The sequence below is a fragment of the Pseudomonas sp. R3-18-08 genome (genome assembly GCF_003852065.1).
Taxonomy (GTDB): Bacteria; Pseudomonadota; Gammaproteobacteria; order Pseudomonadales; family Pseudomonadaceae; genus Aquipseudomonas.
The window spans coordinates 1-56580 of record NZ_CP027729.1; the positions used below are offsets into that span (position 1 = coordinate 1).

Below are 56580 nucleotides of genomic sequence, written 5' to 3' on the forward strand. Positions count from 1 at the left end.
GTGTCAGTGGAACTTTGGCAGCAATGCGTGGAGCTTTTGCGCGATGAGCTGCCTGCCCAGCAATTCAACACCTGGATCCGTCCGCTACAGGTCGAAGCCGAAGGCGACGAGTTGCGTGTCTACGCGCCCAATCGTTTTGTTCTCGACTGGGTCAACGAGAAGTACCTGAGCCGCGTTCTCGAATTGCTCGACGAACATGGCAACGGCATCGCGCCCGTGCTCTCCTTATTAATAGGCAGCAAACGCAGCTCCGCACCTCGCGCAGCTCCGAATGCGCCATTGGCCGCGGCTGCCTCCCAGTCCCAGGCTGCACCGGTTGCCGCTGCCCCTGCGCCGACACCTTCCAAGTCTTCCGCGCATAAAAATGCATTGGAGAACGAAGAGCCGTCCCGTGACAGCTTCGACCCCATGGCAGGTGCCAGCTCCCAGCAAGCTCCCGTGCGTGCAGAGCAGCGCACTGTGCAGGTTGAAGGCGCGCTAAAGCACACCAGCTATCTGAACCGCACCTTTACCTTCGAGAATTTTGTCGAGGGTAAATCCAACCAGCTGGCCCGTGCGGCCGCCTGGCAAGTGGCCGACAACCCCAAGCACGGTTACAACCCGCTCTTCCTTTATGGCGGGGTTGGCTTGGGTAAAACGCACTTGATGCACGCTGTGGGTAACCATCTGTTAAAGAAGAATCCGAATGCCAAGGTGGTCTACCTGCACTCGGAGCGCTTCGTGGCTGACATGGTCAAGGCCCTGCAGCTCAACGCGATCAACGAGTTCAAGCGTTTCTATCGCTCCGTTGATGCGTTGCTGATCGATGACATTCAATTCTTCGCGCGCAAGGAACGTTCCCAGGAAGAGTTTTTCCATACGTTCAACGCGCTGCTCGAAGGCGGACAGCAGGTCATCCTCACCAGTGACCGTTATCCCAAAGAGATCGAAGGCCTGGAAGAGCGCTTGAAATCGCGATTCGGCTGGGGGTTGACCGTTGCTGTAGAGCCACCCGAGCTGGAAACCCGCGTCGCGATCCTGATGAAAAAGGCCGACCAAGCCAAAGTCGATCTGCCCCACGATGCCGCGTTCTTTATCGCCCAGCGTATTCGTTCCAACGTGCGAGAGCTGGAAGGCGCGCTCAAGCGGGTCATCGCGCACTCGCACTTCATGGGCCGTGACATCACCATCGAGCTGATTCGCGAATCCCTGAAAGACTTGCTGGCACTGCAGGACAAACTGGTGAGTGTGGATAACATCCAGCGTACCGTTGCCGAGTACTACAAGATCAAGATTTCCGACCTGCTATCCAAGCGCCGTTCGCGTTCGGTAGCGCGTCCGCGCCAGGTGGCCATGGCCCTCTCCAAGGAGTTGACCAACCACAGCCTGCCGGAAATCGGCGATGTGTTTGGCGGTCGCGACCACACCACGGTTTTGCACGCGTGCCGCAAGATCAACGAACTTAAGGAATCCGACGCGGATATTCGCGAGGACTACAAGAACCTGCTGCGTACACTGACTACGTGATGACACCAGTGCAGCTTATTAAGGCAAGGGACTAGACCATGCATTTCACCATTCAACGCGAAGCCCTGTTGAAACCCCTGCAACTGGTCGCAGGCGTCGTCGAGCGCCGACAGACCTTGCCGGTGCTGTCCAACGTACTGCTGGTGGTCGAAGGCCAGCAGCTGTCCTTGACCGGTACCGACCTGGAAGTCGAACTGGTTGGCCGCGTGCAGCTCGAAGAGCCCGCCGAACCCGGCGAGATCACCGTGCCGGCGCGCAAGCTGATGGATATCTGCAAGAGCCTGCCGAACGACGCGCTGATCGACATCAAGCTCGACGAGCAGAAGTTGGTGGTCAAGGCAGGTCGCAGTCGTTTCACCCTGTCGACATTGCCGGCCAATGACTTCCCTACGGTTGAAGAAGGCCCGGGTTCGCTGACCTGCAGCCTGGAGCAAAGCAAGCTGCGTCGCTTGATCGAGCGCACCAGCTTCGCCATGGCCCAGCAGGACGTGCGTTACTACCTTAACGGCATGCTGCTGGAAGTGTCCGAAGGCATCATCCGTGCTGTGGCAACTGACGGCCACCGCTTGGCGATGTGTTCGATGCGCGCCGATATCGGCCAACCGGATCGTCACCAGGTCATCGTGCCGCGTAAAGGCATCCTCGAGTTGGCCCGCTTGCTCACCGAGCCGGACGGCAACGTCAGCATCGTCCTGGGGCAACACCACATCCGCGCGACCACCGGCGAATTCACCTTCACCTCCAAGCTGGTTGACGGCAAATTCCCGGATTACGAGCGCGTACTGCCTAAAGGCGGTGACAAGCTGGTGCTCGGCGATCGCCAGGCCCTGCGTGAGGCATTCAGCCGTACGGCCATTCTCTCGAACGAGAAGTACCGGGGTATTCGTCTGCAATTGGCCAACGGTCAGTTGAAGATCCAGGCCAACAACCCGGAGCAGGAAGAAGCCGAAGAAGAAGTGGGCGTTGACTACAACGGCGGTTCGCTGGAAATCGGCTTCAACGTGAGCTACCTGCTGGACGTTCTGGGTGTGATGACCACCGAACAGGTTCGCCTTATTCTGTCGGACTCCAACAGCAGCGCGCTGGTACAAGAATCCGATAACGACGACTCGGCTTACGTTGTTATGCCGATGCGCCTGTAATCATGCTCAGCAGAAGCTAGATGTCCCTCAGTCGCGTCTCGGTCACCGCGGTGCGCAATCTGCACCCGGTGACCTTCTCCCCTTCCCCTCGCATCAATATTCTCCATGGCGCCAATGGCAGTGGCAAAACCAGCGTGCTGGAAGCCATCCACCTGCTGGGCCTCGCCCGCTCCTTCCGCAGCGCCCGCCTGTTACCAGTGATTCAATACGAGCAGCTGGCGTGCACGGTATTTGGCCAAGTTGAGTTGGCCGAGGGTGGGCACAGCGTTCTGGGGATATCCCGCGATCGCGGCGGAGAGTTTCAGATTCGCATCGATGGGCAGAATGCACGCAGTGCTGCGCAATTGGCAGAAATCCTGCCGTTGCAGTTGATCAACCCCGACAGCTTCCGCCTGTTGGAAGGCGCACCGAAGATCCGCAGACAATTTCTCGATTGGGGAGTGTTCCACGTGGAACCGCGTTTCATGGCCACTTGGCAGCGCCTGCAGAAGGCCCTGCGGCAGCGGAACTCGTGGCTGCGGCATGGTACACTTGACGCCGCTTCACAAGCGGCCTGGGACCGGGAACTGTGCCTGGCCAGCGACGAAATAGATGAATACCGCCGTGCCTATATCAAAGCCTTGAAACCAGTCTTTGAGCAGACCTTGAGCGAGTTGTTGGATCTTGAGGGGCTGACGCTGAGTTATTACCGAGGTTGGGACAAAGAACGTGAGCTGAGTGCAGTGCTTGCGACGTCCCTGCAGCGTGATCAGCAAATTGGCCACACCCAGGCCGGACCCCAACGCGCTGATTTGCGCCTTAGATTAGGCGCTCACAATGCTGCGGATATCCTGTCCCGCGGCCAGCAGAAGTTGGTGGTGTGTGCATTGCGTATTGCGCAAGGGCATCTGGTTAGCCAGTCCCGACGCGGCCAATGTATTTATCTGGTGGATGACTTGCCGTCCGAACTCGACGAGCAACACCGCCGCGCGCTATGCCGCTTATTGGAAGACTTACGCTGCCAAGTGTTTATCACCTGTGTAGACCACGAATTATTGAGGGAAGGCTGGCAGACGGAAACGCCAGTCGCTTTGTTCCACGTGGAACAAGGCCGTATCACCCAGACCCACGACCATCGGGAGTGAAGGCATGAGCGAAGAACACACGTACGACTCGACCAGCATTAAAGTGCTGAAAGGTTTGGATGCCGTACGCAAACGTCCCGGTATGTACATTGGCGACACCGATGATGGTAGCGGTCTGCACCACATGGTGTTCGAGGTGGTCGATAACTCCATCGACGAAGCTCTGGCCGGTCACTGCGACGACATCAGCATCATCATCCACCCGGATGAATCCATTACCGTACGCGACAACGGTCGCGGTATTCCGGTAGACGTGCACAAAGAAGAAGGCGTCTCGGCGGCAGAGGTCATCATGACCGTGCTCCACGCCGGCGGTAAGTTCGACGACAACTCCTATAAAGTGTCTGGCGGCTTGCACGGCGTAGGTGTCTCGGTAGTGAACGCTCTGTCCGAAGAGCTGGTTCTCACCGTACGCCGCAGCGGCAAAATCTGGGAACAGACTTACGTCCACGGTGTGCCACAGGAACCGATGAAAATCGTCGGTGACAGTGAAACCACGGGCACCCAGATTCACTTCAAGCCCTCGGCTGAAACCTTCAAGAACATCCACTTCAGCTGGGACATCCTGGCCAAGCGGATTCGCGAACTGTCATTCCTCAACTCCGGTGTTGGCATCGTCCTCAAGGATGAGCGCAGCGCCAAGGAAGAGCTGTTCAAGTACGAAGGCGGCCTGCGCGCGTTCGTTGAATACCTGAACACCAACAAGACTGCGGTCAACCAGGTGTTCCACTTCAACATTCAGCGTGAAGACGGCATCGGCGTGGAAATCGCCCTGCAGTGGAACGACAGCTTCAACGAGAACCTGTTGTGCTTCACCAACAACATTCCCCAGCGCGATGGCGGTACTCACCTGGTGGGTTTCCGTTCCGCGCTGACGCGCAACCTGAACACCTACATCGAAGCGGAAGGGTTGGCGAAGAAGCACAAAGTCGCCACTACCGGTGATGATGCCCGTGAAGGTCTGACCGCGATTATTTCGGTCAAGGTTCCGGACCCCAAGTTCAGTTCCCAAACCAAAGACAAGCTGGTGTCTTCCGAAGTGAAGACCGCTGTGGAACAGGAGATGGGCAAGTACTTCTCCGACTTCCTGCTGGAGAACCCGAACGAAGCCAAGCTGGTCGTCGGTAAGATGATCGATGCCGCGCGTGCGCGTGAAGCGGCGCGTAAAGCCCGTGAGATGACGCGTCGTAAAGGCGCACTGGACATCGCCGGCCTGCCAGGCAAATTGGCCGACTGCCAGGAGAAGGACCCTGCCCTCTCCGAGCTGTACCTGGTGGAAGGTGACTCTGCTGGCGGTTCCGCCAAGCAGGGTCGCAACCGCCGTACCCAGGCTATCCTGCCGCTGAAAGGTAAGATCCTCAACGTCGAGAAAGCGCGCTTCGACAAGATGATTTCTTCCCAGGAAGTCGGCACCTTGATCACGGCATTGGGCTGCGGTATTGGCCGTGATGAGTACAACATCGACAAGCTGCGCTATCACAACATCATCATCATGACCGATGCTGACGTCGATGGTTCGCACATCCGTACCCTGCTGCTGACCTTCTTCTTCCGTCAGTTGCCTGAACTGATCGAGCGCGGCTACATCTACATCGCCCAGCCGCCGTTGTACAAAGTGAAAAAGGGCAAGCAAGAGCAATACATCAAAGACGACGACGCCATGGAAGAGTACATGACGCAGTCGGCCCTGGAAGATGCCAGCCTGCACTTGAACGACGAAGCCCCAGGCATCTCCGGAGAGGCGCTGGAGCGTTTGGTTAACGACTTCCGCATGGTGATGAAGACGCTCAAGCGCCTGTCGCGCCTGTACCCGCAGGAGCTGACCGAGCACTTCATCTACTTGCCGGCCGTGAGCCTGGAGCAGCTGGGCGACCATGCTGCCATGCAGGATTGGCTGGCCCAGTACGAAGTGCGTCTGCGCACGGTAGAGAAGTCTGGCCTGGTGTACAAAGCCAGCCTGCGCGAAGACCGTGAACGCAACGTATGGCTGCCGGAGGTTGAACTGATCTCGCACGGCTTGTCGAACTACGTCACCTTCAACCGCGACTTCTTCGGTAGCAACGACTATAAGACGGTGGTCACCCTCGGCGCGCAATTGAGCACGCTGCTGGATGACGGCGCTTACATTCAGCGTGGCGAACGCAAGAAGCAGGTCAAGGAGTTCAAGGAAGCCCTGGACTGGTTGATGACGGAAAGTACCAAGCGTCACACCATCCAGCGATACAAAGGTCTGGGCGAAATGAACCCGGATCAACTGTGGGAAACCACCATGGACCCGGCTCAGCGTCGCATGCTGCGAGTGACCATCGAAGACGCCATTGGCGCAGACCAGATCTTCAACACCCTGATGGGTGATGCGGTCGAGCCTCGTCGTGACTTCATCGAGAGCAATGCCTTGGCGGTGTCTAACCTGGATTTTTGATCAGGTACCGGCAAACACAAAAAGGCCAACGCTAGCGTTGGCCTTTTTTATGGGTGCTTGTTGATCATTATCTAAATGCTCCACGTGGAACATCATCCTTCAGCGGGTAACGCCACACTCTCTAACCGGTATCCGTACCCATAGATCGTCAGCAACTGCCATCCTCGGTCCGCCGTCAGACCGAGCTTATTACGCAAGCGGTAGATATGCGTATCCAGGGGGCGAGACGAGACCATTTCCTCATGGGTCCAGAACCGTTCATACAGGTATTCGCGAGACAGTGGCCGCGCCAGGTTGGCAAACAGGCAGCTGGCCAAGCGGTATTCGCGTTCGGTGAGATTGATCGGTGTGCCGGCGCGCGTGACCGTCAACTCGGCATCATCGAACGTCAGGTCATTGAAGCTCTGGAGTTCATTGCTGGCGGACTTTTGCAGCCCGTGTCGGCGCAGGACGGCGCTGACGCGAGCCTTGAGTTCATTAGGACGAAAGGGTTTGCTGACGTAGTCGTCCGCTCCACTGTTAAGCGCCGTGACGATATCGCTCTCCGCATCGCGGCTGGTGAGCATGATCACGGCCGGTGGTGACTCCATGTGCTCGCGGGTCCAGCGCAACAACGCAATGCCGCTGATATCCGGAAGTTGCCAGTCGAGTATCAACAGGTCGAAGGTTTCACGGCGCAGCTGGCGCAGCAGGTCTTCACCGCGCTCAAAACAATGCACGGACCAGGGCTGTTCCGAAGTGCTGGGAATCTGTCGCAGTGTCTGTTCTACCCGTCTCAACTCGGCGGGCTCGTCATCCAGTATTGCGACACGCATGAGTGGATCCTTCCTGCAAAAATACGGCAGCTTAATCAGGGGCGCCTTGTGCACATACACAGACCGGCCACTGAATCTGAATAATTATGGGCGGATACAACGAACCCCTAATCTCTCGGTACGCTGATATCAAAGGACCGTAACCCCGCGAAAAATCCTCGGCCCTCAAGGGGAAGATACCGGCTCCTGGCTATGAGGAAAAGGATCGATATACGCTATGGTGACTACCGGGTCCTCCGGTAAGACCGAAATAAGCTTCACTGGTTTCAGCACCTCTAATGCGTCCCATCGTAACCACCTGGAGGGAGACCGGGCTTATGACACGTTCATGCGATGATCATCGATGTCTCGGCGGGCCTGTGGCGGTGGCCCTGTGAAACTGTGGGGTAAAGCTGAAAAACGCCAACCCACCCGGGCGCAGCTGCTGTTCCACGGACTGGTGCGGGAATGGTTGCTGATTGGCTTGGTACTGTTGCCCTTCACCGCGTACTTATCCTTGAGTCCGGGCTTGGTCTTCAATAACCCGCTCTCCGCGACCGGCTCGACAGCGGGCGTGGAGATCCAGGCCAATGTGCTTAACGGTTTACTGCAGGGGCGCAGCATTGTCGATCTGCCGGGTTGGCTGGCCGCCTTGATGGCTACGTCCGTGGTGGCATTGTTGCTGGGCCTGCTGCTGTATCGCCCGCGTTATGCGCTATGGATGACCCTGGGCTGCATGGCCACGTCGATACTGGTGTCATGGGCGCTACTGAGCCTGGGCCATTGGTGGTCGCCTGCGGCCTGCCTGATTGGGTTGTTGCTCAGCTATCTGATCTGGAACTGGCGGCGCCTTAGCGTAATCCTCGCCTACTTCGGCTGGGAACTGGCGCGCCTGGATAACGAACCGAAAGTATTGCCTGAGCGGCGTCGTGCACCGGCCAGCAAGGGCGATGTGCTTCAGGGGCGCATCTTCGCCCTCGAGCAGGCGGTCAGTCGCACCCGGGATACCCGGCGTTTTATGGCGGATGGACTGGAATGCCTGCCGGTCGCAACACTGATCACCGATCCCCAGGGCAGCATCCTGTTGGCCAATCGCGTTGCCCGTGACGTATTCGGCAACGACCTGGTACGCGAAAACCTCCTCGAACAGCTCGCCGACCTGGGTTACCCACCGCTGCATAACGGCGTGCGCCCTGCCCTGTCTGCACTGGAGCTGGTCGAGTTTCGTGATATCCACCAACGCAGTTTGCGCATGGAGCTTGCGCCCTTGCTTCCGGCCGAGGGTGATTTCGCCCTTGGCTGGCTACTGAGCCTCACGGATTTAAGCAAGGAACGCGAAGCGCAACAGCATCGCGAGACCATGCTGCGCTTTCTGTCCCATGACTTGCGCGCACCGCATTCGGCAATTCTTGCGCTGTTGGATGTACACGACAGTAAATCGCCCATCTTTGGTCAGATCGAACAACAGGTCCGACGCGCGCTGAGCCTCACCGAGTCCTTCGTGCAATTGGCGAAAGCCGAGGCTGACGGCTATCAATTCCAACCTACGTTGTTCGCCATGCTGGTGATGGATGCTTTCGATCAGGTGGCGGTCCTCGCCCAACTCAAGGGCATTCATCTGGTTCACGACCTGGATGAAGCGGACGAAGGCATGGTGCGCGCCGATCAATCGCTGCTCACCCGTGCGCTATTCAATGTGCTGGAAAACGCGATCAAGTATTCGCCATCCGGCACCACCGTTCGGTTGGGTCATGGCTGTGTGGAGGGTTGGTTGGAATGCCGTATCAGCGATCAGGGGCCCGGAATTGCGCCAGAAGATTTGCCAGAGCTGTTCAACCAATACCGGCGCTTCAATTCGGCCCAAAGCAGTGACGGCCTAGGGTTGGGCCTGACCATGGTGAAGGCTGTCGTAGAACGCCACGGTGGGCATGTCAGCTGTGAAAGCGAGCTGGGTGCGGGTTCGACGTTCATCCTGCAATTGCCACCGTTAGAGGATTGAAAACGATCTTTTCTGCTGTGCATAAAAAACCGGTCACAAGGACCGGTTTTTTATGAAGAAAAAACTTATGCACGTTTTTCCAGATTTTATTCGCTTCAGAAATATGCCTGTAAATCAGCAAGTTACTGATCAAAAATGCACATTTGCCAACAATCCGTGCACAGCTTATCCACAGATGCTCAAATCTCCGGCGTCTCTACCACTACAGGCACCGGCGGCAATGAACCCATGGCCCGTTGCTGTGCTTCATTCCAGGCAGCGGCGCGGTCGTTCAATGCAGCGATGGCACGCGGGCCTTCGCCTTCTGCATACATGGGCTCGCCGATTACCACGGTAATGGTGCCTGGGCGTTTGGCCCAGCCGGTCTTGGGCCAGAACTTGCCGGCGTTATGGGCAATCGGCAACACCGGCAGGTTGGCGTTGACCGCCAGTGCAGTGCCCCCTCGCGAGAACTTGCCGACGGTGCCAAAAGGCACACGCGTACCTTCCGGGAAGATCAGCACCCAAACGCCATCCTTGAGCAGCTCGTCGCCCTTCTTGGCGACATGCTTGAGCGCCGCCTTGGGATTGTCACGGTCGATCGCAATCGGGCGCAGCATTGCCATGGCCCAACCGAAGAACGGCACGTACAGCAGCTCACGCTTGAGCACTTGGCTCAAGGGCGAGAAGTACGCCGAGAGAAAGAACGTTTCCCAGGTGCTCTGATGGTTAGACAGGATCACACAGGGCTGGTCCGGGACGTTCTCGGCGCCCTTGACCTCGAAACGGATGTTCAGAAATACCTTGGACAGCCACAACGCGCAGCGGCACCAATACACATTGATGAAGCGATAGCGCGCCTTGAACGGCAGGAACGGTGCAATAAAAAAGCTCAGGGTGCACCAGAGAAACGAACTGGTGCCCAGCAGCAGGTAAAAGAAAAAGGTTCTGATGGCCTGCAAGATCGACATGGCGGCATTTACCGTTGCGGGACACGGCCCGCCTGTTAAAAGCGCACTCCCGAACAATCCTTGGTCAGGAAGTCGAGGGCGGCTAGTTGTTGATAAGTTCTGCGGCAACCGCCGCCAGATCGTCAAAAATCAAAGTGCCTACCGGCAGGTTTTTCGCCTGGGTCTTTTCGCCTTTCCCGGTCTTTACCAAAACTGGCTGAGAGTCGACGGCTTTGGCCGCCTCCAGGTCACCGAGACTGTCCCCGACGAACCATATCCCAGCCAAGGGCACCTTGTAATGTTCTGCAATGGTTTTCAACATGCCAGGCTTGGGCTTGCGGCAAGCGCAGCCCTCATCCGGCCCGTGGGGGCAGTACACCACCAGCCCCACCTCACCGCCCTGCTCCGCCACCAATGTGCGCAAGCGCGCATGCATGGCGTCCAGGGTGGCGGCGTCGTAATAACCGCGGGCGATGCCGGACTGGTTAGTGGCAATGGCCACCGTCCAGCCGGCTTTGCTCAACTGCGCGATGGCCTCGATCGAACCGGGCAGTGGAATCCATTCCGCCACCGACTTGATGTAAGCGTCGGAGTCGTAATTGATCACCCCGTCCCGATCGAGAATCAGCAGTTTCAACATGATCAGCCCAGTACGGAAATGTCAGCGATGTTGATGAACAACCCACGCAGACGCGCCAGCATGGCGTAGCGATTTTTTCGCACGCCGGCATCTTCGGCGTTGATCATCACCGCTTCGAAGAACGCATCCACCGGCTCACGCAGCGACGCCAGGCGCGCCAACGCTTCGGCGTAGTTACGCTCGGCGATCAGCGGCTTCACGGCGTTTTCCGCCTTGGCGATCGCCGAGTTCAGCGAGAACTCCTTGGCGTCGGCAAACAGACCTGGGTCGACTTCGGCAGTGCCGAGGTTGTCGGCTTTGCTCAGCAGGTTCGATACACGTTTGTTCACGGCGGCCAGGGCATCGGCTTCCGGCAGCTTGCGAAACGCCTGTACGGCTTGTACGCGCTGGTCGAAGTCCAGCGCCGAACCCGGTTGCAGGGCACGTACCGACAGGTAGACGGAAACGTCCACGCCCTCGTCCTCGTAACGCGCACGCAGGCGGTCGAACACGAACTCCAGCACTTGCTCGGCGAGGCCCGCCTGCTTGACCTTGGTACCGAACTGGCCGACCGCAAACACCACGGCCTGGGTCAGGTCGAGGTCCAGCTTCTTGTCGATCAGGATACGCAGCACGCCCAGGGCCGCACGGCGCAGGGCATAAGGGTCTTTGCTGCCGGTAGGCAACATGCCGATACCGAAGATACCGACGAGGGTGTCCAGCTTGTCGGCGATGGCGACGGCCGCACCTGTCAGGGTGCTTGGCAGCTCGGCACCGGCACCGCGCGGCATGTACTGCTCGTTCAGCGCCAGGGCCACGTCGTTCGGCTCGCCGTCGTTGAGGGCGTAGTAGTAACCGGCGACGCCTTGCATCTCAGGGAATTCGCCGACCATCTCGGTAGCCAGGTCACACTTGGACAGCAGGCCGGCACGCGCGGCCCAGGCAGCGTCGCCGCCAATGCGCGGCGCAATGTAGGCAGCCAGCTTGGAAACGCGCACGGCCTTGTCGTAGACGCTGCCGAGTTTTTCCTGGAACACCACGTTTTGCAGGCGCAGGTTGAAGTCTTCGAGCTTCTGCTTCTTGTCTTGCTTGAAGAAGAACTCAGCGTCAGTCAGGCGCGGACGCACGACTTTCTCGTTACCGGCGATGATCTGCTGTGGGTCCTTGCTCTCGATGTTGGCCACGGTGATAAAGCGCGGCAGCAACTTGCCATCCACATCCAGCAGGCAGAAGTACTTCTGGTTGTCCTGCATGGTGGTGATCAGTGCTTCCTGCGGCACATCGAGGAAGCGTTCTTCGAACGAGCACACCAGCGGCACGGGCCACTCAACCAGCGCGGTCACTTCGTCGAGCAGGCTTGGCGGCACGATGGCGGTGCCTTCCTGCAGGCGGGCCAGCTCTTCGGTGCGCTTGCTGATCAGCTCGCGACGCTCATTGGCATCGGCCAGCACATAGGCGGCGCGCAGGTCATCGAGGTAGCTGGCCGGCGAGGTGATGCGCACGCTCTGCGGATGGTGGAAGCGGTGGCCACGGGAATCGCGGCCGGCCTTCTGGGCGAGGATGGTGCACTCGATGACCTGGTCACCGAGCAGCATCACCAGCCATTGGGTTGGGCGTACGAACTCTTCCTTGCGAGCACCCCAGCGCATGCGCTTGGGGATTGGCAGGTCGTTCAGGGAATCTTCGACGATGGTCGGCAACAGGCTGGCCGTTGGCTTGCCGGCGATGACCTGGCTGAAACGCAGTTTCGGGCCGCTCTGGTCAATTTCGCTCAGCTCGACGCCGCACTTCTTGGCAAAGCCCAGTGCTGCCTGAGTCGGGTTGCCTTCGGCATCGAACGCGGCCTGACGCGGCGGGCCATCGAGGTTGATATTGCGGTCCGGCTGCTGGGTTTCCAGCGCGGTGAGCAATACCGCCAGGCGGCGTGGCGCGGCGTAGACCTTCTTTGCGGCGAACTTCAGGCCGGCGCTGTGCAGGCCTTTTTCGATACCGGCCAGGAACGCATCGGCCAGGGTGTTCAGTGCCTTGGGTGGCAACTCTTCGGTGCCCAGTTCAACCAGGAAATCTTGAGCACTCATTGTGCAGCCTCCAGCTTAGCCAACACTTCATCACGCAAATCCGGGGTTGCCATCGGGAAGCCCAGCTTGGCGCGGGCCAGCAGGTAGGCTTGGGCGACGGAACGCGCCAGGGTGCGTACACGCAGGATGTATTGCTGGCGCGCGGTTACCGAGATGGCACGGCGCGCGTCCAGCAGGTTGAAGGTATGGGACGCCTTCAACACCATTTCATAGCTTGGCAACGGCAGCGGCTGGTCGAGTTCGATCAGGCGCTTGGCTTCGCTTTCATAGAAGTCGAACAGTTCGAACAGCTTGTCGACGTTGGCGTGTTCGAAGTTGTAGGTGGACTGCTCCACTTCGTTCTGGTGGAACACGTCGCCGTAGGTGACCTTGCCGAACGGCCCGTCAGCCCACACCAGGTCGTAGACCGAGTCCACGCCTTGCAGGTACATGGCCAGGCGCTCGAGGCCGTAGGTGATTTCGCCGGTCACCGGGTAGCACTCGATGCCGCCCGCTTGCTGGAAGTACGTGAATTGCGTCACTTCCATGCCGTTGAGCCACACTTCCCAGCCCAGGCCCCAGGCGCCAAGGGTCGGTGATTCCCAGTTGTCTTCGACGAAACGGATGTCGTGGACCAGTGGGTCCAGGCCGACATGTTTCAGCGAGCCCAGGTACAGTTCCTGGAAGTTGTCCGGGTTGGGCTTCAATACCACCTGGAACTGGTAGTAATGCTGCAGACGGTTCGGGTTCTCGCCGTAGCGGCCGTCAGTCGGGCGACGACTGGGCTGCACATAAGCGGCGTTCCAGGTTTCCGGGCCGATGGCCCGCAGGAATGTAGCGGTGTGGAAAGTGCCGGCGCCTACTTCCATATCGTAGGGCTGAAGTACCACACAACCTTGCTCGGCCCAGTATTGCTGGAGGGCGAGGATCAAGTCTTGGAAGGTACGCACGGCTGGCGTAGGCTGGCTCACGAAATTCACCTGTTACTTGGGCTGCGATTTAAAGAGCGGGAGTATACCCGATTCGGCCCTGCCACCACTCCCTGGAGCCTTATGCCACGCTGCTTTTGGTGTTCTGAAGATCCGCTGTACATGGCTTATCACGATCAGGAGTGGGGAACGCCGCTGCGCGATGCGCAGGGTTTGTTCGAGTTGCTTTTGCTCGAAGGGTTCCAGGCGGGCCTGTCCTGGATCACGGTTTTACGCAAACGCGAGCATTACCGGAAGGTTTTGTTCGGCTTTGATGCGCAGCGCCTGGCCAAGCTGACCGACGCTGAAATCGAAGCGCTGATGCAAGACCCGGGCATTGTGCGCAACCGTCTGAAGCTCAACGCCACACGCCGCAATGCCGCAGCCTGGCTGGCGCTGGAAGACCCGGTGGGTTTGCTCTGGTCGTTCGTCGGCGGCGTGCCCAAGGTCAATCACTTCAAGGATCGCAGCGAAGTCCCGGCGATTACACCCGAGGCGCAAGCGATGAGCAAAGCCTTGAAAAAGGCTGGCTTCACCTTTGTCGGGCCGACCATCTGCTACGCGTTCATGCAGGCCTCGGGCATGGTCATGGACCACACTCAGGACTGCGACCGTTACGCGGACCTGGCCAACGCCGGTTAGAATGCGCGCTTTGCGTACCACACACGATCAGGAGTGACCTGTGGAAAAGTTTAAAGGCGCCTTGCTGGTAGGCGCTCTTCGGTTGTTTGCCCTGCTGCCCTGGCGCGCCGTACAGGCCGTTGGCACGGGCATCGGCTGGATCATGTGGAAAACCCCCAACCGCTCCCGCGACACGGTGCGGATCAACCTGTCCAAATGCTTCCCGGACATGGACCCGGCCGAGCGCGAGCGCCTGGTGGGCCGCAGCCTGATGGACATCGGCAAGTCATTGACCGAAAGCGCCTGCGCCTGGATCTGGCCGGCCCAGCGTTCCATCGACCTGGTGCGCGAAGTTGAAGGCCTGGAGGTGCTGCATGAAGCCTTGGCATCGGGTAAAGGCGTGGTCGGCATCACCAGCCACCTGGGCAACTGGGAGGTGCTCAACCATTTCTATTGCAGCCAGTGCAAACCGATCATTTTCTATCGCCCGCCCAAGCTCAAGGCGGTCGACGAGCTGTTGCGCAAGCAACGCGTGCAACTGGGCAACCGCGTGGCGGCGTCCACCAAGGAAGGCATTCTCAGCGTGATCAAGGAAGTGCGCAAAGGCGGCCAGGTGGGGATCCCTGCCGACCCGGAGCCGGCTGAATCCGCCGGGATCTTCGTGCCGTTCTTCGCGACCCAGGCGCTGACCAGCAAGTTCGTACCGAACATGCTCGCGGGCCACAAGGCGGTCGGCGTGTTCCTGCACGCCCTGCGCCTGCCGGACGGCTCAGGCTACAAAGTGATCCTGGAAGCGGCCCCGGAAGACATGTACAGCACCGACACCGCCACGTCCTGCGCGGCGATGAGCAAGGTGGTGGAACGGTACGTCGGCGCCTACCCGAGCCAGTACATGTGGAGCATGAAGCGCTTCAAGAAACGCCCGCCGGGCGAGGCGCGGTGGTACTGATTCACCGCCGACTCAAACACAACACAAAACCAATGTGGGAGGGGGCTTGCTCCCGATAGCGGTGGTTCAGTCAACCATGCATAGACTGACACACCGCTATCGGGAGCAAGCCCCCTCCCACATTTTGATCTGCGTTCAGGCTTGGCGGTCGAGTTTTTTCAGGAACACCGTCATCTCTTTTTCGGCCTGCTTATCGCCATGGGCCTGGGCCGCTTCGATGCCCTTCTCCCAAGCCAGTCGTGTTGCGGCGTTATCACCTAACCCCTGCTGCGCCTTGCCCAACAACTTCCACGCCGCCGAATACTTCGGATCGAACTCGACGCACTTGGTTAGATGCTCGGCTGCCTTGGCGTGGTCCTTCAGATCCAGATAGCCCTTGCCCAAGCCAAAGCGCAGCAGCGAGTTGTCCACACCTTTGGCCAACATCTTTTCCAGGGACTCCAGCATCGCTTCACTCCTTGATCAGAAAAAGCTCAACCCCACGTGGAACAGCTTCTCCACATCGCGGATATGTTTCTTGTCCACCAGGAACAGGATCACATGGTCACCGGTGGCGATCACCGTATCGTCGTGGGCGATGATGACTTCTTCATCGCGAATGATCGCGCCGATCGTGGTGCCCGGTGGCAAGCCGATATCACGGATCGCCCTGCCGATCACTTTGCTCGACTTCGAGTCCCCATGGGCAATCGCCTCGATCGCCTCTGCCGCGCCACGGCGCAGGGAGTGCACGCTGACGATGTCGCCACGGCGCACATGCGCGAGCAACGTGCCGATGGTCGCCAATTGCGGGCTGATGGCGATGTCGATATCGCCGCCCTGGATCAGGTCGACATAGGCCGGGTTGTTGATGATGGTCATCACCTTCTTCGCTCCCAGCCGCTTGGCCAGCAGCGAGGACATGATGTTGGCCTCGTCATCGTTGGTCAGCGCCAGGAAGATATCGGCGTCGGCGATGTTTTCTTCCATCAGCAGGTCGCGATCCGAGGCGCTGCCTTGCAGTACGACGGTGCTGTCGAGGGTGTCGGACAAATGCCGACAGCGCGCCGGGCTCATCTCGATGATCTTCACCTGGTAACGGCTTTCGATGGCCTCGGCCAGGCGCTCGCCGATCTGCCCGCCGCCTGCGATGACGATGCGTTTATAGGTTTCGTCGAGCCGGCGCATTTCGCTCATCACTGCACGAATATTCGCCTTGGCCGCGATGAAAAACACTTCGTCATCGGCTTCGATCACGGTGTCGCCCTGGGGCAGGATCGGCCGGTCACGCCGGAAAATCGCCGCTACGCGCGTCTCCACATTCGGCATGTGTTCGCGCAGTTGGCGCAGTTGCTGGCCCACCAGCGGGCCGCCGTAGTAGGCCTTTACCGCGACCAGCTGCGCCTTGCCGCCGGCGAAGTCGATCACCTGCAAGGCACCCGGAATTTCGATCAGGCGCTTGATGTAGTGAGTGACCACCTGTTCCGGGCTGATCAGCACGTCCACCGGAATGGCATCGTTGTCGAACAGGCCGGCGCGGGTCAGGTAGGCCGCTTCGCGGACACGGGCGATCTTGGTCGGGGTGTGGAACAGCGTGTGGGCGACCTGGCAGGCGACCATATTGGTCTCGTCGCTGTTGGTGACCGCCACGAGCATGTCGGCATCGTCGGCGCCGGCTTGGCGCAGCACGGTCGGGAACGACGCACGGCCTTGTACCGTGCGGATGTCCAGGCGGTCGCCCAGATTGCGCAGGCGCTCGGCATCGGTGTCGACCACGGTGATGTCGTTGGCTTCACTGGCCAAATGTTCAGCCAGCGTGCCACCGACCTGCCCTGCCCCAAGGATGATGATTTTCATCCGGTCACTCCCTTAAACCCATTCAGCCGCGCGCGGCGGCGATCTTGATCAGTTTGGCGTAGTAGAAGCCATCATGCCCGCCTTCCTGCGCGAGCAGTTGCCGGCCGTGCAGTTGCTTGACGCCGGCCGTGGTCGCAAGGTCCAGCTCCCGCGCGCCGCTGGTGCGGGCAAGGAAGGCTTGGATAACCTCGGTATTCTCGGTGGGTAAGGTGGAGCAGGTGGCGTACAGCAGGATGCCGCCGACTTCCAGGGTCGGCCATAGCGCGTCGAGCAGTTCGCCTTGCAGCACGGCCAGGGCGGCGATGTCGTCGGGCTGGCGGGTCAGCTTGATGTCCGGATGACGACGGATCACGCCGGTGGCCGAACACGGCGCGTCCAGCAGGATGCGCTGGAACGGTTTGCCATCCCACCAGGTGGCGGTGTCGCGGCCGTCGGCGGCGATCAGCTCGGCGCTGAGGCCCAGGCGTGCGAGGTTCTCGCGCACGCGCACCAGGCGTTTGGCTTCCAGGTCGACGGCAACTACACCGCCAAGGTCTTTTTCGACTTCCAGGATGTGACAAGTCTTACCGCCAGGCGCGCAGCAGGCGTCTAGTACGCGCTGGCCGGGCGCCAGGTCGAGCAGGTCGGCGGCCAATTGCGCGGCCTCGTCCTGCACGCTGATCCAGCCTTCGGCAAAGCCCGGCAGGCTGCGCACGTCGGCGGCGGCCTCAAGCACGATGCCATCGATGCTGTACACACATGGCGCGGCGTTGATGCCGGCCTCGATGAGCAATTGCAGATAGGCGTCGCGGCGGTGATGGCGCCGGTTGACCCGCAGGATCATCGGCGGGTGCGCGTTATTGGCTGCGCAGATGGCCTCCCACTGCTCTGGCCAGAAGGCCTTCAGGGATTTCTGCAGCCATCGTGGATGCGCGGTACGCACCACCGGATCATGTTCCAGCTCGGCCAGCAGCGCTTCGCTTTCGCGCTGGGCACGGCGCAGCACGGCATTCAGCAGGGCCTTGGCCCAGGGCTTTTTCAGCTTGTCGGCGCAACCAACCGTCTCACCAATGGCGGCGTGGGCCGGCACGCGGGTGTAGAGCAATTGGTAAAGACCCACCAGCAACAGCGCCTCGACGTCAGCGTCCGCCGCCTTGAACGGCTTTTGCAGCAGTTTGGCTGCCAGCGCCGACAAGCGTGGTTGCCAACGGGCGGTGCCGAACGCCAGGTCCTGGGTGAAACCGCGATCGCGGTCTTCAACCTTATCCAGTTGCGTGGGTAACGAACTGTTCAGCGACGCCTTGCCGTTGAGGACGGCGGCGAGAGCCTTGGCGGCAGCCAGACGTGGGTTCATTGGGCGGCCGCCCCGAGTACGCTGCCCAAGGCAAATTTCTCACGGCGGCTGTTGAACAAATCGCTGAAGTTCAGCGCCTTGCCGCCGGGCAATTGCAGGCGCGTCAGACACAGCGCCTGTTCACCGCAAGCCACCAACAGGCCGTCCTTGCTGGCGCCGATAATCTCGCCGGGTGCGCCTTTGCCGTCGGCCAGGGTCGCGGCCAACACCTTCAACGCTTCGCCGTTAAGGGTGCTGTGGCAGATCGGCCATGGGTTGAAGGCCCGTACACAGCGCTCCACCTCCACGGCCGGACGGCTCCAGTCGATGCGGGCTTCGTCCTTGTTCAGTTTGTGGGCGTACGTCGCCAGGCTGTCGTCCTGCACTTCGCCCTCCAGGGTGCCGGCAGCGAGACCGGCGATGGCCTGGATGACGGCGGGCGGGCCCATTTCAGCCAGGCGGTCGTGCAGGCTGCCGCCGGTGTCTTCAGCGGTAATCGGCATGGTGGCTTTGAGCAGCATCGGGCCGGTGTCCAGCCCGGCTTCCATGCGCATGACGGTCACGCCGCTTTCGCTGTCGCCGGCTTGCACCGCGCGCTGGATCGGCGCCGCGCCGCGCCAGCGTGGCAACAACGAAGCGTGGCTGTTGATGCAGCCCAGGCGCGGGATATCGAGTACGGCCTGGGGCAGGATCAAACCGTAGGCGACGACCACCAGCAGGTCCGGCTTCAGTGCGGCCAGTTCAGCTTGGGCGTCGGCGTTGCGCAGGGTCGGTGGCTGCAGCACGGTAATACTGTGCTCCAGCGCCAGTTGCTTGACCGGGCTGGGCATCAGTTTTTGCCCGCGTCCGGCCGGGCGATCCGGCTGGGTGTACACCGCGACGATGTCATAAGGGCTGGCAAGCAGCGCCTTGAGGTGCTCGGCGGCAAATTCGGGTGTACCGGCAAAAACAATGCGCAGTGGCTCGGTCATGGGAAGTCTCGGTTAAAAGCAGTCACAAAAGAAAAAGGCTTGCCGCAGCAAGCCTTTGGAAGGAGGGCATCAAGCTTGCTGGCGATGCTTTTTTTCCAGCTTCTTCTTGATCCGGTCACGTTTGAGGGTGGACAGGTAATCGACAAACAGCTTGCCGTTGAGGTGGTCGCACTCGTGCTGGATGCACACCGCCAACAGGCCTTCGGCAATCAGCTCGAACGGCTTGCCGTCGCGGTCCAGGGCCTTGATCTTCACGCGAAGGGGGCGTTCGACGTTCTCGTAGAACTCCGGCACCGAGAGGCAGCCCTCCTGGTATTCGCCCATCTCGTCGGTCAGCGGTTCGAACTCGGGGTTGATGTACACCCGCGGTTCGCTGCGATCTTCGGAGAGGTCCATGACCACCACGCGCAGGTGCACGTTGACCTGGGTCGCGGCGAGGCCGATACCCGGGGCTTCATACATTGTTTCAAACATGTCATCGACCAACTGACGAACCTTGTCGTCCACTACGGCCACCGGCTTGGCGATCGTGCGCAGGCGCGAGTCGGGAAATTCGAGGATGTTCAAAATAGCCATAAGCGTAATTGCTGCACATGTGAGGTAGAGGCAAATCGGCGGTGGGATGGACCCAGGCAGCCGGTGTGAAACGTTCGAAAGCCGCGAAGGCTATGGCGTTTCACGCGAACGCACATAATAAAGGAGATTGACCCCATGAGGAAATCGCTACTCGTCTTGCTGCTATGGACCCCGTTCGCCATGGCGCTGATCCCCCAGCCCGGCCAGCGCCTGGATCCCTCCACTCAAAAGGCTATCCAGGGCTTCTTGCTGCACAACCGCATACTTGACTCGCCCCAGGACCTGGACAACGCGCCCTATATCGTTGCCGCCGATGCCGGGCGCGTGCTGGGCGCCACGGGTGAACGCATCTATGCCAGAGGCAGGCTGGACCCGACCCAGCCGAGCTATGGGATCTTCCGCCGAGGCAGGGTCTACACCGACCCCAACACTCGGGAATTGCTTGGGGTGAACGCCGACGACATCGGCACCGCGCGCTTTTTGCTGGCTGACGACCTGACCACCCTGGCCGTGCAAAGGGTGACCCAGGAGGTGCGCCCAGGCGACCGTTTGCTGCGCGCCGAACCCGACGTCGGCCTGGCGGACCTGAAAATCCCTGCAGCTGCACCCTTCGTCGAAGGGCACATCATCGACATCCCCAAGGGGGTCACGCAGATCGGCGTGCTGGATACGGTGACCCTGAACAAGGGGCGCCGCGATGGCTTGGTCGAAGGCCAATTGCTTACGGTGATCCGGGCTGGCGCCTCGGTGCGCGATGCGCTTACCGGCAGCCCGACGAGACTCCCGGAGGTTCGCGCCGGCACGCTGCTGGTGTTTCGCACCTATGAAAAGCTCAGCTATGCCCTCGTGCTTAGCGCGTCCCGCTCCCTGGCGGTAATGGATCGTTTCGAGAGCGCCGATCAAACGCAATAAATAGCCTGCTAAATAAGTTACCAACAGAGTTATCCACAGCTTGTTCTGGTCAAGGACGATCAAATGTTTCCGATAAATAGTCATGAAATTTCCCCGGCAGAGCTGGAAGCCCGGCTACGCTTGCACAGGCTGCCGGAATTGGGCCCCCAGCGTTTTCGCGTGTTGATCGAGGCGTTCGGCTCTGCTTCCAAAGCCATCAGTGCACCGGCCAGTGCCTGGCGCGCGCTCGGGTTGCGGACGGTGAGTGCCGATGCCCGGCGCAGTGCGCAGGTTCGCGATGGGGCCAGTGCGGCGCTGGCATGGCTGGCCCGCCCGGCCCAGCATTTACTGATGTGGGACCAGCCTGACTACCCTGCACTGCTCGGCCAGATCGACGATGCACCGCCGCTGTTATTCGTTGCAGGCGACCCGACGCTGCTGGAAAAACCGCAGTTGGCCGTGGTCGGTAGCCGCCGTGCTTCCCGCCCCGGCATGGACACCGCTGCCGCCTTTTCCCGCAGCCTGGCCAGCGCTGGTTTTGTCATTACCAGCGGCCTCGCGCTGGGCATCGATGGTGCGGCTCACCAAGCCGCATTGGACGTGGGTGGTCATACCATCGGCGTGCTCGGCACCGGTCTGGAAAATTTTTATCCACAGCGCCATAAGACGCTCGCCGCCGCCATGATTGCCCAGGGCAGCGCCGTGGTTTCCGAGTTTCCCCTGGACGCCCCACCCCAGGCCGGCAACTTTCCACGGCGCAATCGCATTATCAGTGGGTTGTCCTTGGGTGTCCTGGTGGTGGAAGCCGGCATGGCCAGTGGTTCGCTTATCACCGCACGGCTGGCGGCGGAGCAAGGGCGTGAGGTCTATGCCATTCCTGGTTCCATCCATCACCCCGGCGCCAAGGGTTGTCATCAGTTAATTCGCGATGGCGCGGTGCTGGTGGAAACCATCGAGCACATTCTGGAAGGCTTGCGCGGTTGGCAGGCGCTGTCACGCCCGGCGCCGGTGCCGGTCCTGCATCCGCTGGTGGCCCTGCTGCACGCGGCTCCGCATACCAGCGAAGCCCTGGCGATTGCCAGTGGCCGGCCGCTGTCCCAGGTGCTGGCGACCCTGACCGAGCTGGAACTCGAGGGCCAGGTGATCTGCGAAAGCGGGCGCTGGCTGGCGCGCTGCGAGCGTTTGTAGCGGCTTTTGTAGCTGGGTTTTGTAACGAAGATCGGTAAACTGCCCACAGCTTTAGTTCGGAGGGTAAACAATGGTCAACAGGTGGCGTGTGCTGGAAGCCGCGCGAGAAATTCGCGCAGGTGCGGTGATTGCTTATCCGACCGAAGCGGTCTGGGGCCTGGGCTGCGACCCGTGGAATGAAGAAGCGGTGGACCGTCTGCTGGCGATCAAGAATCGCTCAGTGGATAAGGGCCTGATCCTGGTGGCGGACAACATTCGCCAGTTCGACTTTTTGTTCGAAGACTTCCCCGACACCTGGATCGAGCGCATGGCCAGCACCTGGCCTGGGCCGAATACCTGGCTGGTGCCCCATCAGGACCTGCTGCCGGAATGGGTCACCGGTGTGCATGACACCGTGGCGCTGCGGGTCAGTGACCATCCGTTGGTACGGGATTTATGCGCCCAGGTCGGGCCGTTGATTTCCACCTCGGCCAACCCCCAGGGCCGCCCGGCCGCGCGTACGCGGATTCGGGTAGAGCAGTATTTCCGAGGGCAAGTGGACCTTGTGCTGGGTGGCGCCCTGGGTGGGCGCAAGAACCCGAGCCTGATCCGCGACCTGGTGACAGGGGATGTGGTGCGACCGTCCTGAGACCGAGTCGCGCCCATCGGGGGCAAGCCCCCTCCCACCCTTGACCGAGTTGTCGTGACGAACACCAATCAAGTGTGGGAGGGGGCTTGCCCCCGATGACTTGCTTAAGGCAGCAGAATGGTTGAGCCGGTCGTGCGCCGCGCCGACAACTCGGTCTGCGCTTTGGCCGCATCCGCCAGCGCATAACGCTGGTTGATGTCGATGCGCACCTTGCCACTCTTGATCATCGAGAACAGATCATCGGCCATTGCCTGCAAGTCCTTTGGATTACTCGCATAGGTCGCCAGCGTTGGGCGGGTGACATACAGCGAACCCTTCGCCGCCAGAATTCCCAGGTTCACCCCGTCCACCGCACCCGACGCATTCCCAAAACTCACCACCAAGCCACGCGGTGCCACGCTGTCCAGCGAGGTCAGCCAGGTGTCTTTGCCGACGCCGTCATACACCACCGGCACCTTTTTGCCGTCAGTCAATTCCAGCACGCGCTGTGCGACATTTTCCTTGCTGTAATCGATGGTTTCCCAGGCGCCCAGGGATTTGGCCAGGGCGGCCTTCTCCGGTGAGCTCACGGTACCGATCAACTTGACGCCCAGCGCCTTGGCCCATTGGCAGGCCAGGGAGCCCACGCCGCCGGCAGCGGCGTGGAACAGAATGGTTTCGCCGCCCTTCAACTCATACGTCTGGCGCAACAGGTACTGCACAGTCAGGCCCTTGAGCATGGCGCCGGCGGCCTGTTCGAAGCCGATCTCGTCTGGCAGGTGCACCAGGTTGGCGGCGGGCAAGACATGCAACTGGCTGTAGGCGCCCAGCGGCCCGCTGCCGTAGGCCACGCGGTCGCCGACCTTGAACTGGCTGACGTCACTGCCCACGGCATCGACCACGCCCGCGCCCTCTGCGCCCAGCCCCGATGGCAAGGCCGGTGGTGCGTAAAGGCCGCTGCGAAAGTAAGTGTCGATGAAGTTCAGGCCAATGGCTTCGTTACGTACCCGAACCTGCTGTGGGCCAGGCTCCGCTGGTGTGTAGTCCACATACTCGAGCACGTCGGGGCCGCCATGGGCGCTGAACTGGATACGTTTGGCCATTTGCCTTCTCCTTGGGTCGAATAATACAAAGGCCCCTATCGGACTCCTAAGCTTGATCTTCGTCAACTGCGACGGCATGGGGTGCGGTGGTATCCTGTGCGCCCATTTGCCGCCGACGCCCAATGGCCTCGCGTAGCTTTGCCCGATTCAAGGTGATGCCATGACTACCCGCACCGAGGCTGTTAAAGCCTACCTGCTTGACCTGCAAGACCGCATTTGCAGTGCCCTGGAAACCTTCGAGACGGACACACGCTTTATCGAAGACGCCTGGACCCGGCCTGCCGGTGGCGGCGGTCGCACCCGTGTGATTGAAAACGGTTCGGTGATCGAAAAAGGCGGCGTTAACTTTTCCCACGTGTTCGGCAGCGGCTTGCCACCGTCCGCCAGTGCGCACCGCCCGGAACTGGCCGGTCGCGGCTTCGAGGCGCTGGGGGTGTCGCTGGTGATCCATCCCCATAATCCCCATGTGCCGACGTCCCACGCCAATGTGCGCTTTTTCACCGCAGAAAAAGAAGGCGAAGATCCGGTGTGGTGGTTTGGCGGAGGCTTTGACCTCACGCCGTACTACGGCAATGAAGAGGATTGCGTGCACTGGCATCGCGTGGCCGAGCAGGCCTGTGCGCCGTTCGGCGCGGACGTCTACCCGCGTTATAAAGCCTGGTGCGACACCTATTTCCATATCAAGCACCGCAACGAGCCGCGTGGCATCGGCGGCCTGTTTTTCGATGATTTGAACGAATGGGGCTTCGACACCTGCTTCGCCTTCATCCGCGCCATCGGTGATGCCTATATCGACGCCTACCTGCCGATCGTGCAACGCCGCCAGGCGATGGCCTATACCGAACAGCAGCGCCAGTTCCAGGAGTTTCGCCGGGGGCGTTACGTCGAGTTCAACCTCGTCTATGACCGTGGCACCCTGTTCGGCCTGCAATCGGGCGGGCGTACCGAGTCAATCCTGATGTCGCTGCCGCCCCAGGTGCGCTGGAGTTACGACTGGAAAGCCGAAGCCGGCAGCGATGAAGCGCGCCTCACCGATTACTTCCTGCAGGACCGCGACTGGCTCGGCCTGGCTGCGCCCAAGGCGGTGGAGTGATGGATCGCTATGTCGTCTTCGGCAATCCCATCGGCCACAGCAAATCGCCGTTGATTCACCGCATGTTCGCCGAACAGACCGGCGAGCAACTGGACTACAGCACACTGCTCGCGCCGCTGGAGGATTTCACCGGCTGCGCCCGTGAGTTCTTTCAACACGGGCGTGGCGCGAACGTCACCGTGCCGTTCAAGGAAGACGCTTTCCGGCTGGCCGACACCCTCACCGAGCGCGCCCGACGCGCCGGCGCGGTGAATACCCTGAGCAAGCTGGCCGATGGCACGCTGCTGGGGGATAACACCGATGGCACCGGCCTGGTGCGCGACCTGACGGTGAACGCCGGGCTGAATCTGCAGGGCAAGCGCATCCTGCTGCTGGGCGCTGGTGGCGCGGTACGCGGCGTGTTGGAGCCGTTGCTGGCTGAGAAGCCTGCCTCGCTGATTATCGCCAACCGCACCGTGGAAAAAGCGGAAGTGCTGGCCGAGCTGTTCGACGACCTGGGGCCGGTGTCGGCCAGCGGTTTCGATTGGCTGCGTGAGCCGGTGGACGTGATTATCAACGCCACTTCCGCCAGCCTGTCGGGCGATGTACCGCCGATTGCGGGCAGTTTGATCGAACCGGGCAAGACGTTCTGCTACGACATGATGTACGCCAAGCAACCCACCGCGTTCTGCCGCTGGGCTGAAGAACAGGGTGCTGCGGTAGCGATGGATGGCCTGGGCATGCTGGTGGAACAAGCGGCGCAAGCCTTCTTCCTGTGGCGCGGCGTACGCCCGGAGTCGGCGCCGGTGTTGGCCGAGCTACGCCGTCAGTTGGTCTGACACAAATCAAATGTGGGAGGGGGCAAGCCCATCACTGTAGGAGCGAGCTTGCTCGCGAAAAACGCCCAGGCAACGCGTTCATTCTGAATAAACGCGGGGGCCCTGAGTTCTTCGCGAGCAAGCTCGCTCCTACAAAAAGCCTTAATTGACTGGCATTAGGGCAAGCCCCCTCCCACAGTTTGATCGCGTTCAGTCTTCGAAATGGATGGGGCACTTGTCTGGCCCTTCCAGTTTCTTCAACTCTTCAACCACGTGTGGCCTGGCGCCACGCAACGTCAGGCTACGTCCGTGCCCCTTCAACCGCCGCGCTTCCTGATGCAGCATCTCCACCCCGGAATAGTCGATAAAGTTGATCTGCTGTGACTCGATCACCACCCGCTCGCCCTGCAGACTTTGCAGGCGCACTTGCAGGTAGTGGCTGGCGCCAAAAAAGATCGAGCCACCCACTCGCAATACATCCTCGTCACCGTCGCGCCACTGCTGAATGCGCGGTTGCGAAGTGCGCTTGAGGTAGAAAAACAGCGACGCGAGCACTCCCGCATAAATCGCCGTTTGCAGTTCCAGCAGCAAGGTGGCAATACACGTCAGGCCCATCACCACAAATTCGGCGCGGCTCACACGGAACAACGCACGGATGCCTCGGCGGTCCACCAGCCCCCAGCAGATCAGCAGGATGCTCGCCGCCATGCTCGGGATCGGAATGTGTGCGATCAGCCCCGCGCCAAACAGCGCGAACAGCGCCACCCAGAGCGCGGAAAACACGCCGGCCAATGGCGAGCAGGCACCCGCCTCATAGCTGAGGCCGGACCGGGTGAAGGAGCCCGCCGACACGTACCCGGAGAAAAATCCGCCGATGATATTGGATAAGCCCTGGGCTCGGACTTCCTGATTGGCGTCGAGCAATTGCTGGGAACGGGCCGATAGAGAACGGGCAATCGACAGGCTGGTCACCAGCCCCAGCATGCCCACTGCCACCGCACTTGGTAGCAGGCGCAGGATCGTATCCAGGTCCATTGGCAATGGGCGCAAGGGCGGCAGCTGGCCGATAAACGCACTGACCAACGCCACATGCCCGAACAGCGCCGGCCACAGCCAGGCGGCCAGGCTGCCCAGGACCAGGGCGATCAACAGGGTCGGCCAGCGTGGCATCAGGTATTTGAGCAGCGCGCCCACCAGCAAGGTGCCCAAGCCCAAGGCGAGCGAGGCGCGGTCCCACTCGCCGGCATGCTCGAGCAGCGCCAGCAGACTGTTGATGGCGGTGGCCTGGCTCGCAAGCTCCAGCCCCAGCAGGTTGGGCAACTGGCCTAGGGCAATCACGACGGCGGCGCCGAGGGTGAAACCGAGTACCACGGAATGGGAGACGAAATTCACCAGCGCGCCGAAGCGCAGCATGCCCAAGAGCCACTGGAAAACGCCGGCGAGGAAGGTCAGCAGCAGGATCAAGGTGACGTAATCCTGGGAACCCGGCACCGCCAGCGGGCTGATACTGGCGTAGAGCACGATGGAGATCGCCGCGGTAGGACCGCAGATCAGGTGCCAGGACGAGCCCCACAGGCAAGCGATCAATACCGGAACGATGGCCGCGTAGAGCCCGTATTCTGGTGGGAGCCCGGCGATCAGTGCGTAGGCAATCGACTGCGGCAGCGCAAGTACCGCGCCGCTGAGGCCGACGACGGCATCCCGGCCCACAGTGGCGCGGGTTTGGCGCGGCAGCCAACTGAGGAAGGGGAATAGTGTGTGGCGGTTGGGCCGGGGCATCGCAGGCTCGGATTCAAGGGTTGGGCTCAGGTTATCAGTACACACAGGTCCTTGTGGGAGGGGGCTTGCTCCCGATAGCGGTGTGTCAGTCACCAGATGTATTGACTGAAACACTGCTATCGGGAGCAAGCCCCCTCCCACATTTGGATCGTGTGTGTCTTAGAGGTTGGCTTTTACCGCTGCCAATGCATCCTTGCCATCAATGGTTTTCACACCTTCCAGCCACTTGTCCAACACCGCCGGATTGGCCTTGATCCACGCCTTCGCGGCGTCCGCATTGCTGACCTTGTTGTTCACCACGTCAGCCATGATGCTGTTCTCCATGGCCTGAGTGAAACTCAGGTTGGTCAGCAGTTTCCCCACATTCGGGCAGGCTTGCGCATAACCCTTGCGGGTCAAGGTGTAGACGCTGCCGGTGTCACCAAAATACTTCTCGCCGCCCTTGAGGTAATGCATTTTCAACTGCACGTTCATCGGGTGCGGCGTCCAGCCGAGGAAGGTGACGAATTTCTGCTTTTTCACCGCCCGTGACACTTCCGCCAGCATCGCCTGCTCACTCGACTCGATCAGCTTCCACTGGCCAAGCGCGAAGTCATTTTTCTTGATGATCTCCTGCAGCGAGATATTCGCCGGTGCGCCGGAGCCGATGCCGTAGATCTTCTTGTCGAACTTGTCGGCAAATTTATTCAGATCGGCAAAATCATGCACGCCGGCTTCCCACACGTAGTCCGGTACGGCGAGGGTGAACTCGGTGCCGTCGAGGTTCTTCGCCAGTTGCACCACCTCGCCGTTCGCCACGAACTTGTCATAGAAGCCTTGCTGCGCCGGCATCCAGTTGCCCATGAACACGTCGACCTGGCCGTCCCTGAGCCCGCCGAAGGTAATCGGCACTGCCAGGGTGTCGACCTTGGCCTTGTAGCCCATGCCGCTCAGCAGAAAACCGGTGATGGCGTTGGTCGCCGCGATATCGCTCCAGCCGGGGTCGGCCATTTTCACCGTTTCACAACTGGCGTCCGCGTAGGCATTGGCGCTGCTCAACGCCAGAATGCCCAGCACAACCGTTAATTTTTGCATGGCCTTCCCTCTGTATTTATTGGTTTTGGCAGGGTTGTGGATAACGTGCCTTGCGCTCCAGGTCGTCGAGGTCGATATGGTTGCGCATGTACTGCTGACTGGCGTCTACCAGGGGCTGGTGATCCCAGCTCTTCAGCTTGCCGTGGGTCAGTGCCTCGAATACCAGGCGACGGCGGCGTTGGCTGGCGAGCACCTGCTGGTGGATCGCCGGGATGTCCCATTTGGCCCGCGCTTCGTTCAAAAACGCCTCAAACAGTGGCCGGTGTTCCGGTGACTGGCTGAGGTTCTCCCGCTCGTGCGGGTCGTTGTGCACATCGAACAGCAGACACGGGTCGTCTTCGCTGTAGATGAATTTGTAGGCGCCTCGGCGAATCATCATCAGCGGGCTGATGGTGCCTTCGGCCATGTATTCGCCAAACACTTCGTCATGCCCGCCCTCGCCTTTGAGGTGCGACAGCAGCGAGCGGCCATCCAGTGGCAGGCGTGGGTCCAGCTCGCCGCCGGCCAATTCCACCAGGGTCGGCAACAGGTCGGCGGTCGACACGGCCTGGGTCACGCGGCGCGCCGCGAATTGCCCTGGCGCACTGACCAGCAGCGGCACGCGGGCGGCCATCTCGAACCAGTGCATTTTGTACCAGAGGCCGCGTTCGCCCAGCATGTCGCCGTGGTCGCCGGAGAAGATGATGATGGTGTTATCCGCCAGCCCCGTGTCTTCCAGGGTTTGTAGCAGCTTGCCGACGTTGCTGTCGATGTAGCTGCACGCGCCGAAATAGGCACGGCGCGCATCGCGGATTTTATCCACTGGCAGCGGCTTGTCCCACAGGTCGTAGACCTTGAGCAAACGCTGGGAGTGCGGGTCGAGATCGCCCTGTGCCGGCGTTGCAGGCAAGGGGATGTCGGCGTCGTCGTACAGGTCCCAGAACGGCTTGGGAATGGTGTAGGGGTCGTGGGGATGGGTCATCGACACGGTCAGGCAGAACGGTTGCTCGCCGTCTTCGCGGATATGATCGAACAGGTATTGCTGGGCCTTGAACACCACCTCTTCGTCGAAATCCAGCTGGTTGGTACGCACGCACGGCCCGGCTTGCAGCACGGAGGCCATGTTGTGGTACCAGGTGGGGCGTACATCCGGTTCATCCCAGTTCACCGCCCATCCGTAGTCCGCCGGATAGATGTCGCTGGTCAGGCGCTCTTCATAACCGTGCAACTGGTCGGGACCGCAGAAATGCATCTTGCCCGACAGCGCGGTGCGGTAACCGAGGCGCCGCAGGTAATGGGCGTAAGTGGGTACATCGGCCGGGAAGTCTGCCGCGTTGTCATAGGCGCCGATCTTGCTTGGCAGCTGGCCGCTGACCAAGGTAAAGCGCGAAGGCGCACACAGCGGGCTGTTGCAGTAGGCAGCGTCGAAGACCACGCCGTGTTCGGCGAGGCGGCTCAGGTTCGGCAACTTGATCGGGGAAGATCCGTAGAAGGGCAGCATCGGTGCGGCCATTTGATCGGCCATGATGAAAAGAATGTTCTTGCGCTTCATGGGTTCTCGGCATTCCATAGGCAGTGTTTATGCGAATGAGCATGCAGCCCGCGCAAAGCGTGGTAAAGCCCATGAAGAGCAATGTCTAGGATAAGCACAGCTTATGTATGAAGCGCTTGGCGACCTCTCCCTCGACCTGCTGCGCGCGTTCGAAGTGGCGGCGCGTCAGCGCAGTTTCACTGCCGCCGCGATGGAGCTGGGCACCACCCAGCCGGCCATCAGCCAGCAGATCAAACGCCTCGAAGAGCAGCTGGCGATCCGCTTGTTCGACCGCATCTACCGTGGCATCGAGTTGACCGAAGCGGGCGCCCTGCTGTTCGAACACGTCCAAGCCGGCCTGCACGCCATTAACCTGGGCCTGAGCACCGTCACCGAGCAAGACCAGCACGAAGTGCTGCAAGTGGCCACCGACTTCGCCTTCGCCGCCTACTGGCTGATGCCGCGCCTGCATCGTTTCCACCAGGCCAACCCGCAGGTGGATGTGAGCCTGGTGACCAGCGAGCGCAACCACGCCAGCCTGCGCAGTGACATCGACGTGGCGGTGCTGTTCGGTGACGGACGCTTCAAGCAAGGCGACAGCCTGTGGCTGTTCAACGAGGAAGTGTTCCCTGTGTGCAGCCCGCAGTGGCTCAAGCACCAGGCCACCGCGCTGACGGTGCAGACCCTGCCGGACTACCCGTTGCTGCACTTGCGCCAGGAAAACAACCGCCACTGGTTCGACTGGGCCGGCGTGTTTCGCGAGCTGGGAATCAGCGCCGCGCCCACCCCTGGCCAATTGCGCTTCGACAATTACACGCTGCTGATCCAGGCGGCCATTGCCGGCCAGGGCGTCGCGATCGGCTGGCGCCACTTGGTGGATGACCTGCTGGAGCAGCAGTGGTTGTGCCGGCCGATCAGCGACACGGTGATCTCGCGTTTCGGCTATTACGTGGTGCAGCCCCAGCGCAAGCGTCGCCGGCAGTTAGTCGAACGATTTGTCGATTGGCTGGTGGCGGAGCAGGCCAGCAGCGCACAGTCATTGACCGGGCTGGCCCTGCCGTCAATTGCGGTCTAGGATCGCTGCACAGTGGAACCGGAGTCCGGCATGCAACGTATCAAGGGCTATCACGCCCATATCTACTTCGACGCCAGCACGATCGACCAGGCGCGCACCTTGTGTGAAGACGCAGCTGCGCTCTTTCCGCTGCGCATGGGGCGCGTGCATGAGCGTCCGGTAGGCCCGCATCCGGACTGGAGTTGCCAGCTGGCGTTCGAGCCGGAATACATCGGCGTGGTGCTGCCCTGGCTGGCGCTGCATCGCAATGGCCTGGTGGTGTTCCTGCACCCTGATACTGGCGATGACCTGAAGGACCACACCGATTACGCGGTCTGGATGGGCGCGATGCGCGAGCTGGATTTGTCTATTTTTTAACCGTTATGTGCTGACGCAACTCGCCTCTTCCTAAGGATGTGTAAGATTTTGCGCGCTTATCTCCCAATATATGGGACTGTTATTTATATATTGAGATATTACCAGGCATAGGTTTATATTCGCCCATCTGCTTTTTTCAGCACCCACTCATTTCAGGTGAAGCGATGCAGGCGCAATTGATCGCGCTCGATTGGGGAACCAGCTCCCTTCGTGCTTACAAACTAGGCCCCGCCGGCGTGGTGCTTGAACAACGCTCACTGCCCTGGGGCATCATGCATTTGCCCAGCGAACCGCGTGACATCGCGGGTATTCGCTGCAGCAATGGCTTTGAGTTGGCATTCGACAGCGCCTGCGGGGATTGGCTCGACGCCCAGCCCGAACTGCCGGTGATCGCCTGCGGCATGGTGGGTAGCGCACAGGGTTGGAGCGAAGCGGCTTATCGCAACACCCCGGTGGATGTCGCCAGCCTGGGCCAGGCACTGCACAAGGTGCGCAGCATGCGTGGCGTCGATGTGCATATCGTGCCGGGCGTGATCGAACAGGTCGGCCTGCCCAATGTGATGCGCGGCGAAGAAACCCAGGTACTCGGTGTGCTGCACGGGCTCGCTACCGACGTACTGATCGGCCTGCCGGGCAGCCATTCCAAATGGGTCGAGGTGGTCGAGGGCTGTATTACGCACTTCGACACGTTCATGACCGGCGAGCTGTTCGCCATATTGAGCAAGCACAGCATCCTGGGACGTACCCAGCAATCATCGGAACATTTCCACACCGAGGCGTTTGACCGAGGCGTGGCTGTCGCGCTGTCGGCGGACGGCCAGCGCGGCGTGCTCTCGACCCTGTTCAGTGCCCGCACCCTCGGGCTGACCGCCGAACTTAAGCCTGAGCAGCAGCCCGACTACCTGTCCGGCCTGCTGATCGGCCATGAACTCGCCGGTTTACCCGACAGCGCCAAACGCAAGCCGATCATCCTGGTCGGCGCCGCCCCTCTCTGCGCCCGCTATCAACGCGCCCTCGCCCAGTGCGGCTTCGCCCACGTCAGCCTGGCGCAGGAAGCCAGCGAGCGCGGCTTGTGGCAACTGGCCGAGGCGGCCGGGCTCACTCAACCTGTAACGGAGGCCTGACATGCTCAAGAAAGCACTCGCACAAAACGGTTTGATCGCAATCCTGCGCGGTGTGCGCCCGGACGAAGCCCAAGCCGTCGGCCAGGTACTGTACCAAGCCGGTTTTCGCGTGATCGAGGTGCCGCTGAACTCGCCGGACCCCTACACCAGCATCCGCACCCTGCGCGACAGCCTGCCCGCCGATTGCCTGATCGGTGCCGGTACGGTGTTGACGCCCGAGCAGGTCGAGCAGGTCAAAGCCGCCGGCGGCCAAGTGATCGTCATGCCGCACAGCGATGCCAAGGTATTGCGTGCGGCGAAAGCGGCGGGCCTGTACCTGTCACCGGGCGTGGCCACGCCGACCGAGGCCTTTGCCGCACTGGCCGAAGGCGCCGACGTGCTGAAGCTGTTTCCGGCCGAGCAAATGGGCCCGGCGGTGATCAAGGCGTGGCTCGCGGTATTGCCGGCGGGCACGTTGCTGCTGCCGGTAGGCGGTATCACCCCGGACAACATGCAGGTGTTCACCGACGCCGGTGCCAAAGGCTTCGGGCTGGGCTCGGGCTTGTTCAAGCCGGGCATGTCCGTGGAGCAGGTCGCGAGCCGCGCCCAGGCGTACGTCGCGGCCTGGAAAGCCCTGGGCTGATTTCAAGTTCCGCGCCTGCTGGCGCCGCATCTACAAGAGAGATAACAGATGAAAATCACCAAACTGACGACCTTCATCGTCCCGCCGCGCTGGTGCTTCCTCAAGGTCGAAACCGACCAGGGTGTCACCGGCTGGGGTGAGCCTGTGGTTGAAGGTCGCGCCCACACCGTGGCCGCTGCCGTCGAAGAATTGTCCGACTACCTGATCGGTAAAGACCCACGCAATATCGAAGACATCTGGACCGTGCTCTACCGCGGCGGTTTCTACCGCGGTGGCGCGGTGCACATGAGCGCCCTCGCCGGTATCGACCAGGCGTTGTGGGACATCAAGGGCAAGGCCCTGGGCGTTTCGGTCAGCGACCTGCTGGGTGGCCAGGTGCGTGACAAGATCCGCGTGTATTCGTGGATCGGTGGCGACCGCCCGGCGGACACTGCCCGCGCCGCCAAAGAGGCCGTGGCCCGTGGTTTCACAGCGGTGAAAATGAACGGCACCGAAGAGCTGCAGTTCGTCGACAGCTTTGAAAAAGTCGACCTGGCCCTGGCCAACGTCGCCGCCGTGCGCGATGCGGTCGGCCCCAACGTGGGCATCGGCGTCGACTTCCATGGCCGTGTGCACAAGCCGATGGCCAAGGTGCTGATGAAGGAGCTGGACCCGTACAAGCTGATGTTCATCGAAGAGCCGGTGCTCAGCGAAAACTACGAAGCCCTCAAGGAACTCGCACCGCTGACCAGCACCCCGATTGCCCTGGGCGAGCGCCTGTTCTCGCGCTGGGACTTCAAGCGTGTGCTCAGCGAAGGCTACGTCGACATCATTCAGCCGGATGCGTCCCACGCCGGCGGCATCACCGAAACTCGCAAGATCGCCAACATGGCCGAAGCCTACGACGTGGCCCTGGCCCTGCACTGCCCGCTGGGCCCGATTGCCCTGGCGGCCTGCCTGCAACTGGATGCGGTTTGCTACAACGCCTTTATCCAGGAACAAAGCCTGGGCATTCACTACAACGAGAGCAACGACCTGCTCGACTATGTGCGCGACCCCGGTGTGTTCGATTATGACCAGGGCTTCGTGAAGATCCCCAACGGCCCGGGCCTGGGCATTGAGATCAACGAGGAATATGTGATCGAGCGGGCGGCCATTGGTCATCGCTGGCGCAACCCGATCTGGCGCCATGCTGACGGCAGTTTTGCCGAGTGGTGATTTCCAACTGATCGAACACGGTTAGAAATGTGGGAGGGGGCTTGCTCCCGATAGCGGAGTGTCAGACGACACTTTGGCGGCAGGTTCACCGCTATCGGGAGCAAGCCCCCTCCCACATTTGATTCGGTTTCTTCAGTCAGTCCTATCCAGACCTCAATAAACATAAGAAGAGGCACCCCATGCATCCTGAACCCTCGAGCGGACAGGCTTCCTTAGTCACGCCTAGCCGAAAGCGCTTTTTCATCATGCTGCTGCTGTTCATCACCGTGGTGATCAACTACCTCGACCGCAGCAACCTGTCGATTGCCGCCCCTGCGCTGACCAGCGAGCTGGGCATCGACCCGGTCCATGTCGGGCTGATTTTCTCGGCGTTCGGCTGGACCTACGCGGCCATGCAGATTCCTGGCGGCTGGCTGGTAGACCGTGTGCCCCCGCGCATTCTCTACACTGCGGCCCTGCTGCTGTGGTCGATCGCCACCGTCATGCTCGGCTTTGCCGCCAGCTTCATCGCCTTGTTCGTGTTGCGCATGGCCGTCGGCGCCCTGGAAGCCCCGGCCTACCCGATCAACAGCCGGGTCGTGACCACCTGGTTTCCCGAGCGCGAGCGCGCCACGGCGATTGGCGTCTACACCTCCGGGCAGTTCGTCGGGCTGGCGTTTCTCACCCCCGTGCTGGCCTGGCTGCAGCATGCGTTCGGCTGGCACATGGTGTTCGTCGCCACCGGTGGTGTCGGCATCCTATGGGCGGTGATCTGGTATGCGGTGTATCGCGAGCCCAAGGATTTCAAAGGCGCCAACGCGGCGGAAATCCAGTTGATCCGCGACGGCGGCGGCCTGGTGGATATGCAGGCGCAAGCGACCAAGGCACCGTTCAGTTGGGTCGACCTCGGCATTGTGCTGAGTAAGCGCAAGTTGTGGGGCATCTACCTGGGGCAGTTTTGCCTGAACTCGACCCTGTGGTTTTTCCTGACCTGGTTCCCGACCTACCTGGTGAAGTATCGCGGGATGGACTTCATCAAGTCCGGCCTGCTGGCCTCGCTGCCGTTTCTGGCGGCATTCGTCGGTGTGCTGTGCTCGGGGATTTTTTCCGATTGGCTGATTCGCCGGGGCGCCTCGGTGGGCTTTGCGCGCAAGTTGCCGATCATTGGCGGGCTGCTGATTTCCACCGCGATCATCGGTGCCAACTACGTGGACTCCACAGCCTGGGTGATTGCCTTCCTGGCGCTGGCGTTTTTCGGCAATGGCCTGGCGTCGATTACCTGGTCGCTGGTGTCCACGCTTGCCCCCGCACGTCTGTTGGGCCTGACCGGTGGCGTGTTCAACTTCATCGGCAACCTGTCGGCTATTGCCACGCCGATCGTGATTGGTTTTCTCGCCAGCGGTGACTCGTTTGCGCCAGCGATTACCTACATTGCGGTGCTGGCGTTGCTTGGGGCGCTGTCCTACGTGTTGCTGGTGGGCAAGGTCGAGCGGATAGAGCTGAACGAATAACCTGTGGCGAGGGAGCTCCGCCTCACAGCGAGCTCCCTGATGACTGCTTACGAGGCGCTTACTTACGGGCGTTACGCACGCCTTGCGACAGCGCCGCGCAATGGCTCAATACGCCATCGATCGCTTGCTGGTCGCTGCTGGCGTTGGCGATGTGATCGATCAGCGCAGAACCCACCACCACACCGTCCGCCAGGCGCGCGATGGCCGCCGCTTGCTCCGGTGTACGGATACCGAAGCCGATGCTGATCGGCAGGTCAGTGTGGCGACGCAGGCGGGCCACGGCCTCCTCGACGTGTTCCAGGGTCGCGGCGCCGGCACCGGTCACGCCGGCGACCGACACGTAGTACACAAAGCCGGAGCTGCCATTGAGTACGGTCGGAAGGCGCACATCGTCAGTGGTCGGGGTGGTCAGGCGGATAAAATCGATGCCAGCGGCCTGGGCCGGGTCGCAGAGCTCGCCGTTATGCTCGGGCGGCATGTCGACCACGATCAGGCCATCGACCCCGGCCTCCTTGGCGTCGGCAATGAACTGCGGCACGCCGTATTTGTGGATCGGGTTGAAGTAACCCATCAGCACCAGCGGCGTGTCGTTGTTGTCCTTGCGGAACTCGCGGACCATCTGCAGGGTTTTCGCCAGGTTCTGCCTGGCTTCCAGCGCACGGATATTGGCCAACTGGATCGCCGGGCCATCAGCCATCGGGTCGGTGAAGGGCATGCCCAGCTCGATCACGTCAGCGCCTGCGGCGGGCAAGCCCTTAAGGATGGCCAGCGAGGTGTCATAACCCGGGTCGCCGGCGGTGACGAAGGTCACCAGGGCGGCGCGGTTTTGTTCTTTCAGCTGTGCAAAGCGGGTTTGCAGGCGGCTCATCAGTGTTTCTCCTGCTGGGAGGTTTGCATATGGTGCATCACCGTCTGCATGTCTTTGTCGCCACGCCCGGACAGGTTGACCACCATCAGGTGATCGGCAGGCAAGGTCGGTGCGCGCTTGAACACTTCAGCCAGGGCGTGTGCGCTTTCCAGCGCGGGGATGATCCCTTCCAGGCGGCAGCATTTGTGGAAGGCGTCGAGGGCTTCATCGTCAGTCACCGAGGTGTACTGGACGCGGCCGATGTCGTGCAACCAGGCGTGTTCAGGGCCGATGCCGGGGTAGTCCAGGCCTGCGGAAATCGAGTGGGCGTCGATGATCTGGCCGTCGTCGTCCTGCAGCAGGAAGGTGCGGTTGCCGTGCAGTACACCGGGTACTCCGCCGTTGAGGCTGGCGGCGTGCTTGCCGGTTTCGATGCCGTGGCCGGCCGCTTCAACGCCGATGATTTCGACGCTGGTGTCATCCAGGAACGGGTGGAACAGGCCCATGGCGTTGGAGCCGCCACCGATGCACGCTACCAGGCTGTCCGGCAGGCGGCCTTCCTGGGCTTGCAGCTGGTCGCGGGTTTCCTTGCCGATGACGGCCTGGAAATCACGCACCATGGCCGGGTACGGGTGCGGGCCGGCCACGGTACCGATCAGGTAGAAGGTGCTGTCGACGTTGGTTACCCAGTCGCGCAGGGCTTCGTTCATGGCGTCTTTCAGGGTGCCGGTGCCGGCGACCACCGGGATCACCTCCGCGCCCAGCAGTTTCATGCGGAACACGTTGGCCTGTTGGCGCTCGATGTCGGTGGTGCCCATGTAGATCACGCATTGCAGGCCAAAGCGCGCGGCGACGGTGGCGGTGGCCACGCCGTGCATGCCGGCGCCGGTCTCGGCGATGATGCGTTTCTTGCCCATGCGCCGTGCCAGCAGGATCTGGCCGATGCAGTTGTTGATCTTGTGCGCGCCGGTATGGTTCAGCTCTTCGCGCTTGAGGTAGATCTTGGCGCCGCCGCAGAACTCCGTCAGGCGTTCAGCGAAGTACAGCGGGCTTGGGCGCCCAACGTAGTCGCGCTGAAAGTAGGCCAATTCTTCGTTGAACGCCGGATCGATCTTGGCCGCTTCGTATTCACGGGCCAGTTCAAGGATCAACGGCATCAGGGTTTCAGCGACGTAGCGGCCGCCAAACGCGCCAAACAGGCCGTTGGCGTCAGGGCCGTTGCGCAGATCGGTCTGGGACTGGGTCATGGGGCGCTCCAGGAAAGAATGGGGTGTAGAGAACAATGACGGCCACTCTACCCCTGCCGCTCCCGGCTGAAAACCGATAAGATCGCCGCAACCTGTCAGGAAAACTCACAGATGAGCCGAGACCTTCCGCCGCTCAACGCGTTGCGCGCGTTTGAAGCCACCGCCCGCCTCAGCAGCGTCAGCCAGGCGGCCGAGCAGTTGCACGTCACCCACGGCGCAGTCAGTCGCCAGTTGAAAGTGCTGGAAGAACACTTGGGCGTCAGCCTGTTCGTCAAGGATGGGCGCGGCCTTAAACTCACAGATGCCGGGGCCAGGCTGCGCGATGTCAGTGCCGAGGCATTTGAACGTCTGCGGGATGTTTGCGCCGAACTCAGCCAAAACAGCGCCGATGCACCGTTTGTGCTCGGTTGTTCAGGCAGTTTGCTGGCGCGTTGGTTTATTCCACGCTTGGGACGCTTGAATGCGGACCTGCCGGACTTGCGTTTGCACCTGTCTGCGGGCGAAGGCGATCTGGACCCGCGACGCCCAGGATTGGACGCCCTGCTGGTATTTGCCGAGCCACCGTGGCCGGCGGATATGCAGGTGTATGAGTTGGCAAGCGAGCGTATTGGGCCGGTGATGAGCCCACGATTTGCAGGCTACGCAAACCTGCTTCACGCGCCCGCTCCAGCCTTGTGTGACGAAGCGCTGCTGCACACCACGTCACGTCCGCAGGCCTGGCCCAGTTGGGCGCAGCAACACGCAATCGATCCCGGCGCGCTGAAGCTCGGCCAGGGTTTTGAGCATTTGTATTATTTGCTGGAAGCGGCGGTTGCAGGGCTGGGTGTGGCAATCGCGCCGGAGCCGCTGGTGGCAGAGGACCTGCGAGCGGGTCGCCTGGTGGCGCCGTGGGGCTTCAGTGAAACCCCGGCGCACCTGGCGTTGTGGCTACCCAAGCGCGCCGCGGACGGGCGCGCCGGGCAACTGGCGCAGTGGCTCAAGGCTGAGCTGGTGCGCCAACCGGTTCAGTCGCCGCGTTTGCACAGCAGGTAAGCGGCCAGCAGGCCCAGGGCACCTACAGTGACGCCGGCTGTGGTCCACGGGTGCTCTTGGGCGTAGTCCCGAGTAGCAACACCGGTTTCGCGAATTTTGACTTTGCTTTCTTCATAGGCATCGCTGATCAGGTGGCGAGAGTGCTTGAGGGCATTCTCGGCATTGCTTTTCAGGGCCTTCAGCGTTTTGCGCGACTCATCGGATGCGTCATCCTTGAGGCTCTCAAGGGATTTGAGCAGGCTCGAAATCTCGGCTTCCATGCTTTCCAGCGACGCTTTGCGTAAAGAAGTGTTGGCCATGTGGACATCTCCTGAAGTGATTGAGTGGCATGTGTAGATACCGACTGCAGCGGTTTCGGAAAGTGCATTAAATCTGAACTTTCGTAGCCGAGCGGTCGCCTCAAGCAGGACGAATATTCACTGCTAGTCTTGATTGATGACCTACAGGAGAAACACCATGAGCGAACATCACACCTACAAGAAAGTCGAATTGGTGGGCTCATCCACCACCACCATCGAAGATGCGATCCAGAATGCCCTGGCCGAAGCCAGCAAAAGCCTCAAGCACCTGGAGTGGTTTGAAGTGACTGAAACCCGTGGGCATATCGAGAATGGCAAGGTTGCGCACTATCAGGTCACCCTGAAGGTAGGATTCCGAATTGCCAGTAGCTGATCGGGCGCGTGGAACTTTGATCGCTGGCCGATTGCCATAACCTGCGCTACACACAATGCATGCCGACGCTGTTAGCGTCGGCATGCTCTTTTCGACCAGCGCAAGGAAAGTATCGGATGAAGAAGTTTCTGTTAGCGGTAGGTTTGTTGAGCATCGCCGGCACGGCCCTGGCGGCGGGCAAGCCTTGTGAAGAGCTGAAAAGCGAATTGGCTGCGAAGCTCGATGCTAAAGGCGTTCAGCACTATTCGCTGGATGTTGTCGACAAAGGTGCAGCAGCCGATGCCAAGGTGATTGGCAGCTGTGATGGCGGCACCAAGGAAATCGTCTACAAGCGCGGATAATCCCGTGTTGCAGACCTAAAACCGACGCACTTGTGGCGAGGGAGCTTGCTCCCGCTGGAGTGCGTAGCGCTCCCTTTTTTTGGGGCCGCTTCGCAGCCCAGCGGGAGCAAGCTCCCTCGCCACAGGCGCGTCGGTTTTTTTGCCCGGAGTTCAGCCCTTCATCAACTGCGCCAGCAGTTCGTAGGAATGAATCCGGTCGGCATGCTCGTACAGGTCGCAGGTAAAGATCAGTTCATCAGCGCCGGTCTGCTCGATCAACACCTCCAGTTTGGCGCGGATCTTCGCCGGGCTGCCCACCATCGCCAAGCCGAGGAAACTGCCGACCGCGTCTTTTTCGTGGGGCAGCCACAGGCCGTCCATGGTTTTCACCGGTGGGCGCTGCACCAGGCTTTGCCCGCGCATCAGCGCGAGAATGCGCTGGTACACCGAGGTGGCCAGGTAGTCAGCCTGTTCATCGGTGTCAGCGGCCACCAGCGGAATGCCGAGCATGACGTAGGGCTTTTCCAGCACGGCCGAAGGCTTGAAGTGATTGCGGTACACGCGAATCGCTTCATGCATCAGGCGCGGTGCGAAATGTGAGGCGAAGGCGTAAGGCAAGCCACGTTCACCGGCCAATTGCGCGCTGAACAGGCTTGACCCCAACAGCCATACCGGCACGTTGGTGCCGGTGCCCGGTACCGCGATCACCCGTTGCTCGGGCGTGCGTGGGCCGAGGTAGGCCATCAGTTCGGCCACGTCATCAGGGAAGTCGTCGGCACTGCCGGAGCGTTCACGGCGCAGGGCGCGGGCGGTCATCTGGTCGGAACCGGGCGCACGGCCCAGGCCCAGGTCGATACGGCCGGGGTACAGGCTTTCCAGGGTGCCGAACTGCTCGGCAATCACCAGCGGCGCATGGTTGGGCAGCATCACCCCACCGGAGCCGACACGGATGGTCGAAGTGCCCCCTGCCAGGTAGCCAAGCAATACTGAAGTGGCCGAGCTGGCGATACCGTCCATATTGTGGTGTTCAGCCACCCAGAAACGGTTGTAGCCGAGTTTTTCCACGTGCTGGGCAAGGTCCAGGGAATTGCGCAGCGATTGCGCCGCACTGCCGTTGGCGCGAACGGGCACCAGGTCGAGGGTCGAATACTTCACGTCGGACAGCGTTTTCATAGCCTGCTTCTCCAATGGGGGCGCAGGCTTCTTAGACGAACCAAAACCTGCCGCTTCATGTGCATGTTCTATGCAATGAGGGCATATACCCGAGATTCAATAGCTCTTATGAAATTTCCTACTTGAATGGTAGGTTTTTCCGACAGGGTGAACTTTGCCATGGCGTCTATCCTCAGAACCTTACTAACGCAAAACTACTGTTCGAGGAGAAAGCTATGAGTGTCGTTAAAAAGGCATCCGCGCATTGGGAAGGCGATCTGAAGACTGGCCTGGGTTCCATTTCCACGGAAACCGGCGTGCTGCGCGAGGCGCCCTACGGCTTCAAGGCGCGTTTCGAAGGCGGCAAGGGCACCAACCCTGAAGAGCTGATCGGCGCGGCCCACGCTGGCTGTTTCTCCATGGCCTTTTCCATGATTCTCGGCGACGCAGGCCTGAAGGCTGACAGCATCGACACCCAGGCCGAAGTTAGCCTCGACCAGGTCGAGGGTGGTTTTGCGATTACCGCCGTGCACCTGGTTCTTAAAGCCAAGATCCCAGGCGCCAGCCAGGCGCAGTTCGACGAACTGAGCAAAAAGGCCAAGGAAGGGTGCCCGGTGTCCAAAGTGCTGAACGCAACCATCACCCTGGATGCCACACTGGTTAACTGACACACCTTCCATGTGGGAGGGGGCTTGCCCTAATACCAGTCAGTTAAGGCTTTTTGTAGGAGCGAGCTTGCTCGCGAAGAACTCACAGGCACCGCGTTTATTCAGGAAGCACGCGTTATCGTTGACGTTTTTCGCGAGCAAGCTCGCTCCTACAGACGGTGGTGTACGCTTAACTGGCTGGCATCAGAGCTTGCCCCTCCCACATTTAGTTTTGCGTTAAATCAGAACTCGTATTTCATAGATGTGGTCCTATAGCCTATGCAGCCTAGGCGCACACTCGTGCGCATGCATTCAGGGAGCTTCACACATGAAACGTTTTGCCTTGGCAATCATCTGCGGTGTATTGGCCACTTCGGCCGTGGCCGCGCCAAAAGATTGTGAAGAGCTCAGGAAGGAAATCGAAGTGAATATCCAGGCTAAGGCGATTCCGTCCTACACCCTGGAAATCATCACTGCCGAAGAAGCCAAGAACCACGACAGCGCCATGATTGTCGGTACGTGCGAAAACGGCACCAAGCGCATCCTCTACCAGAAAAACAACGACTGATCAGATGCAGTTCACGCTGCGCTCTTCGGCCAGCAACTGACGCGTCGAGTCATACAGGCGGATGTTGGGGGTGAAGGCCAGTGAGCGCCCTTCCAGTACGTAGCGTTGGCCAGCCTGGAAATGGTCGTACTGCAAGGTCATGAAGCAGGTTCGATACATCATCTGGCTGAGCCCTCCCAAACCACCGCCGGCGGGCACTTCGAAATCGAAGCGCACCATCAGTTCGTGGGGGCCGGGCGGCATTTGGAAAAAGCGCCCGTCGTCGAGGTTTTTCCCGTCCAGCCGCTGGGCCATGACCATTTTGGAGCCTGGCGTCGGCGTAGTGAAGTCTACCCAGGCCTGCTGCGGGTCGACTGGCGGGATGGGCGTCGATGCGCAAGCGCTGAGGAACAGGGCGGCGAGGGGATACAGAAGCTGGCGCATGGCAGGTACTCAACGCGAGAAGATATTTTGAGTATAAACACGCCATCGTGTGGAACATTCAAATTCACTTCAAACGTATCAGTCTGGCGCACACATCACCCAGGAGCAGTCGCGGCATGATCAGGCGTTTTCTTGCGGGGTTGATCGCGGTGCTGCTCAGCGGCTGCTCCAGCGTCAGTTACTACAGCCAGTTGGCAAGTGGCCAGTGGCAACTGCTGCGGGCGCGGGAACCGGTGGCCGAGGTCGTCGCCGATCCAGCCCGTCCTCAAGGGTTGCGCGAGCATCTGGTTCAATCCCAGAAAGCCCGCACTTTCGCCAGCGAACACCTGCACTTGCCCGACAATCAAAGTTACCGGCTCTACGCCGATATTGGCCGACCCTATGTGGTCTGGAATGTCTTCGCCACGCAGGAATTTTCTCTATCGCCTGAAAACCACTGTTTCCCCATTGCCGGTTGTGTCGCCTACCGCGGCTATTACAGCCAGGGCGCGGCACGCGGCGAAGCGGCATTGCTGCGCCAACAAGGTATGGACGTGTCGATTGGCGGCGTCGAGGCGTATTCCACCTTGGGTTGGTTCAACGACCCGATCATCAGTTCGATGCTGCACTGGGGCGATGAGCGCCTGGCCACGTTGATCTTCCATGAGCTGGCGCATCAGCGCTTCTATGTGAAGGACGACACCGAGTTCAATGAGTCATTCGCCAGCTTCGTCGAGCAGGAAGGTACCCGCCAGTGGCGAGCCGCCCGTGGCCTGGCGCCGCTGAGCGATGGGACGCTGCAGCAGCGTGACCAGTTCATTCGCCTGATCCTCGATACCCGCAAACGCTTGGAAACCCTCTACGCGCAGCCCTTGGCGCGCGAAGCCATGCGCCAGGCCAAGGCGGCGGAGTTCGAACGCCTGCGCGTTGAGTACCGACAGATGCGCGACAGCCAGTGGGGCGGTGACAAGCGCTATGACGCGTGGATCAACCAGCCGATGAACAACGCACGGCTGTTGCCTTTCGGGCTGTATGACCAATGGGTGCCGGCGTTTGCAGCATTGTTTCGGCAGGAAGGCGGGGACTGGGTCAGGTTTTATCAGGCGGTGCGCACATTGGGCGGTTTGGCTTCGCAAGAGCGCAAGATTCGTTTGAGGCAATTGATGAACGAATACCAGGCGATGGATGCGCAGAGCACGTTTGACGCGACCAGATACAAGTAATATCTACATATCCCACCGCTCTGAGACGCGCTCATTAGAGTTTCCTGACCTTTACAGTGTCAGGTTTTCCTCATGTCTCTACCCTTGCATCAAAACACACCGACTTTAACGGCGATCGATCCACGCAGGTTGGCTGTGCGCACGGTCGCTTATTACCGGCCGACCGCCCAAGTCGAGCTTGAGGCGCGTATTACCCGTCAAGCGTTCAATGCCTCGGGTTTCGTCGTGCAGCAGTACGGGTCACGTCAGTGGATGGCAAGTGACGCCAAAGGGGTGAAAAAAGCCAGTCACGTGACGGTCTACAGCCTTGGCGGTCAGCCGATCTACAGCGCTAGCACGGATGCAGGCTGGCGCTTGACGTTACTGGGGGGCGCGGGTCAATGGGTGCACAGGTGGGACGGTCGCGGCGCTCACCGTAAGTGCAACTATGACGCTTCGCTGCGGCCCGTGGCGGTGTTTGAACAAGCGGCCCATGATTCATCTGAGCGATGTGTAGAAAGGTTGGAATATGCAGGTAATTCAACGGCTGAGGCTGTGAATAATCGCTGCGGCCGGTTGGTGTTGCATGACGGCGAATGCGTCAGAACACGCTTTGAGGAGTATGGCCTGCAGGGGCATGTATCAAGGCAGGCGCAGCGTTTTCTTCGAGAGATTGCGACGGTCAACTGGCCCTCACAACCCACACAGCGAGAAGCTTTATTGCAGGATGAAGACTTCGTGACGTCATGGCGCTTCAGTGCATTGGGGGAAGCGCTTGAGCAGGTAGATGCAAAAAACAATGTAAAAGACAGTCGTTATGGACGCACCGGTGAGCTACTGGAAGTTGGCATCACCCTGGCGGGCGGTACTCGTCAGGTCATCGCGGATGGGGCCGACTACAACGCCCATGGTCAGATGCTAACGCAACGTGCTGGGAACGGCGTAGTGAGCGAGTGGACCTACGACCCGCGCAGCCAGCGTGTGGAGCGATTATTGACCTATCGCAGCAGGGCAAAGAAAGAGCGGTTGCAGGATTTGGCATACACCTATGACCACGTCGGCAATGTGATCAAAATCGTCGACGCAGCCCAACCCATCCAATGGTCAAGCAACGCCCAGGTCATGGCTGTCAGCCATTATCAATATGACACTTTGTATCAGCTGGTCCGGGCCAGTGGTCGAGAGAATGCGCACAATAGCGCTGGATCGGGGCTGCCAAGGCGGGCGACTTTCGGCGCCGCAGATGATAGCCAATGGCGCAACTACACCCGAACCTATACCTATGACGCCGATGGCAATCTGCAAAAGCTGCAGCATGTGCCTAGCAACGGCAGCGGCTATACGCGAACAATGAAGATAGCGACGCTCGGAAACCAAAGTCTGCCGACTACAGGCCCATTGATCGAGTCGCCCGCATTGGGCAAGGGCTTCGACCTCAATGGCAACCAGCAGCAACTCGAGCGTGGGCAAACCATGAGCTGGGATGTGTCCAACCGACTGATCAGTGTCGCCTTGGTGGCCCGTGAGGACGCGGCCAACGATGAAGAGCTGTACGGCTATGATGCGTTCGGCCAGCGCGTGATAAAAAATAGTCTGGTCCGGGCGGGCGCACTCACTCATCGTGCGCAGGTGTGCTATCTGCCGGGGCTGGAAGTACGGCGCGACAGTGCCAGCGGCGAATGGCTGAATGTCTTGAATATTGAAGTCGGTCACTACAGCGTGCGGATACTTCAATGGGAAAAAGGTCGCCCTTCCGAGCTTGCGAACAATTCCATTCGTTGCAACTTGGCGGATCATTTGGGCAGCAGCACCCTGGAGTTGGATGAAAAGGCCCTGCTCATCAGTCAGGAAAGTTATTACCCATTTGGCAGCACTGCGTGGTGGGCGGCGAAAGGCGCCATCGAGGCACGCTATAAAACTTGCCGCTACAGTGGCAAGGAGCGCGATACTACTGGGCTGTATTACTACGGGATGCGTTACTACGCACCCTGGTTGCAGCGTTGGATCAGCCCGGACCCGGCAGGGGTACTTGACGGACTGAATCGATACAGGATGGTGCGTAACAACCCGATGAACAGGGTTGATCGTCAAGGGATGATTACATCCTTGCCCACCGACTGGAGTTCGGCAGGTCAAGGCAGGCTGCCAAGCTTTGGGCATCACGTGTCCCTGGGCGCTGCACAGGGCGTGGTACTCGGCGGGGTTGCTGCGCTAGGGGCCAAGCTGACGGGCATTGTGGGGCCCTCAGTGGCGTTCGGCGCGTTTGTTGCGGGAGGCGTAGGTTTTGCCGCAGTACGCAACGTTTCGGATGAAATCCGGCATTCATTGTGGGTAGGGTCACCCAGTTATAAAAAGCTCGTGGCGGGTGCGCAGGCAGCTTCTGTCCTGTTGAATGCAGCGTATGCGGCGATCAATGATCCTGCTAACGCAACTGAATTGAATCAGCTGGATGCATTGTTCTTCGGGGCGGCGCAGGGCTCGAGCAATCTGCAGGAAACGATGTCTGCGGTGAGTTATTACCATGACAACTTACACAGAATAAGCGTTATGGAGCACCATGAAGGCAGGACGACGGTAGAGGCTATTTCAGCCAGAGGCACATTGGCGTCCGGCAGGCTGACGATGCCAGGCGTAAAACGACTGATGTATTTTCAGCGGGACTTTCTAGAACGGTCTTCTGCAGAGGAAATTGCTCACACCTTCATTCATGAAGTCACTCACAGCGCACTCGCGACCCACGATGAAGGCGGCAGTTCGGCCACCGAGGACACGTTGTCGTCCTATTTGAATCGACTGCGCAGTCAGAGGATTTCACTTGCCAGCAGTGCAGAGGCCAACGCTCATTATTTTTCTTTACTGGCCGCCTTGCACCTCAATAAAGCCGACTATCTGCGCAGAAAAAACCTGTTAACCAGTGGAATATCCGCTCACCCTGCAAGCTCACCGGCCGCACATGCTCAAGTACGCAGACGGAGGCCTTGAAAACCCGCGTGGCGTGTTAGCGGTGGCCCATAAACGCCTGGTGCAACTCGGCCAATGTTTCAAAATGCCAGGTCGGCGCTTCGGCATTCAGCTCTGCAAAGCTGCCAAACCCATACCCCACCGCCGCCGAGTCCAGCCCATTGCTGCGCGCGCCGATCAGGTCATGCTTGCGGTCACCGATCATCAAGGTGGTGGTCGGGTCCAGCCCTTCTTCACGCACCAAGTGGGCGATCAGCTCGACTTTGTTGGTGCGCGTGCCATCCAGTTCGCTGCCGTAAATCACCTTGAAGTGCTTGGCAAAGTCGAAATGCCGCGCGATCTCACGGGCAAATTCCCACGGTTTGGAGGTGGCCACATACAGCTGGCGGCCTTGGCTGTTGAGTTCTTCGAGCAAGGGCATCACGCCATCGAACACATGGTTTTCATAGAGCCCTGTGACCTTGAAACGCTCTCGATAAAAATTCACCGCTTGCCACGCCTTGGCCTCGTCGAAGCCGTAGAACTGCATGAACGCTTGCAGCAACGGCGGGCCGATGAAGTGTTCGAGGCGGGACAGGTCCGGCTCGTCGATGCCCAGCTTGCCCAGGGCGTACTGGATCGAGCGGGTGATGCCCTCGCGTGGGTCGGTAAGGGTGCCATCGAGGTCGAACAGCACGGTTGGGTGGTGCAGGGTCATCGGTCGAATCCTTCAGCCAGGTGCAGGTCTTTGAGTTTCACGTAGTTCGCTGCGCTGTAGGTGAAAAAGGCACGCTCCTTGTCAGTCAAAGGGCGCACCTGTTTAACCGGGCTGCCGACGTACAAAAAGCCACTGTCGAGTTTCTTGCCCGGCGGCACCAGGCTGCCGGCCCCGATGATCACGTCATCCTCCACCACAGCGCCGTCCATCACGATGCTGCCCATGCCGATCAGGATGCGGCTGCCCACGGTACAGCCATGCAGCATGACTTTGTGGGCGATGGTCACGTCGTCACCGATCAACAGTGGGAAACCGTCCGGGTTGAACGGGCCGGCGTGGGTGATGTGCAGCACGCAGCCATCCTGCACGCTGGTGCGCGCGCCGATACGGATGCGGTGCATGTCGCCGCGAATCACCGTCAAGGGCCAGACTGAGCTGTCGGCGCCGATTTCGACATCGCCGATCACCACCGCCGAAACATCGACAAAAGCCCCGGTGCCCAGGGTTGGCGTGTGGTTCTGATAGGTGCGAAGGGTCACGATAGCCTCTCTCTGTTGTACTGATAGCTGCGGTGGGTGTTGATTGTAATTAAGATGCCCCCATCTTTGTCTTATCTGTTTTTTCAGCCAAGGTGCCAACCGTGAGCGCGAACAACCCCCTTCTGCAGCCCTACGACCTGCCGCCGTTCTCGGCGATCCGTGCCGAGCATGTCCAGCCGGCCATCGAACAGATCCTTGCCGATAACCGGGCAGCTATCGCAGAAATCCTGCAAAGCCAGGGAAAAAATCCGACATGGGCGGGCCTGGTCCTGGCCATGGACGAGCTTAACGATCGCCTGGGCGCGGCGTGGAGCCCTGTCAGCCACCTCAACGCCGTGTGTAACAGCGCCGAACTGCGCGAAGCCTATGAGGCCTGCCTGCCGGCATTGAGCGCCTACTCCACCGAGATGGGGCAGAATCGTGAACTGTTCCAGGCCTTCGAAACCTTGGCCAGCAGCCCCGAGGCCGCCGGTTTCGATGTGGCGCAAAAAACCGTGCTGGAACACGCCCTGCGCGACTTCCGCCTGTCGGGTATCGATTTGCCGCCGGAGCAGCAAAAGCGTTACGCCGAAGTGCAAAGCAAGCTGTCGGAGCTGGGCAGCAAATTCTCCAACCAGTTGCTGGATGCCACCCAGGCCTGGACCAAGCACGTCACCGACGAAGCCACCCTCGCCGGCCTGACCGATTCGGCCAAGGCGCAAATGGCCGCCGCCGCCCAGGCCAAAGGTCTCGATGGCTGGCTGATCACCCTGGAATTTCCGAGCTATTACGCGGTAATGACCTACGCCCAGGACCGCGCCCTGCGTGAAGAAGTCTACGCGGCCTACCGCACCCGCGCGTCGGACCAAGGCCCGAATGCCGGTCAGAACGATAACGGCCCGGTGATGGAACAGATCCTCGACCTGCGCCAGGAACTGGCCCAACTGCTGGGCTATGCGTCGTTCGCGGAACTGAGCCTTGCCACCAAAATGGCCGAGTCCAGCGACCAGGTGCTGAGCTTCCTGCGCGACCTGGCCCGGCGCAGCAAACCGTTCGCGACCCAGGACCTGCAGCAGCTCAAGGCTTACGCCGCCGAACAAGGCTGCGCCGACCTGCAAAGCTGGGACAGCGGCTTCTACGGCGAAAAATTGCGCGAGCAGCGCTACAGCGTGTCCCAGGAAGCCCTGCGCGCTTACTTCCCGATCGACAAAGTGCTGAGCGGCCTGTTTGCCATTGTGCAGCGCCTGTACGGCATCGAGATCGCCGAACAGAAAGGTTTCGACGCCTGGCATCCGGACGTGCGCCTGTTCGAGATCAAGGAGAACGGTCAGCATGTCGGCCGCTTCTTCTTCGACCTGTATGCCCGCGCCAACAAGCGTGGCGGTGCCTGGATGGACGGTGCCCGCGACCGCCGCCGCACCCTGGAGGGTGTGCTGCAAAGCCCGGTGGCCAACCTGGTGTGCAACTTCACCCCGGCCGACAGCGGCAAGCCTGCCTTGCTGACCCACGATGAAGTGACCACCCTGTTCCACGAGTTCGGCCATGGCCTGCACCACCTGCTGACCCGCGTTGAACATGCCGGCGTATCCGGTATCAACGGCGTGGCCTGGGATGCGGTGGAGTTGCCGAGCCAGTTCATGGAGAACTGGTGCTGGGAGCCTGAAGGCCTGGCGCTGATTTCGGGCCACTACGAAACCGGTGAGCCGTTGCCTCAGGACCTGCTGGAAAAAATGCTCGCGGCGAAAAATTTCCAGTCCGGCCTGATGATGGTGCGCCAGCTGGAATTCTCGCTGTTCGACTTCGAATTGCACGCCACCCACGGCGATGGTCGCAGTGTGGCGCAGGTGCTCGAAGGCGTGCGCGATGAGGTCTCGGTAATGCGCCCACCGGCCTACAACCGCTTCCCCAACAGCTTCGCGCACATTTTCGCCGGCGGTTATGCCGCAGGTTATTACAGCTACAAGTGGGCCGAAGTGCTGTCGGCGGACGCCTTCTCCAAGTTCGAAGAAGACGGTGTGCTCAATGCCCAGACCGGTCGCGCCTTCCGTGAAGCGATCCTTGCACGGGGCGGTTCGCAGGAGCCGATGGTGTTATTCGTCGACTTCCGCGGACGTGCGCCGTCGATTGACGCACTCTTGCGCCACAGCGGCCTGAGTGAGGACGCGGCAGCATGAGTGAAGGGCCTGTGATCACCAAAAAGCAATTTATCGCCGGGGCGGTCTGCCCGGCGTGCAGCGAGCCGGACAAGCTCAAGATGTGGACCGAAGACAGCGTGCCACACCGCGAGTGTGTGGCCTGTGGGTATACCGATACGCTGAATGACCAGGGGCTGTCAGTGCCCAAGGAATTGGGTACGCGGGTCAACACGTCGGCATTGAAAGCGCCGGCGGACCCGAAGGTGCAGGCGGTGCAGTTCTTCCCCAACCCGAAGCTGAAAAAAGACTAGCAGTCCGTACGCGGACCAAAATGTGGGAGGGGGCTTGCTCCCGATAGCGGCTTGTCAGTCAACCTACACATGACTGACTCACCGCCATCGGAAGCAAGCCCCCTCCCATTTTTTTGCCCGCCTGTATGCGACTTAGGTCGCTGAATTCTTTCTATACATGCTTAGCCTGCTATCATTTGTAACCATTGATTGCCGCACGCAGCAAAAAAAGACAAGCCACTCTCCAGAAGCGGCTGCCAAACCCGTGACCACATGATGAGGTGCACCCATGTCTGATCAAGATCAAGACAACCCCCGGCGTGAGTTTTTGCGCAAATCCTTGACCTTGATCCCGGTGGTCACGGTTGCCAGCACTGGCCTTGGCGGTTCGATGCTGATGGCCACACCGGCACCTGCCGAGGCAGCGCCAGCCAAGCCTGCGGCCACTGACAAGGCGTATGAACCGACCTACTTTACCGCCGAAGAATGGGCGTTCATCAACGCCGCCGTCGAGCGCTTGATCCCTGCCGATGCCCAAGGCCCGGGTGCCCTGGAAGCCGGCGCTGCGGAATATATCGACCGTCAAATGAATACGCCGTACGCCAGTGGCGCGCTGTGGTTCATGCAAGGTCCCTTCAACGCCGATGCCGCGCCGGAAATGGGTTGGCAAAGCAAGCTGGTGCCCAAGGAAATCTATCGCCTGGGTATCGCGGCAACGGATGCCTGGTCGAAGGCGTTCAACGGTAAGGTTTTTGCTGCGCAAGACAGCGCTACCCGAGACGACATGCTGCACCGCCTGGAGGCGGGTGCCACCGAGCTGAGCGCTCATTTCGAGGCGGTGCCGCCAAAGATGTTCTTCAACCTGCTGCTGCAGAACACCAAAGAAGGCTTCTTCTGCGACCCCATCCACGGTGGCAATAAAGGCATGGTCGGCTGGACCATGATCGGTTTCCCCGGCGCCCGCGCCGATTTCATGGACTGGGTCGAGCGCAACGAGCAGTACCCCTTCCCGGCTGTTTCCATTCGCGGCGAGAGGGCTTAACCCGTGGCGACCATCATGAAGAAAGTGGACGCGGTGATCGTGGGCTTCGGCTGGACCGGCGCGATCATGGCCAAGGAGCTGACCGAAGCGGGCCTCAACGTGGTAGCGCTGGAGCGCGGCCCGATGCAGGACACCTACCCGGACGGCAACTATCCCCAGGTCATCGACGAATTGACCTACAGCGTGCGTAAAAAACTCTTCCAGGACATTTCCAAGGAGACAGTGACCATTCGCCATAGCGTGAATGACGTCGCCCTGCCCAACCGTCAGCTTGGCGCTTTTTTGCCGGGTAATGGCGTCGGCGGTGCAGGCCTGCACTGGTCGGGCGTGCATTTTCGCGTCGATCCCATCGAGCTGCGCATGCGCAGCCACTACGAAGAACGCTATGGGAAAAACTTCATTCCCAAGGACATGACCATTCAGGACTTCGGCGTCAGCTACGAAGAGCTGGAACCGTTTTTCGACTATGCGGAAAAAGTCTTTGGCACCTCGGGCCAGGCCTGGACCGTCAAGGGGCAGTTGGTGGGTGAAGGCCGCGGCGGCAACCCCTATGCACCGGACCGCTCGAACCCGTTCCCGCTGGAGTCGCAGAAAAACACGGTCTCCGCGCAGCTGTTTCAGAAAGCGGCTGCCGATGTGGGTTACAAACCCTACAACCTGCCGTCGGCCAACACCTCCGGGCCCTACACCAACCCTTACGGCGCGCAGATGGGGCCGTGCAATTTCTGCGGCTTTTGCAGTGGCTACGTGTGCTACATGTACTCCAAGGCGTCGCCGAACGTGAACATCCTGCCGGCGTTGCGCCAGGTGCCGAATTTCGAGCTGCGGCCCAATTCCCACGTGCTCAAGGTCAATCTCGACAGCACCCGGAAGAAAGCCACCGGCGTGACCTATGTCGATGGCCAGGGCCGGGAGTGCGAGCAACCGGCAGACCTGGTGATCCTCGGTGCGTTCCAGTTCCATAACGTGCGCCTGATGCTGCTGTCGGGCATCGGCAAGCCGTACGACCCGATTACCAATGAAGGCGTGGTGGGCCGCAACTTTGCCTACCAGAACATGGGCACCATCAAGGCGTTCTTCGACAAGGACACCCACACCAACAACTTTATCGGCGCGGGCGGCAATGGCGTGGCCATCGACGACTTCAACGCCGACAACTTTGATCACGGCCCGCACGGCTTCGTGGGCGGCTCGCCGATGTGGGTCAACCAGGCGGGCAGTCGGCCGATTGCCGGCACCTCCAATCCACCGGGCACCCCGGCCTGGGGCAGCGCGTGGAAGCGCGCCACCGCCGATTACTACACCCATCAGGTATCGATGGACTCCCACGGCGCCCATCAGTCCTACCGGAGCAATTACCTGGACCTGGACCCGGTTTACCGCGATGCCTATGGCCTGCCGCTGTTGCGTATGACCTTCGACTGGCAGGAAAACGACATCAAGATGAACCGCTTCATGATGGACAAAATGAGCAAGGTCGCCCAAGCCATGAATCCCAAGGCGATCGCCGTGTTGGGCAAGAAAGTCGGCGAGCATTTCAATACGGCGGCGTACCAGACCACGCACCTCAACGGCGGCGCGATCATGGGCACCGACCCGAAAACCAGTGCGTTGAACCGCTACTTGCAGAGCTGGGATGTACACAATGTGTTTGTCCCGGGGGCGTCGGCTTTCCCACAAGGTCTGGGATATAACCCTACCGGCCTGGTAGCAGCGCTGACCTACTGGTCGGCTCGGGCGATCCGCGAACAGTACTTGAAAAACCCCGGCCCGCTGGTCCAGGCATAAGGAGCGATGACCATGAAAGCACTCGTTATCGCCTCCTTGGCGCTGTTCAGCAGTTGCTCGGTCAGCGCGGCTGAGGCCGAGCTGATCAAGCAAGGGGAATACCTGGCCCGCGCCGGTGACTGTGTGGCCTGCCACACCGCCAAGGGCGGCAAGCCATTCGCCGGCGGCCTGCCAATGGAAACCCCCATCGGTGTGATTTATTCCACCAACATCACGCCGGACAAGACCGGCCTGGGCGACTACAGCTTCGAAGACTTCGACAAGGCCGTGCGCCATGGCGTCGCCAAGAACGGTAGTACGCTTTACCCGGCGATGCCCTATCCGTCTTACGCGCGTGTCAGCGACAGCGACATGCAGGCCTTGTATGCCTACTACATGAAAGGCGTTGAGCCGGTCGCCCAGCAGAACAAGGACAGCGATATTCCCTGGCCGTTGAGCATGCGTTGGCCCCTGGCGGCGTGGCGCTGGATGTTCGCGCCGTCTGTCGAGGAGCAACAGGTACAGGCCGCCGCCGATCCTGTGGTCAGCCGTGGCGCTTACCTGGTCGAAGGCCTCGGCCATTGCGGTGCGTGCCACACGCCGCGCGCCCTGACCATGCAGGAAAAGGCCCTGAGCGCCGCTGACGGCAACGCGTTCCTGTCCGGCAGCGCGCCGCTGGAAGGCTGGATTGCGAAAAGCCTGCGCGGCGACCACAAGGACGGCCTCGGCAGTTGGAGCGAAGAGCAATTGGTGCAATTTCTCAAGACCGGGCGCAGTGATCGTAGTGCGGTGTTTGGCGGCATGAGCGATGTTGTAGTCCACAGCATGCAATACATGTCGGAAGACGACCTGACTGCTATCGCCCGTTACCTCAAGAGTCTGCCGGCGGTGAATCCCAAGAACCCGCCGCACCAGTACGACAAGCAAGTGGCCCAGGCGCTCTGGAAGGGTGATGACAGCCAGCCGGGTGCCTCGGTGTACATCGACAACTGCGCGGCCTGCCACCGTACCGACGGGCATGGCTATACGCGGGTGTTCCCGGCGCTGGCGGGCAACCCGGTGCTGCAGACGGCGGATGCCACGTCGTTGATCAACATCGTGTTGAACGGCGGTACCTTGCCCGCCACCCACGCCGCGCCGTCAACCTTCACCATGCCGGCATTTGCCTGGCGCCTGTCGGACCAGGAAGTGGCGGACGTGGTCAGTTTCATCCGTGGCAGTTGGGGCAATCAAGGCACGCCAGTGAGCGCCAGTGACGTGGCCGACCTGCGCAAGAACGATATGCACACCACCTCGGGGGATGATTTAGGGCAGGTCACGCAAAAGCACTGACCGCCAAACGGCACTGGTCAGAACTCTCACGCCTCGATACTGTATATAAAAACAGTATCGAGGCGTTTTCATGACGACTGCACTGCCACCCCGTGGCCGGGGCACGGCCACCAACCTGCACAACCGTTTCGCGCCCACCGTCAGCGTGGCCGAGGACGACGGCTGGTTCCAGGAAGTGCCGCCCACCCAGGGCACCGAAGTGCGTATCGAAACGGCCAAGACCATCATCACCCGCAATAACTCGCCGGACTTGCCGTTCGATCGCTCGATCAACCCTTATCGTGGCTGCGAGCATGGCTGCATCTACTGCTATGCGCGGCCCAGCCACGCGTATTGGGACATGTCGCCGGGGTTGGATTTCGAAACCAAACTGATTGCCAAGAGCAACGCCGCCGACGTGCTGGAGCAGCAGTTGTCGAAGCCGGGGTATGTGTGCGCGCCGATCAACCTGGGCTCCAACACCGACCCTTACCAGCCGATCGAGCGCGAATACAGGATTACCCGGCAAACCCTTGAGGTGCTGCTGCGCTATCGGCACCCGGTGACCATCATCACCAAGGGCTCCCTGATCCTGCGCGATCTGGACCTGCTCGCCGAACTGGCCCGGCAACGACTGGTGGCCGTGATGATCAGCCTTACCAGCCTGGACGATGAACTCAAGCGCATACTGGAGCCGCGCACTGCAGCGCCCAAGGCGCGGTTACGGGCGATACGGGTGATGCGCGCGGCAGGTATTCCGGTCGGTGTGCTGTGTTCGCCGATGATTCCGATGATCAACGACAGCGAGTTGGAAAGCCTGCTCACCGAGGCCCATGCCGCCGGTGCGCAAAGTGCTGCGTACATGATGCTGCGCCTGCCGCTCGAGGTGGCGCCGCTGTTCGAGGAGTGGCTGGCGGCGCATTACCCGCAGCGCGCGGCGCACGTGATGAGCCTGGTGCGTCAGGTGCGCGGTGGCGCGGTGTACGACAGCCGCTTCGGCGTGCGCATGCGCGGCGAAGGGCCGTTTGCCGATTTGCTGGCGCAGCGTTTCAGCAAGGCGATCAAACGTCTGGGGCTCAATCGCCGTGAAGGCTTCGATCTGGATTGCACGGCGTTTTGTCCACCTGGCCGGCAAATGGCATTGTTGTAGACTGAAGAGGAGAAATGCGAAACATCTGTAGGAATAATCGCGTTTTGATATCACTGAAACCCGCGACCTAGAGCGGTTGATTCAGTTTGAGTTAAGTTTCGGTGGGTACCTTGTTCAGCGAGTGACTGATGAGTCGGCGCCTTGGGCTGTGGAGGTTTCCCAACTTTTTCACTGCCCGGACGTCGAACTGGCCTGGAACACTTACCCTGCATTGATCAAGAGGATGAATCATGAGTGATAAGGATAAACAGCCGTTGGCTGCGTCGGCTTCAGCCTCTCAGGCGGAAACCGCCGATGCAGCGCTGCAGCACATTGTTGACGGCTTTTTGCATTTCCATCACGACGTCTTCCCCCAGCAGGAAGAACTCTTCAAGAAACTTGCCACGGCTCAAAGTCCCCGTGCGATGTTCATCACCTGCGCCGATTCGCGCATCGTGCCGGAGCTGATCACCCAAAGCTCCCCTGGCGATCTGTTCGTCACCCGTAACGTGGGTAACGTAGTGCCGCCTTATGGCCAGATGAACGGCGGCGTGTCCACGGCCATCGAGTACGCGGTATTGGCGCTGGGCGTGCAGCACATCATCGTGTGCGGGCACTCCGACTGCGGCGCCATGCGCGCGGTGCTCAATCCCGACAGCCTCGAGAAGATGCCAACGGTCAAGGCCTGGTTACGACATGCCGAGGTGGCCAAGACCATGGTCCACGACAACTGCGACTGCGCCAATGAAGGCGAGAGCATGAAGGTGCTGACCGAAGAAAACGTCATCGCCCAGTTGCAGCACTTGCGCACCCACCCTTCCGTGGCTTCGCGCATGGCCAATGGCCAATTGTTTATCCACGGCTGGATCTACAACATCGAAACCAGCGAGATCCGGGCCTACGACGCGG

The 56580-nt window shown here is 60.5% G+C and carries 53 protein-coding genes (1 of these 53 only partly in view); 32 read left to right on the forward strand and 21 right to left on the reverse strand.

Annotation, left to right across the window (positions count from 1 at the left end; all coding sequences use genetic code 11):
- The 4 genes from dnaA to gyrB are packed head-to-tail and all read left to right on the forward strand — an operon-like array spanning position 1 to position 6194.
- Positions 1-1506, forward strand: a complete 1506-nt coding sequence (dnaA, locus tag C4J92_RS00005) for a chromosomal replication initiator protein DnaA (RefSeq protein ID WP_124360574.1) — start codon at positions 1-3, stop codon at positions 1504-1506.
- Between the two features lie 38 nt (positions 1507-1544).
- Positions 1545-2648: a DNA polymerase III subunit beta gene (dnaN, locus tag C4J92_RS00010; protein ID WP_124365235.1), complete on the forward strand. Its 1104-nt coding sequence runs from the start codon at positions 1545-1547 to the stop codon at positions 2646-2648.
- A 20-nt stretch (positions 2649-2668) separates the two neighbouring features.
- On the forward strand, positions 2669-3772 hold the full coding sequence (recF, locus tag C4J92_RS00015; RefSeq protein ID WP_124402553.1) for a DNA replication/repair protein RecF: 1104 nt from the start codon (positions 2669-2671) through the stop codon (positions 3770-3772).
- 4 nt (positions 3773-3776) lie between these two features.
- Positions 3777-6194 (forward strand): DNA topoisomerase (ATP-hydrolyzing) subunit B, encoded by a 2418-nt coding sequence (gene gyrB, locus C4J92_RS00020; RefSeq protein WP_124360577.1) that lies wholly within the window; start codon positions 3777-3779, stop codon positions 6192-6194.
- A gap of 92 nt (positions 6195-6286) precedes the next feature.
- On the opposite strand, the gene C4J92_RS00025 is transcribed toward gyrB, so the two are convergent.
- Positions 6287-7009, reverse strand: coding sequence for a response regulator transcription factor (locus C4J92_RS00025; RefSeq protein WP_124402554.1), 723 nt, complete (start codon positions 7007-7009; stop codon positions 6287-6289).
- A gap of 343 nt (positions 7010-7352) precedes the next feature.
- Between C4J92_RS00025 and C4J92_RS00030 the strand changes: the two genes are divergently transcribed.
- Positions 7353-8987: an ATP-binding protein gene (locus C4J92_RS00030; protein WP_372238362.1), complete on the forward strand. Its 1635-nt coding sequence runs from the start codon at positions 7353-7355 to the stop codon at positions 8985-8987.
- A 179-nt stretch (positions 8988-9166) separates the two neighbouring features.
- Here the strand turns inward: C4J92_RS00030 and C4J92_RS00035 are convergent, their stop codons facing one another.
- The 4 genes from C4J92_RS00035 to glyQ all read right to left on the reverse strand — a co-directional run bounded on the left by C4J92_RS00035 (position 9167) and on the right by glyQ (position 13563).
- Complete coding sequence (locus tag C4J92_RS00035; RefSeq protein ID WP_124402556.1) at positions 9167-9937, reverse strand: 1-acyl-sn-glycerol-3-phosphate acyltransferase; 771 nt, start codon at positions 9935-9937, stop codon at positions 9167-9169.
- A gap of 82 nt (positions 9938-10019) precedes the next feature.
- Positions 10020-10559 (reverse strand): D-glycero-beta-D-manno-heptose 1,7-bisphosphate 7-phosphatase, encoded by a 540-nt coding sequence (gene gmhB / locus C4J92_RS00040; RefSeq protein WP_177413192.1) that lies wholly within the window; start codon positions 10557-10559, stop codon positions 10020-10022.
- A complete protein-coding gene (gene glyS, locus C4J92_RS00045; protein WP_124402557.1) occupies positions 10559-12613 on the reverse strand; it encodes a glycine--tRNA ligase subunit beta in 2055 nt (684 codons plus the stop codon). The genes gmhB and glyS overlap by 1 nt, the downstream gene beginning before the upstream one ends.
- Positions 12610-13563, reverse strand: coding sequence for a glycine--tRNA ligase subunit alpha (gene glyQ / locus C4J92_RS00050; RefSeq protein ID WP_003187265.1), 954 nt, complete (start codon positions 13561-13563; stop codon positions 12610-12612). Before glyQ ends, glyS begins: the two co-directional genes overlap by 4 nt.
- 81 nt (positions 13564-13644) lie before the next feature.
- Here glyQ and C4J92_RS00055 point away from each other — a divergent pair, with 81 nt between their 5' ends.
- The gene (locus C4J92_RS00055) at positions 13645-14202 is read left to right on the forward strand and encodes a DNA-3-methyladenine glycosylase I (RefSeq protein WP_124402558.1); all 558 of its coding nucleotides are present in this window, start codon (positions 13645-13647) and stop codon (positions 14200-14202) included.
- Positions 14203-14242: 40 nt separating this feature from the next.
- Entirely contained in the window at positions 14243-15130 is an 888-nt protein-coding gene (locus C4J92_RS00060; RefSeq protein ID WP_014716285.1) for a lysophospholipid acyltransferase, read from the forward strand.
- 135 nt (positions 15131-15265) lie between these two features.
- On the opposite strand, the gene C4J92_RS00065 is transcribed toward C4J92_RS00060, so the two are convergent.
- The 5 genes from C4J92_RS00065 to def all read right to left on the reverse strand — a co-directional run bounded on the left by C4J92_RS00065 (position 15266) and on the right by def (position 19825).
- Positions 15266-15577: a hypothetical protein gene (locus C4J92_RS00065; RefSeq protein WP_124402559.1), complete on the reverse strand. Its 312-nt coding sequence runs from the start codon at positions 15575-15577 to the stop codon at positions 15266-15268.
- Between the two features lie 15 nt (positions 15578-15592).
- Positions 15593-16966, reverse strand: coding sequence for a Trk system potassium transporter TrkA (trkA, locus tag C4J92_RS00070; RefSeq protein WP_124360585.1), 1374 nt, complete (start codon positions 16964-16966; stop codon positions 15593-15595).
- Between the two features lie 22 nt (positions 16967-16988).
- A complete protein-coding gene (gene rsmB / locus C4J92_RS00075; protein WP_124402560.1) occupies positions 16989-18299 on the reverse strand; it encodes a 16S rRNA (cytosine(967)-C(5))-methyltransferase RsmB in 1311 nt (436 codons plus the stop codon).
- Positions 18296-19249: a methionyl-tRNA formyltransferase gene (gene fmt, locus C4J92_RS00080; RefSeq protein WP_124402561.1), complete on the reverse strand. Its 954-nt coding sequence runs from the start codon at positions 19247-19249 to the stop codon at positions 18296-18298. Before fmt ends, rsmB begins: the two co-directional genes overlap by 4 nt.
- A gap of 69 nt (positions 19250-19318) precedes the next feature.
- The gene (gene def / locus C4J92_RS00085; RefSeq protein WP_005783383.1) at positions 19319-19825 is read right to left on the reverse strand and encodes a peptide deformylase; all 507 of its coding nucleotides are present in this window, start codon (positions 19823-19825) and stop codon (positions 19319-19321) included.
- A gap of 135 nt (positions 19826-19960) precedes the next feature.
- Between def and C4J92_RS00090 the strand changes: the two genes are divergently transcribed.
- From C4J92_RS00090 to C4J92_RS00100, 3 genes are all read left to right on the forward strand, one after another.
- Complete coding sequence (locus C4J92_RS00090) at positions 19961-20737, forward strand: peptidoglycan-binding protein (protein WP_124402562.1); 777 nt, start codon at positions 19961-19963, stop codon at positions 20735-20737.
- A 63-nt stretch (positions 20738-20800) separates the two neighbouring features.
- Positions 20801-21904 (forward strand): DNA-processing protein DprA, encoded by a 1104-nt coding sequence (gene dprA, locus C4J92_RS00095; RefSeq protein ID WP_124402563.1) that lies wholly within the window; start codon positions 20801-20803, stop codon positions 21902-21904.
- 70 nt (positions 21905-21974) lie between these two features.
- Positions 21975-22532, forward strand: coding sequence for an L-threonylcarbamoyladenylate synthase (locus tag C4J92_RS00100; protein ID WP_124360590.1), 558 nt, complete (start codon positions 21975-21977; stop codon positions 22530-22532).
- A gap of 104 nt (positions 22533-22636) precedes the next feature.
- Here C4J92_RS00100 and C4J92_RS00105 read toward each other — a convergent pair whose 3' ends face one another.
- The gene (locus tag C4J92_RS00105; protein ID WP_124402564.1) at positions 22637-23614 is read right to left on the reverse strand and encodes an NADPH:quinone reductase; all 978 of its coding nucleotides are present in this window, start codon (positions 23612-23614) and stop codon (positions 22637-22639) included.
- Positions 23615-23774: 160 nt separating this feature from the next.
- Here C4J92_RS00105 and hemF point away from each other — a divergent pair, with 160 nt between their 5' ends.
- Together hemF and aroE are read left to right on the forward strand one after the other, a co-directional pair.
- The gene (hemF, locus tag C4J92_RS00110) at positions 23775-24707 is read left to right on the forward strand and encodes an oxygen-dependent coproporphyrinogen oxidase (protein WP_124402565.1); all 933 of its coding nucleotides are present in this window, start codon (positions 23775-23777) and stop codon (positions 24705-24707) included.
- The gene (aroE, locus tag C4J92_RS00115; RefSeq protein WP_124402566.1) at positions 24707-25525 is read left to right on the forward strand and encodes a shikimate dehydrogenase; all 819 of its coding nucleotides are present in this window, start codon (positions 24707-24709) and stop codon (positions 25523-25525) included. The genes hemF and aroE overlap by 1 nt, the downstream gene beginning before the upstream one ends.
- Positions 25526-25714: 189 nt before the next feature.
- On the opposite strand, the gene C4J92_RS00125 is transcribed toward aroE, so the two are convergent.
- From C4J92_RS00125 to betC, 3 genes are all read right to left on the reverse strand, one after another.
- A complete protein-coding gene (locus C4J92_RS00125) occupies positions 25715-27283 on the reverse strand; it encodes a SulP family inorganic anion transporter (RefSeq protein WP_124402568.1) in 1569 nt (522 codons plus the stop codon).
- A 159-nt stretch (positions 27284-27442) separates the two neighbouring features.
- Positions 27443-28357 (reverse strand): choline ABC transporter substrate-binding protein, encoded by a 915-nt coding sequence (gene choX / locus C4J92_RS00130; protein WP_124402569.1) that lies wholly within the window; start codon positions 28355-28357, stop codon positions 27443-27445.
- A gap of 16 nt (positions 28358-28373) precedes the next feature.
- The gene (betC, locus tag C4J92_RS00135) at positions 28374-29888 is read right to left on the reverse strand and encodes a choline-sulfatase (RefSeq protein ID WP_124402570.1); all 1515 of its coding nucleotides are present in this window, start codon (positions 29886-29888) and stop codon (positions 28374-28376) included.
- Positions 29889-29991: 103 nt separating this feature from the next.
- Here betC and C4J92_RS00140 point away from each other — a divergent pair, with 103 nt between their 5' ends.
- From C4J92_RS00140 to C4J92_RS00165, 6 genes are all read left to right on the forward strand, one after another.
- On the forward strand, positions 29992-30942 hold the full coding sequence (locus C4J92_RS00140) for a LysR family transcriptional regulator (protein ID WP_124402571.1): 951 nt from the start codon (positions 29992-29994) through the stop codon (positions 30940-30942).
- Between the two features lie 30 nt (positions 30943-30972).
- A complete protein-coding gene (locus C4J92_RS00145) occupies positions 30973-31299 on the forward strand; it encodes a DOPA 4,5-dioxygenase family protein (RefSeq protein WP_124360599.1) in 327 nt (108 codons plus the stop codon).
- A gap of 164 nt (positions 31300-31463) precedes the next feature.
- A complete protein-coding gene (locus tag C4J92_RS00150) occupies positions 31464-32423 on the forward strand; it encodes a 2-dehydro-3-deoxygalactonokinase (protein WP_124402572.1) in 960 nt (319 codons plus the stop codon).
- 1 nt (position 32424) lies between these two features.
- Complete coding sequence (locus C4J92_RS00155) at positions 32425-33045, forward strand: 2-dehydro-3-deoxy-6-phosphogalactonate aldolase (protein WP_124369058.1); 621 nt, start codon at positions 32425-32427, stop codon at positions 33043-33045.
- A gap of 48 nt (positions 33046-33093) precedes the next feature.
- Positions 33094-34242 (forward strand): galactonate dehydratase, encoded by a 1149-nt coding sequence (gene dgoD, locus C4J92_RS00160; protein ID WP_003170741.1) that lies wholly within the window; start codon positions 33094-33096, stop codon positions 34240-34242.
- Between the two features lie 179 nt (positions 34243-34421).
- Entirely contained in the window at positions 34422-35732 is a 1311-nt protein-coding gene (locus C4J92_RS00165) for an MFS transporter (protein WP_124402573.1), read from the forward strand.
- A 58-nt stretch (positions 35733-35790) separates the two neighbouring features.
- On the opposite strand, the gene trpA is transcribed toward C4J92_RS00165, so the two are convergent.
- Positions 35791-36600, reverse strand: coding sequence for a tryptophan synthase subunit alpha (trpA, locus tag C4J92_RS00170; RefSeq protein WP_124402574.1), 810 nt, complete (start codon positions 36598-36600; stop codon positions 35791-35793).
- Positions 36600-37826, reverse strand: a complete 1227-nt coding sequence (gene trpB / locus C4J92_RS00175) for a tryptophan synthase subunit beta (RefSeq protein WP_124369062.1) — start codon at positions 37824-37826, stop codon at positions 36600-36602. Before trpB ends, trpA begins: the two co-directional genes overlap by 1 nt.
- A gap of 111 nt (positions 37827-37937) precedes the next feature.
- Here trpB and C4J92_RS00180 point away from each other — a divergent pair, with 111 nt between their 5' ends.
- On the forward strand, positions 37938-38858 hold the full coding sequence (locus C4J92_RS00180; protein WP_124402575.1) for a LysR family transcriptional regulator: 921 nt from the start codon (positions 37938-37940) through the stop codon (positions 38856-38858).
- On the opposite strand, the gene C4J92_RS00185 is transcribed toward C4J92_RS00180, so the two are convergent.
- Positions 38831-39157, reverse strand: coding sequence for a YqjD family protein (locus C4J92_RS00185; protein WP_124402576.1), 327 nt, complete (start codon positions 39155-39157; stop codon positions 38831-38833). The genes C4J92_RS00180 and C4J92_RS00185 overlap by 28 nt on opposite strands.
- Positions 39158-39314: 157 nt before the next feature.
- Between C4J92_RS00185 and C4J92_RS00190 the strand changes: the two genes are divergently transcribed.
- Both C4J92_RS00190 and C4J92_RS00195 read left to right on the forward strand, forming a co-directional pair.
- Positions 39315-39530, forward strand: coding sequence for a dodecin (locus tag C4J92_RS00190; protein ID WP_057725727.1), 216 nt, complete (start codon positions 39315-39317; stop codon positions 39528-39530).
- A gap of 116 nt (positions 39531-39646) precedes the next feature.
- Complete coding sequence (locus C4J92_RS00195; RefSeq protein ID WP_124402577.1) at positions 39647-39871, forward strand: DUF1161 domain-containing protein; 225 nt, start codon at positions 39647-39649, stop codon at positions 39869-39871.
- A 150-nt stretch (positions 39872-40021) separates the two neighbouring features.
- Here C4J92_RS00195 and C4J92_RS00200 read toward each other — a convergent pair whose 3' ends face one another.
- Entirely contained in the window at positions 40022-41023 is a 1002-nt protein-coding gene (locus C4J92_RS00200) for an LLM class flavin-dependent oxidoreductase (RefSeq protein WP_124402578.1), read from the reverse strand.
- Between the two features lie 215 nt (positions 41024-41238).
- Between C4J92_RS00200 and C4J92_RS00205 the strand changes: the two genes are divergently transcribed.
- Complete coding sequence (locus C4J92_RS00205) at positions 41239-41670, forward strand: OsmC family protein (RefSeq protein WP_124402579.1); 432 nt, start codon at positions 41239-41241, stop codon at positions 41668-41670.
- A 307-nt stretch (positions 41671-41977) separates the two neighbouring features.
- Complete coding sequence (locus tag C4J92_RS00210; protein ID WP_124402580.1) at positions 41978-42217, forward strand: DUF1161 domain-containing protein; 240 nt, start codon at positions 41978-41980, stop codon at positions 42215-42217.
- Here the strand turns inward: C4J92_RS00210 and C4J92_RS00215 are convergent, their stop codons facing one another.
- The gene (locus C4J92_RS00215; RefSeq protein ID WP_124402581.1) at positions 42218-42640 is read right to left on the reverse strand and encodes a hypothetical protein; all 423 of its coding nucleotides are present in this window, start codon (positions 42638-42640) and stop codon (positions 42218-42220) included.
- Between the two features lie 116 nt (positions 42641-42756).
- Here C4J92_RS00215 and C4J92_RS00220 point away from each other — a divergent pair, with 116 nt between their 5' ends.
- Positions 42757-43842: an aminopeptidase gene (locus C4J92_RS00220; protein WP_124402582.1), complete on the forward strand. Its 1086-nt coding sequence runs from the start codon at positions 42757-42759 to the stop codon at positions 43840-43842.
- A gap of 72 nt (positions 43843-43914) precedes the next feature.
- Positions 43915-46803 carry an RHS repeat domain-containing protein gene (locus C4J92_RS00225; protein WP_124402583.1) on the forward strand — a complete coding sequence of 963 codons (2889 nt, stop codon included), beginning with the start codon at positions 43915-43917 and terminating at the stop codon, positions 46801-46803.
- Positions 46804-46819: 16 nt separating this feature from the next.
- Here the strand turns inward: C4J92_RS00225 and C4J92_RS00230 are convergent, their stop codons facing one another.
- Both C4J92_RS00230 and C4J92_RS00235 read right to left on the reverse strand, forming a co-directional pair.
- Complete coding sequence (locus tag C4J92_RS00230; RefSeq protein ID WP_124369068.1) at positions 46820-47479, reverse strand: HAD family hydrolase; 660 nt, start codon at positions 47477-47479, stop codon at positions 46820-46822.
- A complete protein-coding gene (locus C4J92_RS00235) occupies positions 47476-48018 on the reverse strand; it encodes a gamma carbonic anhydrase family protein (protein ID WP_124360614.1) in 543 nt (180 codons plus the stop codon). The genes C4J92_RS00230 and C4J92_RS00235 overlap by 4 nt, the downstream gene beginning before the upstream one ends.
- Positions 48019-48119: 101 nt before the next feature.
- Here C4J92_RS00235 and prlC point away from each other — a divergent pair, with 101 nt between their 5' ends.
- The 7 genes from prlC to C4J92_RS00270 all read left to right on the forward strand — a co-directional run.
- Entirely contained in the window at positions 48120-50171 is a 2052-nt protein-coding gene (gene prlC, locus C4J92_RS00240) for an oligopeptidase A (RefSeq protein WP_124402584.1), read from the forward strand.
- Entirely contained in the window at positions 50168-50443 is a 276-nt protein-coding gene (locus C4J92_RS00245; RefSeq protein ID WP_017528719.1) for a YheV family putative zinc ribbon protein, read from the forward strand. Before prlC ends, C4J92_RS00245 begins: the two co-directional genes overlap by 4 nt.
- A 268-nt stretch (positions 50444-50711) precedes the next feature.
- Positions 50712-51464 (forward strand): gluconate 2-dehydrogenase subunit 3 family protein, encoded by a 753-nt coding sequence (locus C4J92_RS00250; RefSeq protein ID WP_124402585.1) that lies wholly within the window; start codon positions 50712-50714, stop codon positions 51462-51464.
- Between the two features lie 3 nt (positions 51465-51467).
- A complete protein-coding gene (locus tag C4J92_RS00255) occupies positions 51468-53252 on the forward strand; it encodes a GMC family oxidoreductase (protein ID WP_124360617.1) in 1785 nt (594 codons plus the stop codon).
- 12 nt (positions 53253-53264) lie between these two features.
- Entirely contained in the window at positions 53265-54563 is a 1299-nt protein-coding gene (locus tag C4J92_RS00260) for a cytochrome c (protein WP_124402586.1), read from the forward strand.
- A 70-nt stretch (positions 54564-54633) separates the two neighbouring features.
- Positions 54634-55692, forward strand: coding sequence for a PA0069 family radical SAM protein (locus C4J92_RS00265; RefSeq protein ID WP_124369073.1), 1059 nt, complete (start codon positions 54634-54636; stop codon positions 55690-55692).
- A gap of 230 nt (positions 55693-55922) precedes the next feature.
- On the forward strand, positions 55923-56580 hold the 5' portion of the coding sequence (locus tag C4J92_RS00270) for a carbonic anhydrase (RefSeq protein ID WP_124402587.1). It continues 71 nt past the right edge of the window; 658 of the gene's 729 nt are visible here — the first part of the coding sequence; the start codon lies at positions 55923-55925; its stop codon lies beyond the right edge, outside the window.

What these genes read in the sequence shown, in the direction of transcription:
- C4J92_RS00090 (WP_124402562.1), top strand. Translation starts at nt 19,961, where the DNA reads ATGAGGAAATCGCTACTCGTCTTGCTGCTATGGACCCCGTTCGCCATG.
- C4J92_RS00195 (WP_124402577.1), top strand. Translation starts at nt 39,647, where the DNA reads ATGAAGAAGTTTCTGTTAGCGGTAGGTTTGTTGAGCATCGCCGGCACG.
- recF (WP_124402553.1), top strand. Translation starts at nt 2,669, where the DNA reads ATGTCCCTCAGTCGCGTCTCGGTCACCGCGGTGCGCAATCTGCACCCG.
- gyrB (WP_124360577.1), top strand. Translation starts at nt 3,777, where the DNA reads ATGAGCGAAGAACACACGTACGACTCGACCAGCATTAAAGTGCTGAAA.
- dnaN (WP_124365235.1), top strand. Translation starts at nt 1,545, where the DNA reads ATGCATTTCACCATTCAACGCGAAGCCCTGTTGAAACCCCTGCAACTG.
- C4J92_RS00150 (WP_124402572.1), top strand. Translation starts at nt 31,464, where the DNA reads ATGCAGGCGCAATTGATCGCGCTCGATTGGGGAACCAGCTCCCTTCGT.
- C4J92_RS00165 (WP_124402573.1), top strand. Translation starts at nt 34,422, where the DNA reads ATGCATCCTGAACCCTCGAGCGGACAGGCTTCCTTAGTCACGCCTAGC.
- C4J92_RS00190 (WP_057725727.1), top strand. Translation starts at nt 39,315, where the DNA reads ATGAGCGAACATCACACCTACAAGAAAGTCGAATTGGTGGGCTCATCC.
- C4J92_RS00055 (WP_124402558.1), top strand. Translation starts at nt 13,645, where the DNA reads ATGCCACGCTGCTTTTGGTGTTCTGAAGATCCGCTGTACATGGCTTAT.
- C4J92_RS00145 (WP_124360599.1), top strand. Translation starts at nt 30,973, where the DNA reads ATGCAACGTATCAAGGGCTATCACGCCCATATCTACTTCGACGCCAGC.
- C4J92_RS00030 (WP_372238362.1), top strand. Translation starts at nt 7,353, where the DNA reads ATGTCTCGGCGGGCCTGTGGCGGTGGCCCTGTGAAACTGTGGGGTAAA.
- C4J92_RS00100 (WP_124360590.1), top strand. Translation starts at nt 21,975, where the DNA reads ATGGTCAACAGGTGGCGTGTGCTGGAAGCCGCGCGAGAAATTCGCGCA.
- C4J92_RS00250 (WP_124402585.1), top strand. Translation starts at nt 50,712, where the DNA reads ATGTCTGATCAAGATCAAGACAACCCCCGGCGTGAGTTTTTGCGCAAA.
- C4J92_RS00155 (WP_124369058.1), top strand. Translation starts at nt 32,425, where the DNA reads ATGCTCAAGAAAGCACTCGCACAAAACGGTTTGATCGCAATCCTGCGC.
- betC (WP_124402570.1), bottom strand. Translation starts at nt 29,888, where the DNA reads ATGAAGCGCAAGAACATTCTTTTCATCATGGCCGATCAAATGGCCGCA.
- C4J92_RS00180 (WP_124402575.1), top strand. Translation starts at nt 37,938, where the DNA reads ATGAGCCGAGACCTTCCGCCGCTCAACGCGTTGCGCGCGTTTGAAGCC.
- C4J92_RS00185 (WP_124402576.1), bottom strand. Translation starts at nt 39,157, where the DNA reads ATGGCCAACACTTCTTTACGCAAAGCGTCGCTGGAAAGCATGGAAGCC.
- rsmB (WP_124402560.1), bottom strand. Translation starts at nt 18,299, where the DNA reads ATGAACCCACGTCTGGCTGCCGCCAAGGCTCTCGCCGCCGTCCTCAAC.
- fmt (WP_124402561.1), bottom strand. Translation starts at nt 19,249, where the DNA reads ATGACCGAGCCACTGCGCATTGTTTTTGCCGGTACACCCGAATTTGCC.
- C4J92_RS00035 (WP_124402556.1), bottom strand. Translation starts at nt 9,937, where the DNA reads ATGTCGATCTTGCAGGCCATCAGAACCTTTTTCTTTTACCTGCTGCTG.
- C4J92_RS00245 (WP_017528719.1), top strand. Translation starts at nt 50,168, where the DNA reads ATGAGTGAAGGGCCTGTGATCACCAAAAAGCAATTTATCGCCGGGGCG.
- C4J92_RS00065 (WP_124402559.1), bottom strand. Translation starts at nt 15,577, where the DNA reads ATGCTGGAGTCCCTGGAAAAGATGTTGGCCAAAGGTGTGGACAACTCG.
- def (WP_005783383.1), bottom strand. Translation starts at nt 19,825, where the DNA reads ATGGCTATTTTGAACATCCTCGAATTTCCCGACTCGCGCCTGCGCACG.
- trkA (WP_124360585.1), bottom strand. Translation starts at nt 16,966, where the DNA reads ATGAAAATCATCATCCTTGGGGCAGGGCAGGTCGGTGGCACGCTGGCT.
- hemF (WP_124402565.1), top strand. Translation starts at nt 23,775, where the DNA reads ATGACTACCCGCACCGAGGCTGTTAAAGCCTACCTGCTTGACCTGCAA.
- C4J92_RS00125 (WP_124402568.1), bottom strand. Translation starts at nt 27,283, where the DNA reads ATGCCCCGGCCCAACCGCCACACACTATTCCCCTTCCTCAGTTGGCTG.
- C4J92_RS00200 (WP_124402578.1), bottom strand. Translation starts at nt 41,023, where the DNA reads ATGAAAACGCTGTCCGACGTGAAGTATTCGACCCTCGACCTGGTGCCC.
- C4J92_RS00230 (WP_124369068.1), bottom strand. Translation starts at nt 47,479, where the DNA reads ATGACCCTGCACCACCCAACCGTGCTGTTCGACCTCGATGGCACCCTT.
- C4J92_RS00265 (WP_124369073.1), top strand. Translation starts at nt 54,634, where the DNA reads ATGACGACTGCACTGCCACCCCGTGGCCGGGGCACGGCCACCAACCTG.
- aroE (WP_124402566.1), top strand. Translation starts at nt 24,707, where the DNA reads ATGGATCGCTATGTCGTCTTCGGCAATCCCATCGGCCACAGCAAATCG.
- C4J92_RS00215 (WP_124402581.1), bottom strand. Translation starts at nt 42,640, where the DNA reads ATGCGCCAGCTTCTGTATCCCCTCGCCGCCCTGTTCCTCAGCGCTTGC.
- C4J92_RS00225 (WP_124402583.1), top strand. Translation starts at nt 43,915, where the DNA reads ATGTCTCTACCCTTGCATCAAAACACACCGACTTTAACGGCGATCGAT.
- dprA (WP_124402563.1), top strand. Translation starts at nt 20,801, where the DNA reads ATGTTTCCGATAAATAGTCATGAAATTTCCCCGGCAGAGCTGGAAGCC.
- glyS (WP_124402557.1), bottom strand. Translation starts at nt 12,613, where the DNA reads ATGAGTGCTCAAGATTTCCTGGTTGAACTGGGCACCGAAGAGTTGCCA.
- C4J92_RS00220 (WP_124402582.1), top strand. Translation starts at nt 42,757, where the DNA reads ATGATCAGGCGTTTTCTTGCGGGGTTGATCGCGGTGCTGCTCAGCGGC.
- C4J92_RS00205 (WP_124402579.1), top strand. Translation starts at nt 41,239, where the DNA reads ATGAGTGTCGTTAAAAAGGCATCCGCGCATTGGGAAGGCGATCTGAAG.
- dgoD (WP_003170741.1), top strand. Translation starts at nt 33,094, where the DNA reads ATGAAAATCACCAAACTGACGACCTTCATCGTCCCGCCGCGCTGGTGC.
- C4J92_RS00260 (WP_124402586.1), top strand. Translation starts at nt 53,265, where the DNA reads ATGAAAGCACTCGTTATCGCCTCCTTGGCGCTGTTCAGCAGTTGCTCG.
- C4J92_RS00105 (WP_124402564.1), bottom strand. Translation starts at nt 23,614, where the DNA reads ATGGCCAAACGTATCCAGTTCAGCGCCCATGGCGGCCCCGACGTGCTC.
- choX (WP_124402569.1), bottom strand. Translation starts at nt 28,357, where the DNA reads ATGCAAAAATTAACGGTTGTGCTGGGCATTCTGGCGTTGAGCAGCGCC.
- trpB (WP_124369062.1), bottom strand. Translation starts at nt 37,826, where the DNA reads ATGACCCAGTCCCAGACCGATCTGCGCAACGGCCCTGACGCCAACGGC.
- trpA (WP_124402574.1), bottom strand. Translation starts at nt 36,600, where the DNA reads ATGAGCCGCCTGCAAACCCGCTTTGCACAGCTGAAAGAACAAAACCGC.
- C4J92_RS00140 (WP_124402571.1), top strand. Translation starts at nt 29,992, where the DNA reads ATGTATGAAGCGCTTGGCGACCTCTCCCTCGACCTGCTGCGCGCGTTC.
- C4J92_RS00210 (WP_124402580.1), top strand. Translation starts at nt 41,978, where the DNA reads ATGAAACGTTTTGCCTTGGCAATCATCTGCGGTGTATTGGCCACTTCG.
- C4J92_RS00025 (WP_124402554.1), bottom strand. Translation starts at nt 7,009, where the DNA reads ATGCGTGTCGCAATACTGGATGACGAGCCCGCCGAGTTGAGACGGGTA.